Source organism: Culturomica massiliensis (assembly GCF_900091655.1).
GTDB classification, from domain to species: domain Bacteria; phylum Bacteroidota; class Bacteroidia; order Bacteroidales; family Marinifilaceae; genus Culturomica; species Culturomica massiliensis.
The window spans coordinates 1-57,671 of sequence record NZ_LT594619.1 but is presented as its reverse complement, the minus strand read 5'-3'; the positions used below and the strand labels follow the sequence as shown (position 1 = coordinate 57,671).

Below are 57,671 nucleotides of genomic sequence, written 5' to 3'. Positions count from 1 at the left end.
TGTCTGAATCCGTCAGGTAATTTTTATAAAACTGATACCGTCCGGTCCCCCCCAAATCTACCGTATCCTGGGGTTCCACATAGCCATCCTCCAGCAAAGCAATCATTGTCGCTGCTTTGATCACCGATCCCGGTTCCCCTGCATCCCCGACCGCATAATTCATATCTTCCCGGTAACTTCCACTCGCTGTCCGCGTTAAATTTGCTATCGCTTTTACATCCCCGGTTCTCACTTCCATCAAAATAGCTGTACCGTTAACCGCCTCAAATTTTTCCAATTGTCTCAGTAAAGCATTCTGAACAATATCCTGATAATCGACATCAATTGTCGTAATCACATCATTCCCGTCCACAGGTTCTTCCACCGTCACCGGCACCCAAGTCCCGGACATCATCTGTTTGATACTCCGGCCGGGTTCCCCCTTCAATTCGTTCTCAAAAGCCCCTTCCAATCCGACACGTCCCTCAAAACTACCGTCCTCCGACTCGTTCAGATAACCGATCGTACGCGTAGCCAGATTAACATGAGGTTGCAAGCGCACACTGCTCATCACCTCAATTAAACCTCCCCGGTTTTTCCCCAGCCGGAAAATCGGAAACTGACGTATTTCCTTTAATTCTGTAAAAGAAACTTTACGACGATTGATCAGAAAATAACGTTTTTTCTGACTTTTGGCTATACCTAATTTTTTCCGGTAAAACGCCGGAGACTCATCTTTAAAAAAACGGGAAAGACACAAAGCCAGACTATCAACTTTCTGTTGAAACACCCCGCTTTCGACAACAGAACCATCAAAACGAAGCTCATAATAAGGCACCGAGCTGGCTAACTTCCGTCCGTCGCTCGCGCAGATATCGCCCCGGTTCGGTGCCACCTCAAAGTCTTTTACCCGAACGGCCACCGACTGCTTACGCCACTTTTCCCCTTCCCACATCTGTACCCGCAAAGCCTGAAATACCACGGCTCCGGCTATTATGATCATCAGTACATATACCAGACCGATACGCCAAACGATTTCACCTTTCATTGACATAGGCCTACCTCCTGTATAATTTTACAGGAGGCTCTTTACTCTCCTGCAAATTAAGACCTTCTTCATTGATCCGCTTTTTCACTTCCGACTGCTTACTTATAAACATCAGTTGTGCAGCAGCAGTAATCGATTCAAAGCGCAGTTCCCGGACCTCCCGTTCCATCGCTACCCTCTTCTTATACAACTTCTCGGCACTGTATCCGTTTGCAATATAAAATATACCCAAAAACGTAAGGAAAAGAATAAAGGCTATATTTTTCCGTATCACTTTATCTGCCAATATACGCCCGTCCAGCAACTCTTTCACTGAGCTGCCCACCGTCTCCTTCAATTCATCTTTCGGAGCAATAAAATCCCTATTTTTACTGAAAAGTCCCATATTACCTCTGCCATCACTAATCCTTCAATTTGTCATCCGATTTAACCGCGATCCGTAATTTAGCGCTCCTTGCCCTCGGATTCGCAGTAATCTCATCCTCCGAAGGCACAATCACTTTCCGGTTCACCAGTTCAAATCCCTTCGTTTCGTGCCCGTATATCATATCTTTTTCGACTTTCCCCTCAATATTTCCCGTCTTAAAAAAATTCTTCACCAACCGGTCTTCCAAGGAATGATAGGTAATCACCACCAGACGTCCGCCCGGCCGCAACACCTCTCCGGCAGCTCCGAGCATTTCTTTCAAAGCATCTAATTCTCCGTTCACTTCGATACGTAAAGCCTGATACACCTTTGCCAGGTATTTTTTCTCCTTCATTTTAGGAATACAGGAAAAAATAGCCTGATAAAAATCCTCAGAAGTCACGATTGCTTTCTCCTGCCGGGCCTTCACAATCGCCCCGACCAACCGGCCGGCATTTTCCACCTCACCGTAATTCCGGAAAATATTCACCAAAACATCATCCGTATAGGTATTCAAGACATCCGAAGCTTTCAGCTTGCTCCGACGATTCATCCGCATATCCAGCTCCGCCTCATAACGAAAAGAAAAACCCCGATCCGCTTCGTCAAACTCATGAGAAGAAACGCCCAAATCCGCCAAAATACCGTCCACCTTTCCGAATCCGTAATAACGCACAAAATTCCGCAGATAACGGAAATTGTGATTGACAAAAATAAAGCGTTCGTCTTCAGGCACATTCACCAAAGCATCCTCATCCTGATCGAAACCCAACAAATGTCCTTGTTGTAAACGGTTCAATATCTCCCTGGAATGCCCCCCTCCTCCGAATGTCAAATCCAGATATACACCCCCCGGACGGATATCCAATCCGTCGACAGACTCCTTCAACAACACCGGTACATGATATTCAGACATAACTCTCTTTTTTCAAATTCCAAAAACCTGTTGTGTCAATCCGGCAAACTCTTCCGGATCTATTGCAGATTGCCGGTAAGCCTGTTCGCTCCAGATTTCAATTTTCGCATCCTGTCCGGCCAGCACAAGCTCCCTATCCACCCCGATCTCCTCCAGCAAACGTTTCGGCAACAAAATCCGGCCGTTTCCGTCCATCTCAACCTCCAAAGTCCCCCGGTACCATCCCCGTAAAAAAGCAGCGTGATTCCGGTCAAACGGATTCAATTTTCCCCTTACACCTGCCATCAAAGCCTCCCACTCCGAATAAGGATACATATCGACACAAGTTTCGAATATATTCTTACGTAAGACAAAAACCGACTGTTGCGATACCTGCATAACCTTCCGAAAAGAAGCCGGTACCACAACCCGTCCCTTGCCATCAGCCTTACATGAATAATCTCCGATAAACGATAACATGCCAACTCAGATTTTAATTGTAGATTTCAAATTTTAAACCAGACAAACCCGATAACGAATTTATTCCATCGATTTAAACATATCATCTAAAACTCACGATTCAATTGCATTCTTTACTATCTGATCCAATGCACATTGAATACAAATACCAAATTTTAAAAGGCAATTCTTTCAAAAGGTAAAAGTAAAAAAAAAATCCCACTTTAAACCACTTTCACCCACTTTTTGTAAAAAATATTCAATATATATCAAAATTCCAGTATTCACAGGTATTTGCGAAAAGTGCAACCGGTATCACCGCGTCGAAAAATCCCAGTATCTCATTCTAAACTTTACAAATCGATCCGTAAACAGGTTATTTTAGAACCGTCAAAGATCATTCTTCCGGGTCTGGAATTTTCATATTTTCATAATTCTGCAAAAATGGGAACGAATGATCTTATTTTATCTTTAAATTTGGTATTTTTGCGGTATGATAAATAAAGATGATCTCAAAAAATATTACGCAAGAACCCGGCAACTGATCCTGAATCCCAAACGGGAATGGAGCCTTATCGACAATGAACACGATTCGCCGCTCCAATTGTTTTCCAATTACCTGATTCCACTGGCTATCATGGCCTCTATCGTTGTTTTATTACTCGGTTTTTTGCATTACAACGGATTACATACATTGCTGTATACACTGATCAACTTTATATCAATAACACTGGGAACTTATCTGACTTTTATCATCACGCGGGAATACCTGACCGGTAAGCTCCCGGATGCCGAAGGCACAGCTTTGCATTTGTCCGTTTACAGTGCGGCAGTTTTTACCTTGTTCCACTGTCTTGCTGTTGCATTAGTCAGCGGTTTCTGGAGTCAATTATTAGGGTTGATCAGCCTGATATTTTTACGCACCCTACACGCCGGTATTTCGGGGATTACCAAACTGGAAACCGGCCAAAAAACCAGTATGCTGATTATCATGGCCTTGTCTATCATATGTATTCCGGTCATTTGTAAGAGATTGTTAATGATTTTATTTCACATACCCGTTTTTAACTTGTAAGCCCATATCATGAGTAACGATATCAACATTCGCAACAAACGTGCTTCTTTCGATTACGAGTTTATTGAAGAATACAATGCCGGAATGATTCTGACCGGCACAGAAATAAAATCCATACGTGCCGGAAAAGCCAGCCTTGTCGATTCCTATTGTTATTTCGACCGGGGTGAACTTTGGGTAAAAGGCATTCACATTGCGGAATACCGTTTAGGTACTTACTACAATCACGATGAAAAACGGGAACGGAAACTTCTGCTCACCCGGAAAGAACTCCGTAAACTGGAACGTAAAATCAAGGAAAGCGGTCTTACGATCATTCCGGTCAAACTGTTCCTGACAGACAAAGGCTGGGCAAAATTACGCATCGCCCTGGCACGCGGTAAAAAAGAATACGACAAACGGGAATCGCTCAAGCTCAAAGATGCCAAGCGGGATATGGACCGTGTACGCAAATTCTGATCATTTATCCGGGTGATTTTAATTCCCTCTTTTTCTTTTCATTTTTTAGTTTTCTTACTACCTTCGCATTCGTTTGAAAACGCTAGGAATTTAATCAAAATATCAGTATCATGTATCAAGGAATAAAAACAGTATCATTCGAAGAAGCTGTAAAAGTGGTGAAATCCGGCGACCGGATTCATATCCACAGCGTCGCCTGTGCACCGCAGGGATTAATTCAGGCTCTTTGTGCCCGGGGACGTGCCGGAGAACTGAAAGACATAAAATTACAACACCTCCACACGGAAGGATGTGCTCCCTATGCAGAACAGGAATTTGAAGGCGTATTTTTCCTGGAATCGTTTTTCGTAGGTCATAACGTACGCAAAGCGACACAGGAAGGTTGGGCCGACTACATTCCGGTTCATCTGAGCGAAACTCAAAAATTGATCCGCATGGGGATTACCCCCGTAGATGTTGCCATGATCCAGGTTTGTCCTCCGGACAAGCACGGCTACGTATCTATGGGTACTTCCGTAGATGCAACCCTGGCTGCCGTACAAACGGCTAAAACGGTTATTGCCGTCATCAACCCGAACGTTCCGCGTGCCTGGGGAGATGCTATCATAAAATTATCGGATATCGACATTTTCTGTGAAGACGACACCCCGCTGATCGAAGCCAAACCGGCTCAACCCTCCGAACAAGACATCAAAATCGGTAAAAACTGTGCCGGTTTGATCGAAGACGGTGCCTGTCTGCAAATGGGTATCGGAGCCATTCCGAACGCCGTATTATCCCAATTGGGTAACCACAAAAATCTGGGAATCCACACCGAAATGTTCGCTGACGGAGTTCTTCCGCTTTACTACAAAGGCGTTATCAACAACCTGAATAAAAAATACGACAAAGGGAAGATTGTTTCTACCTTTCTGATGGGTTCCAAAGAAGTATACGATTTTATCGATGACAATCCGGCCGTGGCCATGATGGATGTCGGTTACACCAACGATCCCTGTATCATTGCCCAACAGCCGAAACTGACAGCTATCAATTCGGCACTGTCCATCGATCTTACCGGTCAGGTAAATGCAGACTCTCTGGGTTGCAAGTTTTACAGCGGTTGCGGCGGGCAATTGGATTTCATCCGCGGAGCGGCTGCCAGTGAAGGAGGCAAACCGATCATCGCCATGCCGGCTGTAACGGCCAAAGGTGTCAGCAAAATCAGCCCGACTTTACTGAACGGAGCAGGTGTTGTAACCACCCGTTTTGATGTTCATTATGTCGTTACGGAATTCGGTGTTGCAGACCTCTACGGTAAAACCTTACAGGAACGTGCAAAAGCATTGATTGCTATTGCAGCTCCCCAACATCAGGAAGAATTGGACAAAGCTGCATTCGAACGTTTCGGCAGCCATTTCCATTTTGTAAAAAAATAAATCCGGCAAAAAGAGGAGCTTTTTCAGTTCCTCTTTTTCTTTCCTTCCCTCTCCGATTATCCTTCCCTTTGACTTTCGACATTTTAATCGTACCTTCGCCCATCGTTAAAGAAAACCGTTTTATTTTTACAGCCTTATGATGGATTGGAATACACTTTTATCTGCACATCGCTACCACCCGGGAAGTCCCGCTTCTTTGTTTCACTCTCACGACCGTTCACAGTTCCAACGCGATTACGACCGGTTGATTTTTTCTTCCCCTTTCCGGCGTTTGCAGAATAAAACACAGGTATTTCCTTTGCCCGGAAATATTTTTGTCCACAACCGCCTTACACATAGTCTGGAAGTGGCCAGCGTAGGACGGTCACTGGGCAATAAAATCGCCCAATTCATCAAACAACAAAATGTGCCAATAGACAATCCAGAACTACTGGAAGAAATCGGTACGATTGTCAGTAGCGCTTGTCTGGCGCACGACTTAGGCAATCCTCCTTTCGGACATTCGGGCGAAGAAGCTATTTCCTATTTTTTCAGCGAAGGAGAAGGCATGTATTTTAAAAAGCTATTATCGGATGAAGAGTGGGCCGATCTCAGTCATTTCGAAGGCAATGCCAATGCTTTCCGCCTGTTGACACACAGTTTCAACGGAAGACGTCCGGGAGGATATACCATGACTTATACAACCCTGGCTTCCATCGTCAAATATCCTTTCGAATCCAAAGCCTCCGCCAAAGGCTATAAATACGGTTTTTTCCAAAGTGAGAAAGAAATCTTTCAGCAGGTGGCCGAAGAATTGGGCATTCGCCGGATAAGTGAAAATCCGCTGCAATATGTCCGTCACCCTCTTGTATTTCTGGTAGAGGCTGCCGACGACATTTGCTACCAAATCATGGATATCGAAGACTCACATAAAATGCGGATACTCTCTTACGATGAAACGACAAATATCCTGGAAAATTTTTATGACAAAAACGAAGACAAAGAAGACCTGAAAATCATTGCCCGGACTTTTAAAGTGGTAACTGACAAAAACGAACGCATCGCCTTCCTCCGTGCCGGCATTATCAACAAGCTGATCAACGCCTGTGCCGATATCTTCTGCCAAAACTACGAAACCATTATGATGGGGGAATTCAAGAGCAGTTTAATCAAAAACCTGACGGGCACCAACAAAATGGCTTATGACAAGTGTACAGAACTGGCTTACAGTCGGATATACCACACCAATATCGTCACACAGATTCAAATAGCCGGTTTCAAAATCCTCGGAACGATCCTGAAAGAATATACGGATGCCGTTCTCAAACCGGAAACCTATTACGCCCGCAACATCTTATCCGTTATGCCGGAACAATACCAAGTCAGTAAAGACGACTCGATGTACACCAAAATACAAACGGTTGTCGATTACGTATCCGGTATGACCGATTCTTATGCATTGAATCTTTACCGGAAAATCAAAGGAATCGAGTTACCGGAATTAAAATAAAAACAGTCAGTTTGTAAAATAACTGTAATATGAGGGAAAAAGCCGGCAAGAAAATGAGGTATCCTGTTTTAAAATAACCTATTCTGCCACAATTGCGGCAAAATAGGTTATCAACATCCCAAGCTTTAAAAGCTATAGACAAAACGTTACAATTCAGTTTGCTCGGTACGGCAAATAATCTCGTTCTGTAAATCCTCACCCAGATCATTGAAATAGTCGCTGTATCCGGCAACCCTTACAATCAAATCCTTATAGTTTTCAGGATGCTTCTGAGCATCCCGCAATGTATCAGCATTGACAACATTAAACTGAATGTGATGTCCGTCCATACGGAAATACGCACGGATCAAATGTACCAGATTTGTAGCCCCTTGTTCCGTTGCCAGTAAGGAAGGTGTAAATTTCTGATTCAACAACGTCCCCCCCGTCTTGATATGATCGATTTTAGCGGCGGATTTAATCACAGCCGTCGGTCCTTTGGTATCGGCTCCCTGTACCGGAGAGATTCCTTCTGACAAGGGTTTGCCGGCATTACGCCCGTCCGGTGTAGCCCCCGTCACACTTCCGAAATAAACGTGGCAGGTTGTCGGTAACATATTTACTCGATAATTAGCCCCCCTCGGAGACTTATGCCCGTTTAACACATCGTAGTATAAATCGAAAACTTCTACTTCCTGTTTATCGGCATAATCATCATCATTTCCATACTTCGGGGTTTTGTATACAAATTGATACTGCAACTCTTCATATCCCTTAAAATCTGCAGCAAGAGCCGCAGCCATCTGTTCCACACCGACGTCCTTCTTATCATAAACATGATACCGCAAAGAAGTCAGCATATCCGTAATGCTTCCCAGACCAACGCCCTGAACATAACTGGAATTATAACGGGCACCGCCGCACATATAATCCTTACCGTTCTTAATACAATCTTCAATCAGGACAGACAAGAAAGGCACCGGCATATGGCGCATAAAAATCCGTTCGATAATATTATTCCCGATCAGTTTAATACGCATAAAATGTGTCACCTGAGCCCGGAAAGCAGCGAACAACTCTTCATAAGTCGTATAATCAACCAAACAACCGGTTTTCAAACCGAGTTGCTTGCCCGTACGTTTATCAAATCCGTTATTCAATGTCAATTCCAATATTTTCGGCAGGTTAAAATATCCGGTAAGGATGTAAGCCTCTGTTCCGAAAGCTCCGGTTTCCACACAACCGGAACAGCCGCCGTTACGGGCATCTACAACATCTTTTCCAGCCCGGAGCATTTCCTGTACCAACGCATCCGTATTGAAAACCGAAGGCTGACCGAATCCGGTTTTAATAATCTCAACAGCGGCCCGGATAAACTGATCGGGATTCTTCTTGCTGACCTGAATCATCGAACTAGGCTGCAAAATACGCATCTCCCGGATAACATCCAGCAAAATATAAGACATTTCATTTACACCGTCACTACCGTCTTCCTTTACTCCTCCGACATTGATCAGCGAAAAATCGGTATATGTGTTACTTTCCTCTGCGGTAACCCCCACTTTAGGAGGAGAAGGATGGTTATTAAACTTTACCCAGAACGACTCCAACACTTCGTATATATCTTCCTTCGTCGCAGATCCTTCCCGTATCTGTTTTTCATACAACGGATAAAGACTCTGATCCAGACGTCCCGGATTAAAAGAATCCCAAGGATTCAACTCTGTAACGACCCCCAGATGGATAAACCAATAATGTTGGAGAGCTTCCTGCACAGTACGCGGAGCATGTGCCGGCACCCAGCGACAAACCTCTGCCATCTGTTTTAACTCAGACTTACGCTTTGGATCGGCTTCTGCCGCTGCCAACTCTTCCAGCTTATCGGCATGCCGGCCTGCATACATAATCATGGCATCACAAACAATTTCCATGGCTCGCAATTCGTCGTGCTTATCCACACCTTCCGGATCGTCCAGCATATCCAATTCAGCCATTGCTTCCTCAATTTCCCGTTTCAGATCAAGCAAACCCGTACGGAACATTTTCTTACCCAATACGGTATGTCCCGGCGCCCGCTGTTCCTGAAATTCGGTAAAGATACCGGCAGCGTATGCCTCCTTCCATTCTTCCGGTAAACTTTTGAAAATTCTGTCCCGGTTGGATTTACCCGTCCAATAAGGAATAATCACATCCCGATAAGCCTTACGGGTCTCCTCGTCCGATTTAAAAGACACTTTTGCCCGGTCATTCAATATCTCAAGGTCTTTTATCGAATGCACACATATTTCCGGATAAGTAGGAGTTGCTTTAGGCGCCGGTCCCCTTTCTCCGACAATCAATTCCCCTTCGTTAATACAGATGTATTTGTGTTCCAAAATATAACGGAACGACATTGCCCGCTGAACCGGTACCGGTTCGGCATCAGCCACACCCGATTTATAAAATTCCGTAATCAATAATGCACGTTCGGCCGAAATACGATTCACGGCATTCAGACTCTGTTCACGCAGTCTTTTAATTCTTTCACTCAGTTGCATAGTTATAAAGTTTATAGTTTTTACATTACAATATCGTATAGTTGTTTCGGCGGAAACACTCTTTTATCTCACAAAGATCCTTTTCCGTCATACTAGCCAGATCTCCCATCTCATAGGTCATCCCCAAACGACGATACTTATCGGCCCCCGTCCGGTGATAAGGCAAAAACTCCACTTCACGTAAAGCCGGCCATTGTTTCAGACAATCCAATAAAGCCTGTTGCCCGTCAGGGGTGTTGTTTACTCCGGGAATAACGGGAATCCGTATGATAACCCGATTACCGTACCCGGCTATACATCCCAAATTCTCCAGCACCTGATGAAATCCCCGACCGACAAACTCCGTAAATTTAGCCTCCTCCGCTGTCTTCATATCATACAGAAACAAATCGGTATACCGGCAGATTTCTTCCAACATTTCACAGGAAACAGCTCCGGCCGTATCTATACAAGTACTGATCTTATGAGCTTTACACAGCTTAAGTATCTCAAGTAAAAAAGGAGCCTGCAACAAAGGTTCTCCACCCGAAAAGGTCACGCCTCCACCCGATTCTTCAAAAAACACCTGGTCTTTTAATATCTCTGCCATCAATTCCTCGGTCGTAACACTGTACCCTACCGTACTCTCCTCCCGGAACTCCTTATCTCCCAGCCGGTGAACCTGTAACATAACCGTCGGTTGCAAAGACTGACTTTCCGGATTATGACACCAACGACAATGCAAATTACATCCTTTCAGAAATACAGTTGTCCGTATTCCCGGGCCATCATGAATTGCATAGCGCTTAATATCGAAAATATTTCCACGCATAACAGTAAAAAATAAATAAATTCGGATTATTATTTCCGGAAAGTATCATTCGTTTCCGGAATCACACACAGAAAAGTATAAAGTGCTAACAAATCCAGCACTCATAAAGTCCCTTATAGGAACGGTTCTGTAAAATACGATATATATCCGGTGCAATTAACATGCAGCCAAGATATGCAATCGTTTGATATAAAACAAGGTTTTAGGAAAAAATTTCTTTAAAAGAAACGAGCCGGAATTAAATTCCGGCCTTGTTCCTTATCCCAGTAATTCTTTTACTTTAGCAGAAATCGCTTTACCATCGGCCTTCCCCGACAATTGCTTCGTCGCAACTCCCATCACCTTACCCATATCTTTGGGAGAGGTTGCTCCGACAGAAGCGATGATCGCTTTTAAAGCATCCGTCAATTCCGCTTCCGACATCTGTTTCGGTAAAAACGAACTCAATACTTCAAGCTGTCCGCTTTCCTCTTCATACAAATCGGTACGCCCCTGCTGCTTATATATTTCAGCAGCATCCATACTCTGCTTTGCCAGTTTCTGAATAATTTTAATACATTCGGCATCGTCTATGCCATCTGCACCCGGACGGGTTTTGGCTTCCAATATCACTTTTTTGATATTCCGCAAAGCTTCCAGGCGAATTTTTTCTTTCGCTTTCATGGCATTTTTAATGCCTTCGTTTACTTGTTCTTCTATCGTCATAATAAATTGTATTAAGTATTTTTATTCGAATAACCGCTAATACATAGGTGCATTTTAAAACTTCCTTTCAAAAAAGCAATACCACTAAAATCCAAATACAGGATTTAGCTGCCAATTTTAAACCGGTGAAGTAAATCCATTGTCTGCTCTATTGCCTCTAAAAGGTTCAATTCATCCTACCTTCCCGCTTATATCCATCCGGTATTTCTCCCGTTCCAATTGACGAAATTAATATTTTCAAACGAATCTTTTGATGAAAGGGATTTAAAAAACATATCGACACGCTTTTTTCTTACCTTTGCGAAGCAATCTGGAATATATGACTTCGATTAAAAACAAAACCATCTGGACCATTGCTTATCCGATCATTTTCGGTAATCTGGCACAAACTTTAATTGCATTAACGGACACGGCATTTTTAGGACGCTTAAGTCCCATTGCCTTAGGCGCCTCAATGATGGCAGGAATATATTATTACGTCTATTCAACCTTGGCCTGGGGATTCAGTATCGGTATACAAATCATCGTAGCCCGCCGTCTGGGAGAGAACAAATTAAACCGTATCGGAGTTATCTTCGAGCACGGCCTGGTATTTGTGCTGTTCTTATCCTCCGGATTGTTTCTAATCCAGCATTACTTTACCGACAGCATACTTCACAACATCATTCAATCGCCCAACATATATAATTCGGCAATGGACTACATGAATTACCGGCATTACGGTATTGTCTTCGTCTGTTTCAATTTTCTTTTCAGAGCTTTATACATCGGACTTTCCAATACAAAAGTAATCAGTTTTTCCACGCTATTGATGGCCATCGTCAATATCGTACTCGATTATGTCCTGATATTCGGGAAATGGGGATTCCCCAATATGGGAGTCGGTGGAGCTGCATTGGCTTCTGTCTGTGCCGAAATCTCCGCACTTCTCTTCTTCATCGGCTATACACTCGTAAAATTACCGTTGAAAACATATGCCTTATTCTATTTTCACAAACTCGAAGGCTGGTTGATGAAATCCATTCTCCGGCTGGCATTTCCGACTATGCTGCAAAAATTATTTTCTTTCGGAACCTGGTTTATCTTTTTTGCACTTGTCGAGCACATGGGAGAAGGGCCGATCGCCGTATCCGGAATCATTCGGAGCGTTTATATGTTGATTATGATACCGGTATTCGCATTCGGAGCTACGGCAAATACGCTTACAAGCCGCCTCATCGGTGCCGGTAAGCAAAACGAAGTTATCCCGACGATACTCAAAACAATCGGTCAGGGCATGCTGGCCATCCTGCCGATACTACTTTGTTGTTTATTCTTTCCCTCTTTTATATTGTCTGTCTACACAAACGATACGACTTTGGCTGCGGAATCGGTTTCTTCACTTTTCGTTGTTTGCTGTGCAGCAATCACGATGAGTATCGGGATGCCTATGTTTGAAGGCGTCTCCGGCACCGGCAACACCACTAAAGCCTTGTTGCTCGAATTTGTCGTATTGGCAGCCTATACCTTCTCGGTTTGGTTTTTCGCCTCTTATATCAATGCCCGGGTAGAATGGGTCTGGAGCAGCGAATTTATTTACGGTGTATTTATCGGTTTGGTCTCCTACCTATACCTGAAATTCGCACACTGGCAAAAGAAGAAAATTTAAAACATCTGCTTATTTCTTCCGATATAAACCTCCGGAATTGAATTTCAGGGATACTTCATGCGAGGCTCCGAACACATTGGCATCCGTTCCGGTCGATGGTTCATAACAATAAGTAACGGCCAGACAGTCCAGTAACCGCATTTCTCCCTGTACGCCTATTGCCTGTTCTTTCCGCCAAATCAAACCGATTCCGGCCATATTCCGGTAATAGGCAAAAACGCCTAAATCCAGATCACTGTCCCAATCGCTATCGTACACATATAACGCTCTCGGCAAAATATCCCAACGGGATCCCATTCCAATCCGGTATTCCCCATACAAACTTATCCTGGAATACATCCCGTCACCTCCGTCCCGGCACACTCCCCGGTAGCCTGCTCCCAAAGACAATTCCCGGTAATTCCAGGCAACACCTCCGGCAACATAAAACCATTCTTTATTAAAATCTTCCGGCTTTGCACTTCCCAGATTCTCCGGCCAATCGTAACGCACCAATTGCATCCCCGCAGTGAGTCCGAGAGAAAGACGGGAATTTTCCGACAGAGCAAATCCCCGGTCTCCGGTCAATCCGAACTGATAATCTTTCCGGTACCCCGATTTACTATATCCCCCGTTGACACCCGTCCCCCATTTTCCGGGAGTCCACAGCTTGTGTAGCGAAAAACCCATATATTGAGGAGATTCTTCCAGTTTTCCCCATTGATGCCGATACCACAAAGCGGCTGACACACCGGTTTCCCGGTTATAATAAGCAGGATTGATAATTTCCGGACTGGACAATGCCCTTACCGGCACAACATCTTGAGCCATTCCTCCCGTCACCATACCCCAACAACAAAATACACCCCATAATTTCTTCCACATAACCAACATTGATTTACATTTTAAAATACGGGAAGTCCCCCGGTCAGGGACCTCCCGCCTATTATTTGTCATTCACGTCCTAACGTTATCGTCGTCCAGAAATTGACGGCATCACTGGGGTCTGCCAGTTCGATGTATAAAGGTACATTATCATCCGAAGAAGCGAAAGCATCGCTCAAAACAGTCAGCACTACTTGTGCATCCCGGGAGCCTTGCTGCACCGTCATCTGATAAGGCGCATCCATTTGGAAATGAATCCCCAACTTAGCCATATACTGGTTTAAATTCAAAGGAATCGTCATATTTCTGGCAGCGGCCTTATCCAATACATTGGGAATGGTTATTGTAAACTCTTTGTTTCCTTCTCCGGCAGCCAACAAAGCCTCGTATTCGGCATTCGGGTCCAGTATCATCACATAATCCGGACTACGCCCTATTTTCAGCCAGGTTTCTTTCCAGGCCGGATCATACTCAAAAAGCTGAGACGGATTTTTACCTTCCTCCGTCAACGTCAGTTTTACCCGCTCAAAACCGACCTGTGGGAATAAATCACCCCTTACCTCGACTTCAATAGATGCTGAACGTTCTCCGGCCGGTACGAAAAAGGCATGTCCGTATTCCCCCAGTATCTTGAAATCCGTACCTTCTACCAAATCCGTTTCCAACTTGAAAGGTACGACCAAATCCTGCACGGCAGCCTTTGTCATCGACAATAAAGCCAGTGAAACCTTTTTGGGAGCCGTCGCATCGAAATCCAACATCACCTCTCCCACTCCTTGCGGATCACACCAGGGAATCGGTAAAGCGGCCTTACTCACATTCATCTGATAAGAAGCACAGATAGTATTCAAATCAATATCATCGGCTTCCTGCAATTTAGCCGTCACCGTCAAACTTTTTCCGGCCGGCACTTTACTCCAATCTATGCTGAACAATTCGGGAGTAATTTTTTCACTCCCTTTAAAAGCCACTTCGTTTTTCAGTATACCGATAGCAGAACTCAACTCTGCCGGCTCAATGCTTACATCCAGTTTTACCGTAAGGTTCTGTCCGGCCTTCATCCGGTTCATTTGCATCGGAACAGCTACGTTTTCAGCATCACTGATAAAATAATCCGCACTTTGATCCGATGTTTTCTCCAAAAAACCGCCCCTCGGCAATTTCGGTATATATTCATAATCGTTATCATCGTCACAGGCCGATAATCCACAGACGATACCGACGATTAACAAACCATATTTCAATTTATTCATAATTTTCAAAATTTAAAGTTTTACATTACATCCGGTCAGTCTCCAAAATTAAACGCTACCCGGAATGCATACGACCTCGCCCAATCCGGATTTGCCATATAATAGGTAAACTCTAAAGTCTTATCACATGTGGAAATAGCTATCGGCTGATTAACGGCAGCCTGTATCCAATACTCATCACCCGTCGTATCTCCGTCCCAATATACGGTTACCGAAAGCTGTTCTTCCCAGGACATCGTCGGCTTGGCCGGATTCGTAAAGTCGATAACAACTTCTACTTCATTATATTCAGCCTGATCGGCAGTTCCCAGCCATGCATTATAAGCATATTCCAACTGAACGGCAAAAAATATTCCGCTTACATGATATTTGATTTTACCCGGAGCAAGCTCCTCTATCGGCGTAAATGTCGCAGGAAATTCAACCTTATCCCACCAGGGTGTCGTCTCTTTTCCTTTCACTTTACCGGAGAACAGGTTCAATTCCAACGGGCAATCGTCATCTTTTACGATCAGAGTACAAGCATCCCGCTTGCTTCCCGTACCCGGTTGTCCGATCTGTATATCGGCATCGTTCGACGTCAATGTAAATACAATCTGCTGATCGCCGTTTATATCGAGGTTATCATGCAGTTGAACCCGTATGTACTGCGTAAGCTCTCCCGGAGCGAAAGTCAGAGTCTGAGACTCGTTCAGCAATTCGTAATCCTCACCGGCAATCAGGCTCCCGGCATTAATCGTAAAATCCACCTTTACCGGCGTATTTCTTACGGTACTAACCAATTGCACCGGGATCTCAACCGGGTCCGGCTCGCTTTCAACAGCTGTCAGCTCTCCCGATTGAAAAGCAAGAAACCAAGGTCCTTCGTACAAGTGTTCCAATTTACTTTTTTCACAGGAAAACAAAATCCCGGCCAAAGCAAAAATCCAACCTATATTAATTAAAATCTTTTTCATAAACATTCGTTTTAATCATAAAACCTAGATACCACTCAATAACCGATATTTTGCACCATATTACCGTTATTCTTCATCTCATACAATGGAATCGGCAATACAAAACGTTTATCGGGCCATGTCACCAACGGCGTAGCCTTACAACCGGGGCGTACATTATCCTGACCGTTTCTGGACAAATCGAACCAGCGATGTCCTTCAAAAGCCAGTTCTTTCCGGCGTTCCGAAGCAATTGTACTGCCGTCAACAACCCGTAAACCCGAAAGTCCGCGTTTCGCACGCACGGCATTGACATCATTCAACGGTGTATCGCCGATTTGTGAATTATTCTTCTGATTGGCTTCGGCCCTTATCAAATACATTTCAGCCAAACGCAGAATATGAGGATTATTGATTTCAACGTTCCCTGTTCCTTCCCGTCCCGGATATTTATTTACGGTATATTCCCCGTCTTTATTCAAAACAACCAGTTTCGCTCTCACGTCCCCCTCTTCGTAAGATGTCGCCAATTCATTTGCCGCCACCAAATCTCCGTAATACAAGTATACACCACCCGGATTGTTATTTCCTCCGTAAAAATAGTCATCGGTCTTATTGGATTGCAACTCAAAAATCGTTTCCTTCTGTCCTTCCAATGCCCAATATTTTACAAAATCTGCTGCCGGAGTCAATTCATAACGATGTGAACCGATGACTTCCGTTGCCATCGTAGCCGCATCCTGGTTATTCCCCTGATACAAATATACGCGGGCCAGCAATGCCTTGGCTACTTCTGAAGAAGCCCAGAAACAGACTTTCTTCTCCGTCATCAGATCGGCTGCCCGTTTCAAATCCGAAATAACCTGTTCATACACCTTGTGCACGGTACTCCGTGCCGGTTTACCGATTTCAGTCGTCAAAACAACCGGAATACCGGGATGTCCGCCTGCACCGTCAGCCCCCGGCGCCAGTTTTGTATCCGTAAAATGATAAGGATAAGCAAACCAACGGCACAAATCGAAATGTACCATCGCCCGGATAAACAAAGCCTCTCCCAGCAACTGATTTACCTGTGCGTCCGTAGCCCCCTGACGGTCAAACTTATTTGCCTCGATAGCGTTGATCACATTGCAGGCAGCACATATAATGTAATATCCCATACTGTACACACCGTCGGAAGGCCCGTCATTAGATCCCATTGTCAGATTAAACTCCTGAATATAACGTCCGGATGCCTTTACTGACGAAAGCACAACATTGTCTGCCATAACATCCGGAGCCAATATCGAAGACTCACCGTACAAACTCCTGTCCAGCAACGGCGCATACAAACCATTGGTTGCCAGAACCAGTTTATCATAAGTCGAAAGCGCTTTCTCATTAGAAATGGACGTCTTGGGATCCTTATCTATAAAATCGGATGAGCAAGACCATAACAAGGCTATACTCAAGATGATGCCTAATATATTATATACTTTTTTCATAGGTTTTACTTTTTATAGTTCATATCATAAACCAATATTCAGACCGAACACAAAAGAACGGGAATTCGGATAAACATTGGAAGAAGATCCGTAAACACCCACTTCCGGATCCAAAGACCAGACATTGGAATGCGTCCAAAGATTCGTACCTTTAAAATAAATCTGCAAATTATCGATACCGATTTTTCCAATCAGATGCTTCGGGAAATCATAAGAAAGCGTCACATTTTTCAAACGAATATATGAACCGTCTTCCAACCAGCGGGAATTATACCAATCCCGTGATTTCGTCGGATTACCGAGAATCGGCTTCGGAACTTCGGTAATATCCCCCGGTTTTTGCCAACGTTGCAGCTGCCTGCGGCTTAAATTCATACCCAAACCATCGGCTCCGTCTCCTTCCAGATAATAATAATCGTTGAATTTCACCGTATTACCGTAATTGAAATAGAACATACAGGAAAGCGTAATTCCCTTCCAACTGAACGTATTAGTAAATCCACCGTAAAAATCCGGTTCCGGTGTACCCAGGTAAGAATAACGGGCTTTACCATAATCGGAGGTCAACCCGCCGTTTTCATCGTACCACATCGGCATACCGTCGGCCGGGTTTACGCCGGCATAATCAGCCATATACCATTCTGTAAATGCCTTTCCGTGTACCCTTCTTTTCTGATAGTTTCCTTCAAAACGTTCTTCAACTCCCCCCAAACTTAAAATCTCACTGGACGGGAATGTCATATTCAAATCCGAAGTCCATTTAAAATTTCCGTCTTTAAAAATCTGTCCGGAAACCTGAAATTCCAATCCGCGGTTCATAATCGAACCTGTATTTCTCAAAATACTGCTGAAACCGGTTGTATAAGACAATTGTTCTTTCAACAACAAATCCGAAGTCTTTTTCCAGAAATACTCTACCGTACCGCTGATACGATTCAGGAAACCGAAATCTACGGCCAGATTCGTTGTTGCCGACTCTTCCCAGGATAATGTCGGATTAGCCAGTTGGGAAGGCAATAATCCACCGAGTCCCGCATATTTCGTCGAACTGTACAAACCTTTACTTGCATAATCACCAATCGAAGAGTTACCGGTTGTTCCGTAACTCAAGCGTAACTTCAGCATATCGAGGTAATCCGCTTTCATAAAACTTTCTCCGGAAAGTTTCCAGGCTCCTGAAACCGACCAGAAGTTCGCCCATTTATTGTTATCGCCGAAACGGGAAGAACCGTCACGCCGGAAACTGGCAGCCATATAATAACGGCTGTCATAACTATAATTTACCCGTCCGAACATTGAGATAGAAGCATACTCCGTCAATCCTTCATCCACATCGAAATTTGCAGAAGCTGCCTTCAGATAAGGGATATCATCGTTACTTCCGGAACCTGAGGCATATAAGTAATCACTCTTATAAGCCGTAGCCTCATAACCCAACAAAGCCTCTACATTGTGCTTTTCTGCAAACACCTTACTGAAAGTCAATACATTGGAAGATGTCCAACGATAGTATTGCAAATCCTGAACACTAATCGGAGAATCCTCGGACATACCCGTATTCGATTTATCACCGTAACGGGTACGTTCCCGGGTCATCTTGTAATCCATACCGAAAGTCGTCCGGAAGGTCAGCCAGGGGACAATCTGATACTGCAAATAAGAAGTCGAAATTAAGGACTTCGTTTTCTGTCCCAGCTCGCACTCATTCATATAGTTCAACGGATTGTAATTTCCATTGGCATTCCGGGTAAATGTTTCCCGCCACGAGCCGTCCTCATTATAAGGCGAATCATAAGGCAGCAAAGAATAGGCAGCAAAAATAGGATTTTGATAAGCCCAATTCGTCAAGGAATAATTCTGCGACGCATTAGAACCGGATAAGCTGATATTAAAAGAAAAATGCTTATTGATCTCATGATCCAGATTCAGACGGGCAGAAAAACGGGAAAAGTCGGTCCCGATAACGATACCGTCTTGCTTCATGTAAGATACGGAAGCAAAAAAACGAGTTTTCTCATTACCTCCGGATGCAGAAACATCATAAGACTGATACAAAGCGTTACGGGTAACCACATCCCACCAATCCGTATTGGTATTCGCCAGTTCATCCGGCAAATAGTAAGCGCCGTCAGGATCAGTCCAGTCGTATGCATCACTTTTGAAATAATCCCGGGCATTATCGACAGCCTCCCGTTGGAGCATCAGCAACTCGGAAGAACTACAAAGCCCGAACCTCGTATTGGTAGGAGTTGAAAATCCGCGCTCGATATTAGCAGAAATCCGCGTTTTTCCCTGTTTTCCTTTCTTGGTCGTAATCAATACAACTCCATTGGCAGCCTGCGACCCGTAAATAGCTGTCGCCGCAGCGTCCTTTAATATCGTCAAGGATTCGATATCAGCCGGATTCAAAGAAGCCAACGCATTGGAAGAAGAAGCCCAGCCGGAAGTTGATCCCGACATGATAGGCACACCATCGACAACATACAACGGACTCGTTCCTGCATTTACAGAACCGGCTCCCCGAATCTGAATCGTAGCAAAACTACCGGGAGTACCGCTGGCAGACGTTGCAATCACACCTGCAGCATTTCCCTGCAAAGCCTTATCAATACTGGAAACCGTAACGGTTGCCAACTTCTCGGATTTAACCGTAGTCATGGCCCCGGTCAAAGCTTCTTTGCGCTGAACACCGTATCCGACAACAACAACTTCGTCCAAAGCCTGGTTTTCGGCCTCCAACTTTATATCTATCGGACTACTCCCTTCAACCTTTACCTCTCTTGTTTTCATCCCGACGAAAGAAAATAACAACACCTGTCCCTTCTGAGCACTAATGGTATAATATCCCTTAATATCCGTCGTCGTTCCTGTTCCCGTCCCTTTTACTTGAATACCGACACCCGGAAGTGGCTCCCCTGTCGCCTTTTCTGTTACCGTACCGTGAATCGTTAAAGATTGTGCGATACCCGTTTCCATCCCGATTATAATCAGAAAGGAAAGTAGCATGATCAGTTTGTTCATAAAATTTATATTAGGTTAGACAATTGTAGTCAACGTACCAACTCGACAAAGCCTGTGACTTCCTCTTTTTGTCCTGCGGCTTCCCAAGTAAAACGATAATAATAAGTCCCCGCAGCCAATCCCTTCATTTCAAAATCATTCCGGTAATTCTGCCGTTTCAGGATTTCTTTCCGGCGTGGATCCCAAATAGTCAGTTCACTGTCGGCATAACGTTCCGGATTTTCTATCCGGAAAAATTTATCGCCATTACCGGTTAAAACAATCAAAGACGTAATTTCCGGTTTTTCGGAGGTACCCCCTTCTTTCACCTGTATCCAGCGACTTTTGGATAGAACCCACGATTCCCCGGAGCGATCGGTAACCTCTAAAGACACATCATATATTCCGCTTTGCTCATAAATCACCTCCGGATTTTTTTCCGAAGAAGCGGCCGGGGTTCCTCCGGGAAATGACCAACGATAAGTGTTGATTCCGCTATTACTCCACGCGGAAAAACCGAAGCGCACTTGTTCACCTGCATTTACGACCGTTTTATCAGCATAAATTTCCGGATCGATCAGGTTTTGCCCAACCTCTTTCTGACCGGCTTTCAGAGCAATCCCCGGTTCTTCCCGGAAAGCATAACTATGTAATATCACCGAATCCCCGGCAGTACTTACACTCAATTTCAACCAGCCGTACAAGCGCTCGGTCTGATCCGCTCCCGGAAAATACAGCCCGACGTAACCCGTCTTACCTTTCCACTGATTATAAGAAGGAGTATATAAATCATGAATAAAATTATCCGACCCCGTGATCCAGGACAATGTGCCCGGAATCTCATCCCCGCCACTCAGACAACTGACATTACGGGAAAAAGATTCTGTTGCCAAAGCCTTACCATAGGTATCGATACGCAACTTGCCTCCTTCATACACCAGACTATACTTCGAAGAAGGATAAACGGAAGAAAGCTGAAAAAGATGACGTTGTTGCCCGGCGCAAACCACGACATCCGAGACCTCTGTCGTCACGATTTGATAGGGATTCCGGAACCGCAATTCCAGATGCTGGTCATCAATATGCAAAGGTTTATCACAAATATCGCCTGTAAACCGGAGGATAAAAAAAGTATTATCAGCCGAAGAATGATTTACGGCTTGACCGTCGACAAAAACATGCAGCAAAGAGGCACCTGCAACGACTACGCGCACAGATAAACCTTCCGGCAAATGCTGCACCTCATAGGTATCGGCAGACAACTCATCGTTTACCTGCCCCTTCAATGAAGCAAACTTTACATTCAATTCAAAACGGCCCGAAAAAGTACCGTCATTCTTTTTATCTTCAAACAGCATACCCTCACCCACTTCAATAACAGCCTCATCTCCCAGATACAATGTTTTTTTCAGATTCTCTTCCTGCCAAATCGGAAAACGAGCCGGATGCTCCAGCATGGCCAACATCCGTTCCACCTGACCGGTTGTAAAATTAGCATACATATCCGTATAAGTCATAAAGTTTTGCCAATTGGTCTTATTTCCTTCGCAATTCAAATCATACTCATGCAACATATTCTTTTCATGAGGCGGTGTATCGTCGACCTCATCGTTCGGATAAGTACATCCCCCTTCAAACGTATGAGCCAATCCCAGCCAATGCCCGAATTCATGGGTCAGTACCCGACGGAAATTCTCTGTGGTATTTTTACCGATATAAGCACCGTTATACACAACCCGGGCCAGATTACGATCACTCATCCATTCATCCGGATACCAAGCAACACCGGAATTATTCAACACCTGATCCCCATATAAATCCTCCATCACATATACATTCATATAACTGTAATTATCCCAGGCACAAGCAGCAATCTCAGGGTTCTTATTCAAACCTCCGAAACCGCTGTTTTTAGGATAAAAAATGACCCCCGTTGTCGATTTTCCCTCCGGATCCTTTTGGGCCAAACGGAACTCGATATTCAATTCTTTTTTTATCAAATCGAAAGGCGCCGTTATCCGTTGCCAATCTCCATTTAATCCCTGAAAATCTTCATTGGTACGCCTTAAAGCATCCTCAATTAATTCCACGGTTACGCTTTTTCCTAGAAAACTGGTTCCATAAACATGAAAAACGACCGGAATAATGTATTTTTGAGAAGAAGCCCGTGTCTGCATATAAGCTTTGGTCAATAAAGACCCCCGTCCCTGATATCCTTCCGGAATCGACATCGCCATTTCACGGTTCATTTCTGCTGTCCGGCAACCGATATCCGACAAAGGCTCTTCCACAAGCTGTACTTTATTTCTCACTTCATCGTCATGACATGCACACAACAACACCGTAATAACAACAATCGTTAATTTGATCCAAGATTTCATAATTGTTCACTTTTAACCGCAAACAAAAATGAAAATTCTAAAAAAAAATAAACTCAAAAAACAAAATTATCATATATACGTACTCCTGTTTTCACCTCTTTTCTTATATACAATTTTAACAATCACATATTAATAATCAGCTAATTATACATTCGAAATATATACATCTGTTTTTCTTTTTTTGATTTATTTTCATTTTTTTCAATTCCGGACTTGTAATTTTATCTTAAAATAGCACAGACCCTATTAAATTTATATTAACTTAGTTCCCACTAACATAAATCCTATACGGAATGTTATACATCTTCAAGACTTGGGAACAACGTGGATTTCTATAAAAAGCCGGTGCATGGGCAATTGTTTTTGAAAGATGTGTGGCAAACCGATTACAACACACAAGCGTCAGAATTATGGTACCCCAATTTGCATTTATACTATTATTCACATTTTTTTCTGCACAGGAAAAATCCGACACGACCACCATTCGTAAAATCGAAGAAAATCTGGATTTAGCTCAAAATAATTATTACAAAGCGCCCGAATTAGCAGGATATTATGCCAACGAAGCCGTTCGGGAAGCCATAAAAATACAAAACGACTCTCTGGAAATCGAAGCTTTGATCCTTTTAGGTACCAGCTATATTCATCAATCCCGGTTTGATATGGCTCTGGATATTTACTACCAGGCCCTTGATAAAGAAGACCGGTGCAGTCCTGCTACGATAGCTTACTTACATGCATGTCTCGGTAATTCTTACCGTTTACTGCGCAATTTCAAGCGTGCTTCCGAATTTCTGGATAAATCGGCCCTGTATTACAAAGATTTCCCCAACGATCCCAGAGAGTCCTACTACCACAACATCAAAGGATTATTACATTTCGTTCAAAAAGAATACAAGCAAGCAGAAAAAGAATTCAATTATGCCTTACAAATCAACCGCCGGTTTAATAATTCCAAAGCCATTGCGGCAAATCTGAACAATTTGGGTATGCTTCCCGAACATTTCCAGGAAAAAATCAAATTTCTGGAAGAAGCCCTGCAAATCAATCTGGCTGTCAACGCCACCTGGGCGATTGCCGAAAATTACAACAATTTCGGACTACAACATCTATATGCCGGAAAATACAAAAAAGCATTGGATTATCTCGAAAAAGCCCGGGAAAAAGCCAAAACCATCAACGCCCAGGAAATTCTGATGGACAATTTGAATTATTGTGCCCAGATATACCATAAAATCGGAGATATGGCCAATGCCTATGAAAGCCTGCAACAATTACACCAACTGGAAAAACAAATATTCATTACCGACCGGATCAGTAATATCGAAAGAAGAATTGCAGAAAAGAAACTCAAAGAATCTGAACAACAAGTCCGGATCGAACAAAAACAAAATCAACTGCAAACTATACAAAAGCGTTATTTACTGGGAATTTCGGCATTATTACTAACCACACTTTTAATCATTATCTTTCAAGTCAGGGTGCGTCAAAAGATAAAAATACAAAAACTAGCTGTCGAACAGGAATTACACGAAAAAAACAACGCTCTGATCAACTATCAGTTAAACGCCGTTGAAATCGAAAAAAACAATGCTTTTACAGCCTTGGATTATTCCAAAAAATTACTGACCAATCTCTGTTGTTATATCAAAAGCCGGAACGATCTTTTCCAAAAGATCATCACCATGCTGAAAGAAGCAAAAAAAATGCACAATGAAGAATTGAAAACCCAGCTGGAAAAGATAAGCTCGTTTATAGCTCTGTACTTAAAAAGCAACAGTAACTTAAAAGATACGCTTTTACAGATCGAAACGCTGCATTCCGATTTCACGGAACGATTGATGCAAAAACATGGAAATCTGACCAAAGGAGATCAAAAACTGGCTACCTACCTACGCATCGGACTTAGTAACAAAGACATTTCCATATTGACGGATAACCCACCCAATACCATAAATATCGCCCGTTACAGATTACGTCAGCATTTGAATCTGCAACCCAAAGAATCCCTTACCGAATATATCCGGAAAATTTAAAGCCAAATTCTCCGGATTCACGGTATACCATCACATTAAAAAGCTTTCTTTATACGCTCCAGGCCTTCCTGTAAAATAGCCCGGGGACATCCGACATTCATCCGCCGGAAGCCGATGCCTTCTTTACCGAAGGCACTTCCGTCGTTCAAACCGACCCTTGCCTTTTCAGTCAATATACGACCGACCTCCTCATGCCTTAATCCTGTCGGCCGGAAATCCAGCCACAACAAAAAAGAACCTTCTGGCCTCAACATCTTCACATAAGGCAATTCATGCCGGATATACTCATCCGCAAAATCGACATTTCGCCCCAGATATATCCGTAACTCTTCCAGCCATTCCCCTCCTTCCCGATAAGCAGCTTTCAATGTCACATGCCCGAATATATTGCCGACGTCCAAATGCAATGCCAGCATTTCCCGGTTATACTTACCCAATAATTCAGATGAGGAAGATACGATCAAAGAATTCATCATTCCTGCAATATTGAACGTTTTACTCGGAGCCATCGCAGTCAATGTATGAGCCGCAATATCTTCCGACAAGGAAGCCATAACGGTATGTTTAAATCCCGGCAAAGCCAAATCGGCATGAATTTCATCGGATAAAATCAATACACCGTACTTACAACACAAATCTCCCATACGTTTCAATTCCTCCGCACGCCATACCCGTCCCACCGGATTATGAGAATTACACAGTATAAAAAGCTTCACACCCTGTCTGAGCTTATCTTCAAAATCCGCCCAATCCACTTCATAATGCCCGTTTTCCACTACCAGCGAACTACATACCAACTCTCGCCCGTTTTCAGTTACAACAGCAAAAAAAGGCGGATATACGGGAGTTAAGATCAACACCTTGTCCCTCTTCTCAGTAAAAGCCCTTACCGCAACAGATAAGGCCGTAACAATCCCCGGACTGATAGATATCCATTCCGGTTTTACCGGCCAGCCGTAATGCAACGCCACCCAATCGATAAACGCCTGTTTAGCTTCTTCCGACCGGAAAGTATATCCGAAAACACCGTGCCGGCAACAATCCTCTGCTGCCCCGATAATTGCCGGAGCCGTCCGGAAATCCATATCCGCAACCCACATCGGTAATAAATCCGTCCGTCCGAAAGTGCGGTTCAGGTCATCGTATTTCACACAATCCGTTCCCCGGCGATCTATAATTTCATCAAAATTGTATTTCATATACTAATTCCTTTATAAAGAATAACAACGATTTTTAACGGATAAACCACTATGAAATCTCGCTATTTTAGCATTCTGCCTCTTTTATCATAGCCTTTTATGCATTATCTTTACAGCAAATATAAAACAACTAATTCTGAAATGAAAAAATACACCTCACTAATATATATTTGTACGACAGTATCCATTCTGAATATTTTTGCCATTGTATTTTATTCGCAGGCAGCAGGAGGTAATTCAAACCTGTCGGCCGCGACTCCGCATACTGATTTGACTCCCTTAGAGCAAGCCCTCACCGTAGATGTATTTGTCCCGGAAGCCATCAGCTTTGCCGGAGAAGAAGTGCCTCTTCACCGCATCGATGTACAAGAAGCACTGCGTAAAGAATTGATAGTAAACACCTATCTGCATTCACATACCTTACAACTGCTCAAAAATGCCCCCCGTATGTTCGCCCGTATCGAACCGATATTAAAAGAAAACGGAATTCCGGAAGACTTCAAATACCTCGCCGTCATCGAAAGTAACCTCAATCCCTCTGCCGTCTCTCCCGCCGGAGCTGTCGGATTGTGGCAATTTCTGGCATCTACGGGAGAGGAAGCCGGACTGGAAATAAACAGCGAAGTAGACGAGCGATACAATGTAGAAAAAGCAACCCAGGCAGCCAGCAACTACCTGAAAAAAGCATACGAGCGCTTCGGCTCCTGGACAATGGCCGCTGCTGCCTATAATGCGGGAAACTCGATGATCCAGAAACAAATGGACATCCAAAAAGAAAAAAACTACTACGACCTGTTGCTCGGCGAAGAAACCGAAAGATACGTATTCCGGATATTGGCCTTAAAACAAATACTGAACAATCCGAATGTGTACAACTTCGATCCTCCTACAGCCTATCCTATCGAAAAAGTCAAAATCGTCAAAATCAAAAAATCCGTTGCAGATTGGGCCGACTTTGCCAATAAACACGACATCTCCTATAAAACACTCAAACGCTTCAACCCGTGGCTCCGCAAAAATAAACTGAAAAACCCGGCTCACCGGGAATATGAAATACGTATCCCGAAAGACAAAGAAATGTACAGATAAATACAACACCACAGACTCAACAATCCCCTCTCTCTAAAATTAATTTACGATTTTTGATTCACAAAGGTATCCCGGCTTACCGTGATCTTTTGTTTATCCCCTTCTTTTGCCTGAATTTCTCCTAAGGGACTGTTGGCATGTTATTTGCTTATATAGAAAGAAAAAACTACATTAGAGGATCAAATATATAATTATGGAAAAAGTAAGTATTATGTGTGAAAATACGGGGAAGTATTACGATATTGAAATCGGTACGCCCCTTCGGGAAGTCAAAAAAATTATTTTTCCTCAAAATCATAAGTCCATTTTAGGCGCTCTTGTAAATAACCAGCTACAAGACTTACAATACATCATCATGAATCCGAAACAAGTCAATTTCATTGACGTTACGACTTTAGATGGATACAGTATTTACACGCGCTCCCTTATATTCATACTCTACAAAGCCGTACACAGGCTTTTTCCCAAAAAGACATTAATCGCCGAATACAACATATCCAACGGTATATTCTGCCGGATAGCAAATAAAGATGTTGTTTTGAGACCGGAAACAATTGCCGCCATACGGAACAAAATGCAAGAAATTATTGCCGCCGATTATCCCATTATCCGCGAAGAAATGCCGACCGAAGAGGCCATCCGGCTATTTAAAAAAGCCGGCTTAAAAGACAAATGCGAACTTATGGCAACCCGGGGAAGATTGTATACCTCCGTATACTATATCCAAAATACGGCTGATTATTTTTACGGCACATTAGCTCCTTCCACCGGCTGTATGGCTATTTTCGATCTTATACCTTACAAAGACGGGATGTTGCTTCGCTTGCCGAATCGCAATAATCCCCAGGAATTATTGCCGGAAACCCCGCAAACGAAACTATTTCAAATATTCAGTGAATATAAGCGCTGGGGAAAAATTCTCGGCATCTCAGACATCGGTAACCTAAACCGGACCGTAGAAGAAAAATATTCCGGCGCCATCATAAAAATCAGTGAAGCCCTGCATGAAAAGAAAATTTCCCTGATCGCCGATAAAATCAAAAGCCGCAGAAAAAAAGTAAAAGTTATTCTCATTGCAGGTCCGTCTTCCTCCGGCAAAACGACTTTTAGCAAAAGATTGAGTATTCAACTGATGGTCAACGGCATCCGCCCTGTAAACCTGTCCCTCGACAACTACTTTGTCAACCGGGAATATACACCGAAAGACGAAAAGGGTGAATACGATTACGAATCGATAGATGCTTTGGACATCGATACATTTTCCGATAACATTCTCCGCTTGATAAACGGTGAAGAGATCGAAATACCCAAATTTTCATTTGAAACCGGACAACGCTACTACAGCGGAGAGAAACTGAAAATTGCCAAAAATAATGTAATCGTCGTAGAAGGAATACACGGACTTAATCCTAAACTCACCCGCTTACTCCCGGCCGATTCCATATTCAGAATATTTGTGTCGGCATTGACTTCTATCTCTATCGACAACCATAACATCATCAATCCGACGGATAACCGTTTACTCCGACGGATGGTCAGAGATTATAAATACCGGAATTATTCGGCACTTGAAACTCTAAAACGCTGGGAAAGCGTATTGAAAGGTGAGCAAAAACACATCGTCCCTTACCAGGAAGAAGCCGATATCATGTTCAACTCAGCTCTGATATACGAACTCGGTGCTCTTAAACAACAGGCCGAACCTTTATTACGGGAAGTTACAGGACAGCACCCGGAACATTCCAAAGCCCTGCGTTTATTGAAATTTCTCTCCTATATCAAAGCCGTACCTACCCGGGAAATACCCAACACCTCAATCCTGCGGGAATTCTTAGGAGGCAGCAGCTTTAAATATTGAATAAAAAAGGTGTCAAAAAAATTTTGACACCTTTTTTATCTATTCCAATTCAGCAAACGTATTTTCAATAATTCCGATGGCCTCCATCAATTCCACCTTATGAATCACCAGAGGCGGAGCAAAACGAATAATATGTTCATGCGTCGGTTTAGCCAACAGTCCCCGGTCACGCAACTTCAAGCAAACATCCCAGGCCGTCTTTCCGTTTTTCGGCTTAATCACAACAGCATTCAACAATCCTTTCCCCCTCACTTCCTCAATCCGGTCCGAATGAATCGCACTCAGTCTATCCCGGAAAACAATCCCCAGTTTTTCGGCATTTTCGGCCAGCTTCTCATCCCGAACCACTTCCAGAGCCGCAATGGAAACTTTAGCAGCAATCGGATTTCCTCCGAAAGTCGAACCGTGCTCTCCCGGACGAATACACAACATGACTTCATCGTCCGCCAAAACGCAGGATACAGGCATAACACCTCCTCCCAAGGCTTTCCCCAATATCAAGACATCGGGACGTACCCCTTCATGATCGCAAGCCAGTAATTTTCCCGTACGGGCAATTCCCGTCTGTACTTCATCAGCCATAAACAACACGTTATGGGCTTTACACAAATCGAATGCTTTCTTCAAATACCCGGCATCAGGCACAAAAACTCCGGCTTCTCCCTGAATCGGCTCTACCAGAAAACCGGCTACATTCGGATCTTGCAACTCTTTTTCCAATGCCGGAATATCATTGTAGGGAATCTTAATAAAACCGGGGGTAAAAGGACCATAGCCTTCATAAGAATCCGGATCATTCGACAAGGAAACAATCGTAATCGTACGTCCGTGAAAATTTCCGTTACAAACAATAATCTTAGCCTGCCCTTCCGGAATACCTTTCTTCATATAAGCCCACTTCCGGCAAAGCTTTAAAGCAGTCTCGTCGGCTTCAGCCCCGGTATTCATCGGAAGTACCTTATCATAACCGAAATATTTCGTCACAAATTCCTCCCACTCGCCCAGCACATCATTATAAAAAGCCCGGGACGTTAAAGCCAGTTTACGGGCCTGCTCTGTCATTGCCCCTACAATTTTCGGATGACAATGCCCTTGATTGACAGCCGAATATGCTGACAAAAAATCATAGTATCGTTTCCCATCCGTATCCCACACAAAAATTCCTTCACCACGTTCCAATACAACCGGCAGCGGGTGATAATTGTGAGCTCCGTAACGAGCTTCCCTGTCCATGTAATCCTTTGCATTCATAAGTTATATAATTTTTATGAGTTTGTTGGCCCAAATCTGTTCGTAATCGTTTGCAATACGCAATTTGTGAAAAAAAGATTAAAAAACAAAGTCATAAAGATTATAAATTCAATATAGACCAAGGATTTTTATTTTTTCTTCCTCAAAAAACTAAAATACCGATGTAACAATTCCCGAAAAGTATCGAAAGCCTCCTGATAAGAAATACCGACACCCTGAATCGTCTCCGTCGCGTTATAAATAATTTTCTCGTCCGTATGCGAATAGGCTTTCAATTTCAGCGTTCCCTGCTTATTCAATTTAACATCCAAATCAAAATCGCCGGCAATATTATTGCTTCCGGTTGAATTCGAAGTTACATTTTTAGCATTTCCGACATCCATATTACCGTTGGCAGACAAGGTAACCCGATCATTCAGCAATTGGGTCGAAAGAGCCAATTCAATCTCATCCGTCGTGATATTATCTCCGGGACGATAAGAAAAACCGATATCGAAATTATTGCTGATTTTCGACAGCCACCGGGACAACTGGTTCGATACCAACTCCGAAGCCGTCGTCACACCCGCCTGATAACCGGCATTTCTCTCCTCGATATCAGCCGTCGTCATATAGTCCGGAGTGTAAAACTTATTTAAAATCAACAAAGAAAACATCTGTTTATTGATCTCGTCCTGACTGGAAAAAAGACTCTGCACATAACTCTTCGTCTGCGTATCCAAAGTCGGAAAATTGATATCAAACTTCACCAATGGATTAGCAAAATTATCACTTAAATTCAGTACACACTCAACAGGTACCTTTGTCGATTTATCTACGGTAGAACTCGTCGCAGTCAATAACTCATACAACGACGTCTTTAAATTATAAACGGCATTGATATCTACCGTCGCATCATAAGGCGAACCGTTCCAGGCTATACTTCCACCCTGAGTCAGTACAAATTTTTTATTCAACAGATTACTCAACGTAAACAGATAATCCCCTTTTGAAATCTTATAGGCTCCGAACATATTGATTGTCCCATCCTGATCCAACGTTACCTTAATATCGCCGGAACCTCTGGCTTTCAAAATATCCCCGATCGTCGGGTCAAAAACAATCTGTATCTCCAGATTGTCATTCAATTCCAGATTAGCATTCAACTGCATCCCGCCGGTTCCGGTCTGAACCTGCACCTTTTTCCGCGCTTGCTGATTAGGACTTACAAAATGTAAAAAATTACCATTTTCCTCTGTCAACGCCGAGGTCAAAGGCAGATATAAACGTGAATTACTTTCAGGCCGTGCATTTACCGTCAATGCCATAAAACCGTTACGATTATTAATATTCGTAAAGCCACTCATAAATACCTTTCCGTAAAACGAATCGTTTTGACTGTAATCTGTATTGAGAATCAAAAAATTACGGGAGGTAATATTCAACTCGTACTCATCATCCCAAAACCGGTAATATCCCGAACAGAGCGAAGAACGGCCGAGCACGTCTTTTATAGCCAGATCATTGATTATAAAACTGCTCTTATCGACATAAATACTGTCATTTATGAAAAAAGACGTATTGACATCCCGCATCGTCAACAAAACCGAATCCAAAAAAAGATAACCGGAAAAATCCGGATGGGACATCAAACCGGTAAGATTGATTTTACCCGAAATACCTCCCCGGCTGGCAACAAAATAATCCGAAGCATACATACCCAGCCGATCCAATTTGATTTTAGACAAATTTATATTGACGTTCAGGCTATCTGTATCCGGCCGGTAATATCCTTTTACCCGCAAAGGGATTTCCTCTCCGACCTGGTTTTCCGCCCGGATCAGCATACGGCTGCTATCCGCATCCCAGGCCGATAACATCCGCAACGTTCCTAAAGTATCGCGGTTTATCCCCCAATCCTGCACATGTACATCCGAATACAATAAATTATCTTTGTAATAATCCTGCACGATCACCTCTCCTGTTGCAAGACCGAAAACATGAAAGCGATTGTCAAACAACACCCGGTTCAATTCCGACAAATCAAAACGATTCAACCGGAAAGAAAGCGTTTTTTGCGGATTTTCGGAAAGATCTCCGTCTATGGATAAATATTGCCTTCCGTTACCGATCCGGAAATCGTAAATGGAAATTTCCTTATCCAAAGCGATTATCTCCGCTTCCTGTACATTCCACACCTTATCTGCAAGCACAATCACTCCAGGCTGAATATGAACTACCGTCCTGTATTTGTTCTTGTCGATAGGTTCATAGCGAAGAATCATTCCCAATTCACCGCTATACGTTTCACTGCCCCAATTACTCCACAACAATTTATCGAACACCGTATTATCCTTCAAAACCAATTCATTCCGGACATTATACAAACGATAGTCCTGACTGACTTCTAACTGATCTGCCGTACACAACATCCGCAAACAATCTTCATCCCCCGTCAGATCAATCCGGGAATTTTGCAAAATAAAGTCCTTGTACCGGATAGAATCCGAATCGATTCGAAGGTGAATCTTCTTTCCCTTATATCCGAAATCGGAATAAAGTTTGGTTCCCGGAGCAATTTTCAAATCGGGATAAACAGCCGATAAAACCCGATCGGCATCCTTGATGTTTATACTATACCGGAAATCAGCCTTCTCCTCATTCAGATTTTTGTATTTCTGCCATTTATAAGCAGGCAAATAACTGCGGACCAGCTTATCCGTAAACTCAAGAGGACGTATCGACATATAATGTCCCTCGATCTGCATATCCACAATATCCGAAAATAAACTGGTGACATAATACCCGTCATTCAATCGATTCTCGATACTGACATTATCGAGGATAAAGTCACCCTTCTCTCCGGTATAGGTAAAATCCCGGAATGCATAATTCCCGAAACTATCTCCTCCTTTCTTCTTTGCAAAAACAAAGTCAAATCCGGTTTTGACAGCTTCTTTGCCCCCGGTGATCCCCCACCCGAAATCAGCAAGATCATTTACCTCTATCTTGCCCTTGGAACTCAAAAAGAATACTTCTTTCCCCACATCACAGGTCAACATCACCGCACCCCGGATGCTATCGTTATCAAATGAAGAAAGAACATTGATTTTTTCATCGTCCATCGTAAGAAATAAATCGGTATTTTTCAACTTTCCTTTACCGATCTGAATCGTATTCAATTTTCCATTCACATTCAATGCCGTCCGGCCCTCCGCCAATATCCCGTCATACGTACCGGAAATATGCCCTCCTCCCAATACTTCCGTTCCGCTCAGCTTCGCAAAATTCAGGGACGGGAAATTGAACTCCCCGGATATACGGGAACAATCTGTAGAATCAGCCGAAGCACAAGGAATATATCCCAACTTTGCAGTCCCTTTGAATCCGGTCGTACGACTGTCGATCAACAATATAAAATCATCTATCGTTCCCTTAAAATTCCCGGTCAGATCAAATTTATTCCAATGATGCAAGGGTTGTGGCACCGAAAGCTGACATGAAAACCACGGCAAATAAACGGTTTCCAAATCTTTCGGATTCAATTGGGCCTCCCGGATATTTATATCGAAAATCGTATGCCTGAAATCAGGTAAACCGAAAGATTTAAATTCTCCGGTCAATCGGGTTGATTCCCCAAGAGTAAACTCCAATTGATGTCCCTCTATCCGGTTTACGGTATTTGTAATAACCCCTTTACACCCCACCGTATTCTCGATTCCCCGCAATATTCCGTTAAAATAAGCCAGATCGATAAAACTTACCCGGGATTCCCCCAATCGGTAATATTGTTGCATCATAGTCGTAAAATGACGCCAATCCCGGCGACCCGGCACCCAATTGTATTCCAACTTCCGGAGGTCCAGAAAACTCCTCGCCGTATATATCTTTGTATCTGTTATCAATAAATTGGAATCGCAGGCACTGACTGTCGCCTCCATTTTATCGATCACAAAACCGGACTTCTCTTCCAGCCCCAACCCGGTAACACGCATCCCGACCCGACCTCCCGAAAAATCAATATCCGTAATATCGGCATTGACATGAAGACACTCCACATCCGTCCAATTGATACCGTAATCTACCGCCTCATATTCACTCTCCCTATATACAAAACGAGAATCCCGGATCTGAATGCGTTTTAAATCCGCCTGCCAGGGGACAGTAACATCCTCCGCACCTCCAGCTATCCCCTCCTGTTCTTCTTCTGCCGTAATCCGAAGAGCATTCAGAAGAACATCCAGATTCATAACCGACTTCTCCTCCCCCCTCACAATCCATAAATTGAAATAGGCATTTTTCAGTGTAATATCTTTTACGGTAAAACGCTGGGATGTCCATTGAAAAGAATCGATCTTCACCCGTAAATCCTTGCAATACAACAACGTATCCTGTCTGTAATCCTCAACTAAAACATCATTCAACACCAACGATTTTACCGGACGAAAATCCACCCCGCCGATTTTCATCTTTACACCCGTAGTCTGTTCGATACGATAAGTCAGATAATTGACCAACTTTGTCTGTACATACGGACTGTGTAACAAAGCATAAAGAATTAAAATCAACAGTAGAATCCCCGCGACACAATAGAATAATATCCGAAAAACTTTTTTTATATCCGCACAGTTTTAGTTTGCCTACAAAAATATTAATATTGCAGAATATTTGAAAGAGATCGGAAACTAAAGATAAAGTAAAAACCATATATTTACGGCTTTTAACTTTCCTTCTCTGCCGACTCGTAAAAAAACAACCTTATGACAGTTATTCTCGGAATCGAATCATCGTGTGATGATACCTCTGCCGCCATACTAAAAGACGGAATCGTATTATCGAATATTATCGCCAGTCAAAAAGTTCACGAAGCCTACGGAGGTGTGGTTCCGGAACTGGCTTCCAGAGCCCATCAACAAAACATCATTCCGGTCGTATCCGAAGCGATCCGCAAAGCGGAAATTGCAATAAAGGACATCGACGCCATTGCATTTACCCGGGGACCGGGATTACTGGGTTCCTTATTGGTAGGCACATCTTTTGCCAAAGGATTTGCTATTGCAAATCATATACCGATGATCGAAGTAAACCATTTACAAGCGCACATCCTGGCCAATTTCATCAAAGAACCGGGCGTCGAAAGCCGTCACCCCTCCTTTCCGTTCCTTACACTACTCGTATCCGGAGGCAATTCTCAATTAATCGTAGTACACGATTATCTGAGGATGGAAATGATCGGCCAGACAATAGACGATGCCGCAGGAGAAGCATTCGACAAATGCGCAAAAGTAATGGGACTTCCTTATCCGGGCGGACCTGTAATCGACCGTCTGGCAAAAGAAGGCAACCCGGAGCGATTTACGTTCAATAAACCCCAGATTCCGGGTCTGGATTACAGTTTCAGCGGATTAAAAACTTCCTTTCTTTATTTTATCCGCGATGAACTGAAAAAAGATCCCGATTTTATAACGAAAAATCTGAACGACCTTTGTGCTTCCCTGCAAAAAACAATCATCGACATCCTGATGTCTAAATTGAAAAAAGCAGCCAGGCAAACCGGTATCAAACAAATTGCAATCGGCGGAGGCGTATCGGCAAACTCCGGACTGCAAAATGCCGTACATACAGAAGCTGCAAAAGCAGGCTGGGAAGTATTCATCCCCCGCCTCGGCTTTTCCCTCGACAATGCAGGCATGGTAGCCGTCACAGGTTATTATAAATACCTTGCCGGCCAATTCATCGATCTCAAAGCCGTTCCGTTTGCCCGGACAACCCTCGACTGATCTCCGGAAAACGGATTCCTGAAAACCGAATAAAAACTTGTTAGCTTTATTATGAAAATATTAGTTACCTACGACATCCCCCGCGAACCTTTCGTCAATCTGCCGGCAGATTGGGAAATCACCTTTCCGGAAGGTGAAAAGCTTTCAAAAGAGGAAATTATCCGGTTATTGCCGGAATATGATATCTTACTGGCAATCTTCAGCCGTCCGATAGACAAAGACATGCTTGATGCCGGTAAAAAATTACAACTCATCAGCAACTTCGGGGTCGGCTACAACAACATCGACATTCAGTATGCGCGGCAAAAAGGGATTACAGTATGCAATACCCCTCAGTCGGTTTGCAACCCGACAGCAGAACTCTGCATGGCCCTGATGCTTAGTGCCTCCAGAAGAGTTGCCGAGCTGGACCGCAGAATCCGTACAGAAAAAGAAAGCCTTTGGGGAGTCATGAAAAACCTGGGGACAGACCTGTACGGGAAAACCCTAGGTATTATCGGCATGGGACGGATCGGCCAGAATGTCGCCCGCAAAGCAGAGGCTTTCGGAATGAAAATCGTCTATTACAATCGCCATACGGAAATTCCCGGTTTCAAACGTACCGATCTGGATTCATTGTTAAAAGAATCGGATTTTATTTCCCTGCACACACCTTTGAACGACGATTCCCGTCATCTGATCGGTAGCCGGGAATTAGGACTGATGAAAAAATCGGCTTTTATCATCAATACGGCCAGAGGCGCCGTCATAGACGAGGCCGCTTTGACGGAATGCCTGCGCAAACGCACCATACGGGGTGCAGCACTGGATGTATTCGAACGGGAACCCCACATCACGGACGAATTATACGAATTGGACAATGTCGTACTCCTTCCGCATGTAGGTACAGCCACCATCGACGGACGGATTGCCATGGCAGAAGAAGCTCTGACGAATATCCGGAATTTTTTGGAAGGACATCCGACCAATGTCGTTAACTGATTCAAATGTTTTATTCGATTCCTCTCCGCTATCGGAGATATATCTACGCCTTACTCATGATTCTTATTATGGTAGGATGCGCGGAAGGACTGGCCGAACGTGAAATCATTTTCCCCGAAATGGCAGCCCTTGCAATCGGCATGTGGGTAGTCGATAAACGGGTATGGCACTGTAACAAATGGAAAATGCTTCTTGCAATGAGCCTCTGCTCCGTAACGGGAGTCCTCATTGTCCGTTACTCACCTTTTCCCCTATTGGGGAACATTGCTTTGGCCTTTAGTTTTGCGGCCATTCATCTGACTTTATCCCGAACCACCTTGATCCCGCAGGTTTCTGCCATCATCCTGCCTATACTGTTAAAAACAGACAGTTGGGTATATCCGGCCGCAGTAATTATAATGTCACTTATCATTATCCTCGGACAATATCTGATGGAAAAAAAGCAATTACGTACTCCTATCGAATATATTCCGGTAAAAATATACTGGCGTCCGGTTCTCCTTTCGTGGACCTTTCTGCTGTTTACCGTATTATCAGTAGCTTCACTGGCGATATACACAAACAACATTTATTTCATTCTTCCGCCCCTCATTGTCACCTACATCGAATTCGCCCATTCCAAAGCCGGTTTCCGCAACCGCCCGGTCCAGATACTGCTCACGCTATTTGCAGCCTCCTTATTAGGTTCACTCTGCCAATGGTTCGGTTATTATCAATGGCATTTACCCGAATTCCTCATCGCTTTATGTATAATAGGCCCTTTATTCCTCCTATTCGAACTTTCAGGAAAACCTTTTGCTCCCGCAGGAGCCGTCGCTTTAATCCCCCTATTGCTCCCCCCGGAAGACCTGCTTTGGCTCCCCATACAGGTATTCATAGGTGCCAGCCTGTTTATCGGCATTGCAATGCTCTGTTTTCAAAAATGTTATAACTGGACCCGCCCCCAACTCATCGTCTGTTTTCTTCCCGCCTTTATCCGTAACCTTCGCAAACACAAATCTGCCGACGAAAAGATTCCTCCACATTTTTAATATTTTTTCCCGGTTTCTTTGGATTTCATAGAGAATCCCCTATATTTGTACCCGCTAAAGGCAAAAGTTCTTTAAAAAACGGGGAGATACCAAAGTGGCCAACTGGGGCAGACTGTAACTCTGCTGACTTATGTCTTCGTAGGTTCGAATCCTGCTCTCCCCACAAATTTTAAATTGCGGACACAAGGCATCCGATGATTTCGTTTTTCGCAATTCAAAATTTACAAGGTTCCCCTTTACGGATCGACGGGCCACACAAACCTGTCCTGCCACGGGAAATTCTTTGAATAACTTTCACTCAAAGAAAAAACGTAAAGCCGCCTAAAGGGAAAAACCTGCATCACGCGGAAATAGCTCAGTCGATAGAGCACTAGCCTTCCAAGCTGGGGGTCGCGGGTTTGAGTCCCGTTTTCCGCTCTGAATTACAGGTAGTTACGAAAGTGGCTACCTTTTTTCTTTTCCTGTTTTTCGTGGTTTCGAGCCATCTGTTTAAACCGGCAGATACCCATTTTGTGTTTCAATGACGAGCCCAACGACGAGCCTGTTTTAGGGCTATTATATGGGCTCATTTCCGGGTTCAATGGTAACCCGACAGCAAATCCATTTGGAAGCCCACTAACTGTCACGTCCGTGATCCCATTAAAAAAATAATATCTATCTTTAGAATAATTTTATTCTGATAAAAAAGCTCACTTTTCAAGGTGAGCTATAAACAAAAATACAATACTATTTTCTCTTCTTTGAAATGGTTTATTTCTATATTACACGAAGGTAGGATACTCTTGTTTTACATATCCCTGCAAAAGTTTCCCATTTTCTTTTTTATTTCGCTTAATTCCGTCTGCCCCCCATGTGCCCCATTGTTTGAAAAAGAAAGCAGAACCCTGAATCCGGCATTGCTTCTCAATATTTAAAACCCATTCTTCTTTCATAGGACGGGCATTTGTACCACTTTCCCCACCAACGATCACCCAATCAATATTGGTCAGATCCATGCTCCCCAGATCTTCCAATAAAGGTTCGCAAGATAAAAATTTCACTGTTGCAGGAATATCACGTAAATCATCAATTCTGCTTTTTACTTTTGGATTTTCAACGGTGACACCTAGCCAGACGTTAGTGGGCACACGACGGGTCGCAAAATATTGCTTCAATATATCTGCCCTCTTCGTTAAAACCTGATAACGATGCTGTGGAGTATGCTTTATGACTTCAAAAACCTGATCGATAAATTCGAAAGGAATATCTTTATGAAACAAGTCGCTCATCGAATTGACAAAAATTGTTCGCGACTGTTTCCATTTCAATGGTTCATTCAAAGTTTCAGGATGTAAAACCAATTCAAAACCCTCTCTGTATTTTTTTATACCCATTGCTTTCAGACGCAAGGCCATAGTGGCAGCATAACAGTGTCGGCATCCCTCCGAAATCTTCGTACATCCCGTAGTCGGATTCCAGGTACTATCAGTCCATTCAATTTTTGTTGTTTTCATTTTTAGCTACCTTAATAATTTTATCGGAGTTGTGAGACAAATAAAAAGCTCCGCTTTTCCGCTTGTCTCCTCCCTCTACACAAATCCTTCTTTCCTTTTCCAATTTTCTCAAAATATCTACTGTTTTTGAAATACTGATTCCCGATTCCAACGAAAATTTATATATCTCCTGATTTGTTCTGGGAACAGAAAAATAATCCAGTAAATGTTCTTCATAAGATTCCAGTTTTGTCTTGAATGTACTGATTCCGGAAACCTCATCGAATAAATTCATAAACGAACCTTCGTATTGTTTCGTTTCATCTATCTCATGATTAGCTTCTCCATTATTGACATCAATACTCCACGAAGCACTCAGAAATTTTTCCAATCCTAAAGGATGATGCGAACCAAAAATCAAGCCGTAATAATTAGTTACTTTCTTGATAGAGAAACGTCCTAAATAGTAATCACCATTAATTAATGTTTTATAATAGTTATAAACTTTTTCATGACATTCATATGGTTTACTTTCTTCAAACTGTATCTGACTCACTTTTATTTTTTTATTAATGCCTTCATTATCTTTAAATCTCCTGATGGTTGCAGAAGAAATAAAGAACAAAAAATCTGTTCGGGGAGCATCTACTAATTGCCTGAATACACTTTCTGTCACTTGCGATACCCCATATTGATCTATTAATAAAAAAGTAGGGGTATCCTGTTTTATTACTTGATATTCAGCACTGAACAAATTCTGAAAAGCATCATTTTTAACCTCTAAAGAGCAATGATTACAAGCTCCGCATTTTTCTTTAAAAGCCTGTGTCAAAGCTAATAATTTCTCCGCTTTTTTCTTATCATAATCATTTAAAGTTATAAAAATCTTTTTGTTTTTATTCCTTATATCTTCACAATATTGCTTTAAACAATCCATTATAATCAACGGGCTTCCTTTTTCTCCATAAACATCCTGACCTTCACCTGCAAAAAAATCATAAATAAGAATTTTTTCAAATGGTGAACTATGAATGAAAGTTGGTATCCAGGATTCAATGTACTTTCTGAAAAGTAATAATTTTATTTTAGTACTTTCATCAAAGCCTTTTTCAAATAAATCTTTCTTAGCCATTTCGTCGAATGAATATTTCAATTAATCATAATGATTGCAAGATAGATAATTATTAGTTTAAAACATAATTTATAAAAACAAAATACACCATACAAAGGATATGGCATTAATATCCCCCTTCGAAAATTGGATATTTAACAATAATTCTTTTTTTTTGCTGTATAAACAGACGCAAGAGGTGTCTGTATATTTTGAAATATTTTATGTTGCGTTGTATAACATGCATCCTGATCAAGCAAAACTGGTAATCTTGGTGTAGTTGGTAGTGAAGAAGGAACGGTCAGAATGATTGTGAGCAACGTTCATGAATATGGTTCGTATAGGTGTATCATATATACTATACTTATCAGAAAGTGGGCGTTCTCCTTTCGTTCGTTCCGGTATACCAATACCTGCTTGGGCGTTAAGGTGATATAAGTCCCGCTTTCTGTCTTTACAGATGCAAAGACTTTTCTTCCTTTCGCTGAATTAAAATATACAAGAGCTGTGCGAATGAATTTTACAACTTAACAATCTTATAAAATACCTATAGTAAGATACATAAAGTTCAACAACATGAAATATCATTCTATTTACTTGGGATACAATCTCCTATTTTCCTACGTTTTTATAAGCAGAAGGATTAATACCTTCATGCCTTTTAAAGAATTTGGATAAATGGCTTACATCTGTAAAACCAAATTCATCCGCAATTTCTTTCAACTTGATTTCTCCGGTTTCTAATCTGCGCTTGATGAGTTGTAATTGCATCTTTTCGATATATTCTTTATAACTTATCTCGAAATTCCGCTTGAAATAAGTACTGAAATAAGATGGCGAAATATTAAAATGATTAGCAATCATATGGATGGAAATACAGTCACGGTTAGATATATTCTCTTGAATGTATGCTGCTATATGAGCATTAGTTGGAGTTTTCTTTTTTAATTCAATATTTCGGTTCTCAATGTATTCTTTTATCATTCCGAAAATGGAAAGAATATGATAATACACAATAGACGAACGAAGTACGTTAATCGTTGAATTATATAGGATAATATTCTCAAAAATATTCTTCAATATAGTCTGGCAAGGTTCACTCACCGTTATCTTGTCTTCTTTCAGCCATTGAATTTCCATGATGGAAGTTGGAGTTATTTCTCGTGAAAAGGACTTATGGGAGCGGTCATAAGTCTCAAAATAGCTTGAAGTAAATTTAATATAGGTAAAGCGCGTTACAGTTTTTACTGTGAAATAATGGCGGTCACCGGGTGCAAGCAGAAATAAATCCCCTTTTTCATATGGAATTGTAACTTCATTAAAAAAATGGTCCCCACACCCATAATGAATATAGATGATTTCAAAATGATCTTGGGCATGTAATTCGCAAGAATATTCTTCCTCAATTACATCTATAATCTTTAATGATTCAAACTGGCTGCACTTTCTCATAGCGTAAATATACAAAATAATATAATGTGAATACAAGTATTTCAATCCTATTTCCGCCTACCTTTGCAAAATAATCATTAACTAAATAGCAGAAAATGAAAAAGATAACATTATTTCCAATGATTTTAGGTATATTTTTAATTACTTCATGTATGGAAAACAGTAAAAAATCAGACAAAGTAGTCTTCACACAGAATGAAGACAGCACGAGTACCACAGGTTGGCAATCTCATTATGACCGGATGGAAGCAACCGACCTTCCTGATAACGTAATAGACTTAATAGGTAAGCAATGGATGCTGGTGACAGCAGGAAATAAAAGTTCTTATAACACAATGACAGCAGCGTGGGGAGGGGTTGGCTATATGTGGAGCAGACCATCTACTTTTATTGTAGTTCGTGATTCAAGGCATACTTATCAATTTTTGCAACGAGAAGAAAGTTTTACACTCAGTTTTTTTACAGAAGAATATCGGGGAGCACTTCGGATTTGTGGAACAAAATCGGGACGAGATACTGATAAAGTGTCAGAAGCAGGGTTGACCCCATTGGAAACCCCTTCCGGACTAATGAGTTTTGAAGAGGCTCGAATGATTATAGAATGTAAGAAAATGTTCGTTCAAGAGATGGACTATACAAATTTGACTCAACCTTATAAAGAGAAAATTATGGAAGAATCTTATAACAACGAGCCTTCTAAACACCAACTCTTTATTTCAGAAATAATCAATATATGGATAAAGAAATAACAAGCAGATTACGGATAGGGAATTTGTTCCGACAGTATTGCAGGACGGTTCATTTTCATCTATCCTTTTTCTTTATGGGAGTGATTCTTATTTATGCAGTATCGGGCATAACGATGAATCATTTAAAGGATTTTAATCCGAAATACGATATAACTGTAAACAATTATACGGTGAAGGGGACATTCCCTACCTCCCATAAATTTAATAAAAATGAAATAATACAGTTGTTAAAAGAGGTAGGCGAGCAGGATAATTATATCAAACATTTTTATCCGAATAACTCAACGGTAAAAGTTTTCTTGAAAAGTGGTTCATCCTATATTCTTGATACTCAAACAGGAAATGTTGCTTATGAAGGAATAAAGAAAAGACCGGTTTTTTATCAACTCTCATTTCTCCATTATAACCCGGGAACATGGTGGACCTATTTCTCAGACCTATTTGCGGTATGTCTTATATTGATATGTATAAGCGGTATTCTAATGAATAAAGGTAAACGAGGTTTGTTCGGAATAGGGGGAATTGAATTATTGGCAGGTATATTAATCCCTGTGCTGGCTTTAATTTTATAGATAAATTATATAAGTCCCCCGACTTATGTAGTTATTTTGTTATATCATTTAATTTCAGCTTGTTATGTCGGGTAAAATGTATAACTAATTTTGATATAGTACTTAATAAAATGGATGCAAAATTCAAAGGTTCAATTTATGGGATTATTGCAGCAATCAGCTATGGGACAAATCCACTTGGGGCATTATCTCTTTATGAAGCCGGAATAAACGCTAACTCTGTATTATTTTACCGCTTCTTACTTGCAACTTTTTTTCTCGGTGGGTTAATGCTTATACAAAATAAATCGTTCAGGGTTACACGAAAAGAATTAGGAATTTTGGCAGGGTTAGGGATTTTGTTTGCGGCATCTTCGCTGACCCTGTTTCTAAGTTTCCACTACATGGATGCAGGAATAGCGTCTACAATTCTGTTCGTATATCCTGTTATTGTAACTGTCATCATGGCTATTTTCTTTAAAGAAAAAACATCCTTAATTACGGTTTTATCTATTCTTTTGGCTATTGGGGGCATAGGACTGTTATACAAAGGGAATAATGGTAGCGTGTTAAATGCAACGGGAGTATCGCTTGTTATGCTATCCTCCCTTTCTTATGCACTTTATATAGTTGCTGTAAATAAATCCTCTTTAAAAATGTCATCTATAAAGTTAACGTTTTATGTGTTGCTATTTTGTACATTAACTATCATGGTTCAATCATTTTTTGACGGCAACAATCATTTACAGTTACTTACAACCTCTTCTATGTGGATGTTTGCTATAATGCTTGCATTGGTTCCTACTGTTATATCCTTAGTATTTATGGTAATTGCAGTACGCCAAATAGGTTCAACACCTACTGCTATCATGGGCGCGTTGGAACCACTCACCGCGGTGGTTATCGGTGTTACTATATTCAATGAAATATTCACTCTACGGTTGGCTGTTGGCATTATGATGATACTAATAGCTGTAATTCTAATAATAATTGGTAAATCAATTCAAATCAAAACATTAACGGTTGCTATTATTTATATAGGACAAATACTTCATAAACCTTGGCAACCGAAATGAAATTATCTAAATTGTAAATTGATTAAAAGTTTCTATTTTCTATATACGATAATACTCTATCACAACTTTAAAATAGCAAAAACGGGTGTATGATTATTTAAATGCAATTCTTATTACAACGCAAAACATGTTAGAAAAAATGTCAAAGCAGAGATTTCCCGCTTATTATCGGAATACTCGCAGCGCAAAGTTTCCGCATCTGAAATTGTAAAAGCTATTGAAGAATTGGCTAATCATTTAGCCGATTTTAGTATCAACACACAGGATTATAGCGTTTTACTACGCTATTTTTCTTTCGGATTACATAGTGGAAAATAGTTACGAATACGAATTTGACAAAGACGGTTATGTTGCAGTGATGAAAGGCTATAAAACAGAGACCAGCAAAAAAATTTTAGAGGGGACAATTACCGTTGAATACAAATAAGCACTAACCCTTTTTTGCAATATATAAGAGCTGACAAATATATGTTCGTCGGCTCTTTTTTCGTAGTAGAAAAATACGAAAAATCTACTCTTATATACTTTTGGAAAATTTACCACCAACTTATAATCATAATGAAGAACATTGCTATATTTGAAGAACAAAGATATTTACACATCAAATTGTAATAAAATGGAATCCTCAATAGAAAAACAGATTATCAAGGCTAAAATAGAAAAACAGGTCGTTTTATGGTTCAAACGGATATATGTGTTAGCTGGAAATGTATATGCTTGGTTTTGGTTGATAAGAGCAATATTTTTCCAAGAAACATCATTTGAAGACTACTTAATGTGGATGTTTTTAACAGCAGGTTTTTATTGGTTTATTCAAGAGCATCCAGAAATATTTTTCAAAATTCAAGACAAAAAATGATTCAGACTATATAATCACATAATTTTTTATGGTGGTAAAAATTAGAATGATAGGTTATATATAACCAAATTTACCACCAACCAAAAATATATGAGTTTAGGAATACATGAAATTAGTATTTTATTACTCCATTAAGATAGAGAGTAAGTATAACCTTTAAATCGGTCTTGATTAGCTTACTCATCATTCTTCGATTTTAATGCTAAAACGTATATCTGTTTTTCTGAATTATCGTTAAATGCTGCTTCTTCAAAATTTCCAAATTTGTGAATAACATTAAATCCAGCCCATCCCAGATATGAATCCAATTCTTGAGGGAAAAACAATCTCATATCCATATTTTGAACTGAATGAAACTTATCATTTATAAAATAATGCCATTTTATGCGATTAATTTGAGTTGCATTTTCATAAAACATGGTCTGTTTTATCAACACTTTTCTTTCATCGTTGGTTGTATATTCCGCTATTACTTTTTGCTCTTTTTCACCTTTAACAATATACTGAATATTAGGATTAAAGCAATCTAACAGAAAGAAGCCCTCTGCTTTAAGATGATTTTTAACCCTCTTTAGTGTCTTGAATAAATCTTCATTTTTATATAAATGATGAATTGAATTAAACGGCATAAAAATAAGGTCGAATTTTTCTTGCAAGTTCAATGTTCTAATATCCGCTTCAATGAAATTAATTCCTAATCCCACTTCGGAAGCTTTTACCTTTGCTTGCTCAAGCATTGATAAAGTGTAATCTACTCCACAAATATTATATCCATCCTTTGCAATTGGAATCGTAAGCCTGCCAGTGCCACAACAAAGTTCAAGTATTTTAGCATCCTCATTTTTCGGCAACCACTTTTTATAAAACTGCAAATCGGACAGGAAAGTATTTAATCCATCATAAATATTTGCATCGTAAATCAAATCTCCGACCTTATAATCAGTATTCATTTTGCTCTTCATATTTTATACAAAGCTATAAAATTAATTACGAAGCCAATAATCGGTCTGTCATTCCCGCTATTTTGTCTTTACCAAAGCCTTGAAGGCATATTTAATCGTTTCTGTACATGCATCGTGTAAACCTGCCAAAACACATCCGACAGTCAATCTCATTTAGAATAATTTTACACTTATACCACATTATTTCTTTTTAATTTTTACTTTTATCTCTGAATTTTTTACAGTTGAACCAATTTATATCAGGATAATGAAAAAATTCAGGAATTATTTATGGTTTACTCTTTGTTTGTGTATGACGGCAACGGCCGCAACATCACAACGTAAAGTAGAAACAACAGCAGAGAAAGTGATGCTATTTGTCGATGGGGCACAGGTAACCCGTACTAAACAGGTGGAACTCCCGGCCGGAAACTCATCCTTGATATTCACCGGGCTTTCGCCTTATCTCGATGCCCGGAGCATGCAAGTGAGTGCAAAGGGCAAGCTTACAATCACAAATGTTAATCTGCAATATAACTTCCTGGACAGTGTGGCTGTCAGTCGTCAGCAGGAGCACTTACAGCAGACTTTGAAAAAAGTGGAGAAACAACAGGAAGAACGGAAATCAGCTCTCGCCCTAGTGAAAGCCGAGCAGGAAATACTGAAAAACAATTGTACACTGGGCAATAAAAGCAATACTTTGTCAATAGCAACCATCCGGGAAGCAACCGCTTATTTTGCAGAACAGATGAAAGAGCTTACTGCCAAAGAATTGGCTACCCGTAATCAATTGGAAGAACTGACCGAACAGTATCAGCAATTGCTCCGGGAACTGCGCCAGGCAAAGGGTAAAGACATGAAACGTACCGGTGAAATCCTGGTGGGTATTCACGCTCCGGCCGCTTGTACCGCAACATTTACCTTAAGTTATTATGTAAAGAATGCCGGTTGGTTTCCTTCTTACGACATTCGTTCGGAAAGCCTTGCAGAACCGCTTTCCATCATCTATAAAGCCAATATTTTCCAACACACAGGCGAAGAGTGGAAAAACATCGATCTGTCGCTTTCTTCTTCCAGTCCGTCAACGGGGAATGTAGCTCCCCGCTTAGAGTCTTACCGCCTGAATTACGGTTGGGCGGCTCCCAACTACCGCAATGAAATGAATGGAAACAACATATCGGGGATCGTTTCGGATGCCAAAACCAACGAACCTTTAGCCGGTGCTACTGTCAGGATTCCTGGTACTACCGTTGGTTGTACAACAGACATCGACGGCCATTATTCACTTACTATGCCGGAAGGGCAACGCCGGTTGGAATTTGCATACATCGGCTATATTCCACAGACAACTGAAATACGCAGCAATATGCAAAACATCCGACTAAGCCCCGACTCACAAAGTCTTGACGAAGTGGTTGTTACAGGTTATGCTTCTTCTCCCCGGAAAGCGCTGAAAGCTGCGGCAATCGTAGAAGAAGAAGAAGAAGCTGTCGAAAGTATACCAATGGAAGTCAAACCAACCCGGCAAGTGACAGGCTATGAATTCGATATCAAGATACCTTATACGATTCTTTCAAATAACAAACCCGTCGTGGCGGAAATCGGCCGCTATGACCTTCCTGCTTCTTACGTTTACCAATGTACACCGAAGATCGATAAAGACGCCTTTCTGATGGCCCGGCTTACCGACTGGAATAAACTGAACTTGCTGGAAGGAGAAGCCAACATTTATTTTGAGAAAACATTTATCGGCAAGTCGGTACTCGACCTAAGCACTCCCGGAGATACGCTTTCATTTTCCCTGGGACGCGACCACCAGATTGCCGTACAACGGACAAAAGAGCATGAATATACCTCGCGGAAACTAATGGGCTCCTCTCAAACACAGACCATCAGTTGGAAAATATCCGTTCGGAATCATCGTTTGCAGGCAGTTGAACTAACCCTCTGCGATCAGGTACCCGTCTCCGCGAACAGCAGTATTGTGGTGACAGCTGAAGAACTAAGTGGCGGCAAGCTGGATGAAAACACAGGTATCATTACCTGGCCACTGACATTGAAACCCGGCGAACAACGCGATATTATTTTGCGCTACAAGGTGAAATACCCGAAAGACAGGCGATTGGACGTAGAATAAACAGATCATCAATGCCAGATAAACAACAAAAAATAGTATCCTTTTACTCACGGAAGGCGACGAAGAAGTAATGTATTGCTAAAGCGTCGTCCCGTTTGACAAACAAAGCCAAATAGGAATATTTCAATTCATCATGACAATTATAAGATAAGAAATTATTAGTTTAATAATATAATTTATGAAAGCATAATACATACTACAAATAACATATAATTAATACCCCATCTCAAACAATAATTCTATTCCTCTACTGTATAAACAGATACAAACGGTATCTGTGATTTTCATATGTTATTGCGCTCGTGTCTGAATTTATACTTACAAATTTATTTACAATATCGTATTTACAAACACCTTAAACAACACAAGCCAGCCTAAAGCCAATAAAAATAGCAACGTTTTGGACATTTTCGGAAAGTTTTCAGACTTCAGAGTGTTGTCGAAGACAGAAGATTTTCTTTTGCGCCGGGAGCATGCTGAAAAATAGGAGCGACAATCGGACAACTCTCCAACTCTTTGCAGTCACCGCAGGTATTAAATCCTTTTTCATATACACATTTGCGGATTTCACAATAATCGCTGCAATACGCAAATTTCACTCCGTCTGCACGACACCCCATACAATTTATGGTGGCTGCCGTAATCTCCGGTGCATTGTTCATTACACTCCACTTTTGGGCGGTTTTTTCTCTCAGCTCATTGTCATTCCGGACAGTGGCTATGCGGGCATCGCAATTTTCGCAATCTAATCCGCAACAGGCTATCAATCGTTTTATCATTAAGACAAAACTAATTATTTTTTCTATTTATCCTCCCTATAGGCCAATTTTTATTATCTGCTCCCGTTTCCTAAAGGAGTGTAAACACGCTTTACTCTCAGTCATCTGTATTTGCCTTTTCAGCGGATCTTCCGGCCAAAAGGTTATATCGGGAAAAACCTTTCATATCCGGCAACTCATTTTTTAAATTCCGGTTCAGGTTTGCAAAATAAGTCAGATTCGTAAATTACTTATAATACAATTCATATAAAGTGTAAATTGTTTGGCAACTTGATTCGTTATCAGATTTTTTTAATCGTAAATCGTAAATCGTAAATCTAAAATTAAATCGTTCCTTTTTTCGGAACAAACAGCCTGCACATCTCCGCCTGTTCGATGGTAAGTAGCTTTACTTTCCGGGAATTTATCGCATAACAACGCACCAGAGTTATAAAGATATCTTATGGCAATATCCTAAATACGGTCGTATGCCCGACCTTTAATGTAATTTCGAATAATACAATTGCACTTCACAGTGTTTCAACAGTTATTTATCAGATGCCCGACTTTCGATATTCGGCAGCAAGCCTGTAATTATACCCAGCAGAGGCAGCAGGGTACTGATCCGGAAGATGTATTCGATACTGGTTTTATCAGCCAACCAGCCAAAAAAGGCCGAACCGATACCCCCCAATCCGAACATCAACCCGAAAAATACCCCGGCAATCATACCGACTTTTCCCGGCATAAGGTCAGTCGCATAAACCAGAATAGCCGAGAACGCCGACGAGATCACAAGGCCGATAATAATTGCCAGCACAATAGTACAAGTCAGATTAGCATAAGGGAGCAGTAAAGTAAAAGGCGCAGCTCCGAGAATGGAGCCCCAGATGACATATTTCCGTCCGATACGATCTCCCACCGGGCCGCCGATAAACGTCCCTGCCGCGGATGCCGCAAGGAATGCAAAAAGACAGTACTGTGATCCCTGTACCGACATTCCGAATTTATCCATCAGAAAAAAGGTAAAGTAGTTAGTCATGCAAGCGATATAAAAATATTTCGAAAACACCAGCACTCCCAGGATTAAAAGAGCATGCCGGATTTTCCGTTTGGTAAGTCCGTGCACCGGTGTCGCTGTTGCCGCAGCAGATTTACAGGCTACTACTGCCAACTGCCGTTTGTACCAATTCCCGATTTTTACAAGAATAAATATAGCCAGCAACGCAGCCAAGGCAAACCAGCCGATGGAAGCCTGACCGTAAGGAATCACAATTAACGCTGCCAACAACGGTCCCATAGCACTGCCGGCATTTCCTCCGACCTGAAATATAGACTGTGCTAACCCCTTCCGGCCACCCGAAGCCAGTTGTGCCACCCGCGACGACTCGGGATGAAAAACCGAAGAGCCGCAACCGATCAGGCCGACAGCAAGCAAAATCAGACCAAAGCCGAATGCGACGGACAACATAAGCAAGCCGGTTAATGTGAAACACATTCCGACTGCCAGTGAGTAAGGGCGGGGGTGCCGGTCGGCATAGCGACCGGCGAAAGGCTGCAAAAGCGACGAAGTCATCTGAAAAACCAGTGTGATGATACCGATCTGGGCAAAAGTAAAACCGAATTTCTCTTTCAAAAGCGGATAAACCGCCGGGATAACGGACTGCATCATATCGTTAAGCAGATGGGTTATACAGATCATAAACAGGATCGGATAGACGGTTCTGTCCGCCGCAAGCTGGGACAACGGCATAGGTATAGAATTCTTGCTCATAACTACGGCTCCTGTAAAATGATATTGATCGTATGTAAGGCTTCCCGGGCATCTTGGGCTATTATATGCCGAACCAATTGCTTATGCGTAGGCTGGGAAGCCAGGAAACAAGCCGTATCCACATAAATGTGTTCAAATCCTTTCCGCAGATAGATAGCAGCCGACCGGTAAAGCTCGTATAAGATCTCGTTGTGCGTGGCTTTCGCCAAAGCAATATGGAAATTGACATCGGCTTCAATACACGCCTCCAATTGTCCGGCTTCGGCTGTCCTACCCCGCTCGTCAAGAAACCCTTCAATCTTTTCAATGTCCTGCTCCGTACGCCGTTCCGCTGCCCGCCCGGCAATGGCAATTTCCAGTATTTTCCGCACTTCATCCAAATCGTGTATATCAGCACGCCGCAGACGTTGTTCCATCGGCTCATTCGATGCCGTCAGGTTCTCAACAAACGTTCCGGCTCCCTGCTGTACTTTCAGGAACCCCATATTAACCAATATCTTTACAGCTTCACGCACCGTCGAACGACCAACACCGAATATAAGCATTAACTCCGGTTCGGTCGGCAGTTTCTGACCGACAGCAAATTTCCCATCCTTAATTTGATTTTGCAGTTGTTCCGCTAATTCCTCCGCCAGCGACTTTTTCTGAATTACTAAATTTGCATTCTCTTTCATCATATCATCTGATGTTTATGCAAAAGTAATTGTTTATTCCAAAATCGACAAAAGAGTTCTTAAGGATTTACTATAAAAATAACCAGAACAGCAAATCATTTCATTCTATTCAAATGAAAAAGAGAGCTTCGGAATTTGCACTACTCTCCCAAGCCCTCTTTCCGGTTCGGTTCACAAGCCAACAATACGTCAATCGACGACAAAATTTTCCGATTTAAAATCGCTATAATACCTCCCGCAAAATGCCGTAAATTTTAAAACACAATAATCCGGATCGGTAACCCCCTCCTTATAATACATCGTATCACCTTCTTCCCAGATCAGTTCCTTATGTTCACAATCTGTCAGAACGTCCATTGTTCCTTTCAGCATTACCCCTCTGAAAAAACGTCTGTCACAAAAATAAAGACACGAACGGTTGTTCTTTAAATATTGTTGTACACGCATAGAAGAGGTGTTCGTCGTAAAATAAAAAATCCGTATACCTTCCCGTTTCCGGGGAGCTAACATTGCTTTCATATTCGGAAAACCATCCGCATCAACAGAACTTATAAATGCCACTTTTTGATTATCGACAATTCTTCCGACAGTTTTTTCTACATCTTTCATAATATTCTATTTAAATGACTCTGCAAACGTAGGAAAACAGCAGAAAAACAATACCGCAAAAATCAGGGAAGAAACAGCACTTTTCAACGATTTACACGGAGTCGGTATTGCAAAGGCGTCAGATCAGTCTGCTTGCGGAAAAAACGTATAAAATATGAAGAACTTTCAAAATTCAACTGATCTGCTACCTCAGATACAGAAAGAGAGCTATAGGCTAATAATATTTTAGCCTCTTGAATGAGTTTGTTCCGGAGGTAACATTTAGGACTGATTCCCATGCTTTTTTGAACGATCTCATTCAAATAATTGGGAGTAATACATAATTCACCGGCATAATGTGCGGTATCGTGATGAATTTTGAAGTCTCTATCAACCAGATGGATAAAATCATCTGCATACCGGTTCCGAAGCCTGGAAGCAATCACCCATTGTTTCGAATATTCCCGGTTCAACAACGTCAGTATCTCATACAGCAATGCCCGCAAAATGTGTTTATCCTTTGATTGCCCGTTATTTATTTCGGCAATAATATTCTGAATCAAATTCTCTATTCGGGAATAAATACCTACAGCGGTCATTTTAGCAGATGCTCTATCCCTGCTAAAATAAGAAAGATTTTGTATGAAAGAACGGTCATTGAAAAACGAGAGCAAAAATTCCTCCTCAAAGATAAGAGCATACCCTTGCGGAAGGTCACATTTATCCCAGGCCCGGACTTCTCCCGGTTTTGAAAATACAATATCTCCCCGACAAAGAGCATAGCGCTCCCCATCCATAGTCAAATGTCCGGCCCCACTTGTAATAAAAGTAATATCATAATAAGACAGGGTATGCAAAGGATGCTTGTTTATATGCTGCCTGATACTGTCTAATGTGACTACATCTATTAAAAGTTCCTCCCCATATTTCGTTTTATAGAAATTATACCGATAGATAGATTTCACAAGCCTGTTTTTTACAAAGGTAGTACAAACCGAATGCAGAGCCAAATTTATTTAAGTCCTGCAAAGACCGTGCCCATCGGGTAGTAAAAAGAATTCATATCACCATTTCAGGTAAGGATCGTCGCTTTCAGCATTACCGGAATACCTGATATATAAATACAGAGTTCTAACACTCATAAATAAAATTTTGTAATTTCGCCGCCAATGACAGACCGGTATCCGATAAAGGAACCAACCGCTAAAACGGTCCCCTGTTTTGTAAATATTACGTTTGCTGCACATCCGTTCAGACGAAAGCGGAACCCGCATTTTGGAACAAATTCATAACAGGAAATCGTATTATTACAAGGGTCAGAAAAAGATGATTTGATTAAAAAACAGGAATAACGATGAAAAAAAGTCTTATCGCACTGGCATTCGGAACGCTCGGACTTGGAATAGCGGAATTCGTCATGATGGCCATACTGCCCTACGTAGCCAAAGATCTGCACATCAGTATCCCAACCGCAGGGCATTTGATTTCCGCCTATGCGCTCGGCGTCTGTGCCGGAGCTCCCATGTTGACACTTGCCCGAAAACTACCGTTAAAAAAGATACTATTGGGGTTGGTTGCTATCATGATGATAGGAAATATTTGTGCAGCCTTTTCTCCCAATTATGAGTTTATGCTTATCGCCCGGTTTATATCCGGCCTTCCTCATGGAGCCTATTTCGGTGTAGCCTCTATCGTCGCCGAAAAACTAGCCGATAAAGGCAAAGGCTCGGAAGCGGTTTCCATTATGATCGCCGGTATGACGATAGCCAATCTTTTCGGTGTTCCACTGGGAACTTCACTCAGTACGCTGTTGTCCTGGCGTCTCACGTTCCTGCTTGTCGGCATCTGGGGAGTCATCATACTTTACTACATTTGGAAATGGGTGCCACAGGTAGAAGGACTCCCGGATACAGGGTTTAAACGCCAATTCCGTTTCCTGAAAACCACTGCCCCATGGCTCATTCTCGGAGCAACGATGTTCGGTAACGGAGGTGTATTTTGTTGGTACAGTTATATCAACCCGCTTTTGACAAATGTATCGGGATTTTCCGCCGAAAGTATCACATTTCTGATGGTATTGGCCGGATTCGGGATGGTTATCGGTAATCTGACCGGCGGACGACTGGCCGATAAATTTACTCCCGGCCGTACGGCAGCCGCTATGCAATTTATTATTTGCATCACCTTATTGTCCATTTTCTTTGCAGCTTCCGTCAATTGGCTCATGCCCTTACTGATGTGCATCTGCACACTGGGTTTATTCGCCGTTTCCAGTCCTTTACAGGTTTCAATTATCCATTTCTCCAAAGGAGGAGAACTTCTGGGGGCAGCCTGTATTCAGGTAGCCTTTAATCTGGGCAATGCCTTAGGAGCAACCATCGGCGCCTTGCCCCTGCAAGCGGGATTCAGCTACCGGTATCCGGCATTATTAGGCGCTCCCTTTGCCCTATTGGGATTCATCCTATTGATCGTATTCGTCAAAAAATACGAAACGAAAAACGGGTAAAAATATTTTTACAATCCCATGCAATTTAGAACACTTCTAAATAATTAAAACACAAGCCTTATTACTTCCCTCTATAAACCGATCAATAAATAGTATTTGACACAGATTGTTTTAATCGTTAATTTTAAAACAAAAAAGCAAATGAATAAAACGAAATGTATAATTGCTGTATGCAGTTGCGTATTATTTACCTTTTTAGGAAACGGGCAAATTCAAGCCAACGATTACAACAAATGTCAAACACAAAAATCGAAAACCATGAAACAATTTACATTACCTCAATTACCTTATAGTGCCGATGCACTGGCACCCGTGATCAGCAAAGAAACCATCGACTACCATTATGGCAAGCATCTGCAGACCTACATCAACAATCTGAATAAACTCATTGCAGGAACGGAGTTTGAAAATGCCGATTTAGAAACGATTGTCAAAAAATCCGACGGAGCAATTTTCAACAATGCTGCACAAACCTGGAATCATACGATATATTTCAACACGTTCTCTCCGAATGCACGTCAGTACCCTGAAGGAAAATTACGGGCAGCTATCGAAAAAGAATGGGGTTCGTTCGACAATTTCAAAAAGGAATTTACCGCAGCCGGCTCTGCTATTTTCGGTTCCGGCTGGGTATGGCTGGCAAAAACACCTGAAGGTCAATTAGTCATTCTCAAAGAGAGCAATGCAGGTAATCCACTGACCAAAGGCTATACTCCACTGCTCGGTATCGACGTATGGGAACATTCCTATTACCTCGACTACCAGAACAGACGGGCCGATCATCTGGAAGCCCTTTGGACAATCATCGATTGGAAAAGCATTGAATCCAGATTCTAAACGATCTTAACTAAAAAAAATCGCAGATGAAGATATCATCTGCGTTTTTTTTATACCCTCTCCCTTATCCTTATGAAACCTACCCCAATAATCCCCATAAAAGGTGATTTACCGGCATAGCCGGAACCTTTACTTTTGACCGTAGTTTAATTAAAACAATACATGAAATGAAAAAAACTGGAATATTTTACGGTTCAACGACAGGAGTAACAGAATCCATTGCCGAACAAATTGCGTCGAAATTGGGAATTACATCATCGGATGTCCATAACGTCGGAAACACAAGTGCCAATACTATCGAAGATTACGAAGTCCTGATCTTAGGGAGTTCAACCTGGGGAACCGGCGATTTACAGGACGACTGGTATGATTTTCTGGACACACTGGCTGCCTGTAACCTTCATGGCAAGACGATAGCCCTGTTCGGATGCGGAGACGGTTGTGGATTCGGAGGAACATTCTGCGATGCCGTAGGGACAATTTACGAAAAATTACAGGGGTTGGGATGTACATTTACCGGATCGGTAGAAACAGCCGGCTACGGATACGATGCCTCTACAGCTGAAGTGAACAATGGTGAGTTTGTCGGACTGCTGATCGACGAAAACAATGAAGCGGATAAAACCGAAGAACGCATTAAATCCTGGACGGAGGCACTTAAAAAAACTCTTTAATTCCAAACATTTCAATCATGACCGACACCTGCATTTTATCCGGTGATTTAAAAATATTCGTGCATCACATCTACGAGTTTCAAAAAGGAATACGCAGCATGGTACTATGTACACTGGATAAAAAAGACGAAGCATTTGCCCTGCAACGTTTGGAAAAACTGGAGATTGCTTATTTTATACACGTAATCAATCCGTCCCGGATCAATCTGTTTTTCGGAAAAAAAGAATGTATCGGTGTGGTCCGGAGGATTTGTAGCCGTCCGTTGAATAAGCTGAGTCCTGAAGAAGATTTTATTCTGGGTACAATGCTGGGATACAATATTTGCCAACAATGCGATCGTTATATCCAACGCAAAACTTTAAAGAAAATTGCATAAAAACCATAAACTTAAATCTTACACTCCAATTTATGAAAATTCTAAATACGACACCCAACGGCTTACTCCTGTTTTGCCCGAATTGCAAAGCTTACCACCTCGAATTCGGAAATCTCTTTTTCCGTTTTTCGGAAGAAGAAATGAAAGAATTCCGTAAATATATCTCAGCTATTGACGGGCCAAAATACGAAGCTATAAACCACGAAATGCCCAATCGCCGAAAAATATTTTTACGTATGCCCATCAACGGGTTTCATTGTACCCTCAACAATACAGAACTAAAGGAATTACAATATTTAGTCAATAAAACGACAAAACTACCGGACATTTACAATTTATCTGTATTCTATAAACATGATACTTGTCTGAACTAGTTGTTTTTCTCATTTTGCCAACAGCCGCGGAGCAAGCGTTTCCGCGGCTTCTTTTACAATCCTGCCAAACATTTACCCCAAAATCCGCCGGTTCATTTTAAAATTACAATTAAACCCGATAAACTTCACAAATCAAAATTCACATCCGGCTTCTTTATAATCTTTTTTTACCTATATTCGTAAAAGTATTATCAATACTATAACCTCAAAAATTAAAATACCATGAAAAAGTACATTTGCACAGTATGCGACTACATTTATGATCCGGCTATCGGAGATCCGGACAACGGCATTGAACCGGGTACTGCTTTTGAAGACCTGCCCGACGATTGGCTTTGTCCGCTTTGCGGAGTGGGAAAAGAAGAATTCGAACCGGTAAAAGAATAAGGTATAAAAGTAAGTCCTGTACAAAACACATACAGGACTTACTTATTTTTAAATCACCTCCATCTGAATCTATTGAAATAAAACAAAAATTTCTGAGACTCCGGGAGTAAATGGCCGGAACTACGTTACGGCTATTTACAAAAAAAGAGTCCCATCACTGTGACCCCGGGAGTAAATTGCCGGAACTACGTTACGGCTATTTACAAAAAAAAGAGTCCCATTTCTGAGACTCTTTCTTTCAAAATTCGGCACCTACCTACTCTCCCACCCTAAGGGCAGTACCATCGGCGTGAAAGGGCTTAACTTCTCTGTTCGGTATGGGAAGAGGTGGATCCCCTTTGCTAT

At 41.9% G+C, this 57,671-nt stretch carries 47 protein-coding genes, 2 tRNA genes and 1 rRNA gene (1 of these 50 running past the window's edge); 24 read left to right on the top strand and 26 right to left on the bottom strand.

The window, feature by feature from the left end:
- The 4 genes in view from BN8908_RS00330 to BN8908_RS00315 are tightly spaced (at most 16 nt apart) and all read right to left on the bottom strand, a layout consistent with a single transcriptional unit that may run on beyond the window.
- Positions 1-1,033: the 5' portion of a penicillin-binding protein gene (locus BN8908_RS00330; RefSeq protein WP_068688282.1), read on the bottom strand. It extends 1,073 nt beyond the left edge of the window; the window shows 1,033 of its 2,106 coding nt (coding positions 1-1,033); its start codon is at positions 1,031-1,033; its stop codon lies beyond the left edge, outside the window.
- Positions 1,034-1,037: 4 nt separating this feature from the next.
- Complete coding sequence (locus BN8908_RS00325; protein WP_021986540.1) at positions 1,038-1,412, bottom strand: FtsL-like putative cell division protein; 375 nt, start codon at positions 1,410-1,412, stop codon at positions 1,038-1,040.
- 16 nt (positions 1,413-1,428) lie between these two features.
- The gene (gene rsmH / locus BN8908_RS00320; protein WP_021986539.1) at positions 1,429-2,349 is read right to left on the bottom strand and encodes a 16S rRNA (cytosine(1402)-N(4))-methyltransferase RsmH; all 921 of its coding nucleotides are present in this window, start codon (positions 2,347-2,349) and stop codon (positions 1,429-1,431) included.
- A 12-nt stretch (positions 2,350-2,361) separates the two neighbouring features.
- Positions 2,362-2,808: a division/cell wall cluster transcriptional repressor MraZ gene (locus tag BN8908_RS00315; RefSeq protein ID WP_021986538.1), complete on the bottom strand. Its 447-nt coding sequence runs from the start codon at positions 2,806-2,808 to the stop codon at positions 2,362-2,364.
- A 472-nt stretch (positions 2,809-3,280) separates the two neighbouring features.
- Between BN8908_RS00315 and BN8908_RS00310 the strand changes: the two genes are divergently transcribed.
- The 4 genes from BN8908_RS00310 to BN8908_RS00295 all read left to right on the top strand — a co-directional run bounded on the left by BN8908_RS00310 (position 3,281) and on the right by BN8908_RS00295 (position 7,228).
- A complete protein-coding gene (locus BN8908_RS00310; protein ID WP_068688280.1) occupies positions 3,281-3,862 on the top strand; it encodes a hypothetical protein in 582 nt (193 codons plus the stop codon).
- Between the two features lie 9 nt (positions 3,863-3,871).
- Entirely contained in the window at positions 3,872-4,321 is a 450-nt protein-coding gene (smpB, locus tag BN8908_RS00305; protein WP_021986536.1) for an SsrA-binding protein SmpB, read from the top strand.
- Positions 4,322-4,431: 110 nt separating this feature from the next.
- Complete coding sequence (locus tag BN8908_RS00300; protein WP_021986535.1) at positions 4,432-5,739, top strand: acetyl-CoA hydrolase/transferase family protein; 1,308 nt, start codon at positions 4,432-4,434, stop codon at positions 5,737-5,739.
- Positions 5,740-5,875: 136 nt separating this feature from the next.
- A complete protein-coding gene (locus BN8908_RS00295) occupies positions 5,876-7,228 on the top strand; it encodes a deoxyguanosinetriphosphate triphosphohydrolase (RefSeq protein ID WP_021986534.1) in 1,353 nt (450 codons plus the stop codon).
- 146 nt (positions 7,229-7,374) lie between these two features.
- Here BN8908_RS00295 and hypD read toward each other — a convergent pair whose 3' ends face one another.
- From hypD to BN8908_RS00280, 3 genes are all read right to left on the bottom strand, one after another.
- Positions 7,375-9,744 (bottom strand): trans-4-hydroxy-L-proline dehydratase, encoded by a 2,370-nt coding sequence (gene hypD / locus BN8908_RS00290; protein ID WP_068688278.1) that lies wholly within the window; start codon positions 9,742-9,744, stop codon positions 7,375-7,377.
- Between the two features lie 25 nt (positions 9,745-9,769).
- Positions 9,770-10,555 (bottom strand): glycyl-radical enzyme activating protein, encoded by a 786-nt coding sequence (locus tag BN8908_RS00285; protein ID WP_068688276.1) that lies wholly within the window; start codon positions 10,553-10,555, stop codon positions 9,770-9,772.
- Positions 10,556-10,813: 258 nt separating this feature from the next.
- Positions 10,814-11,260: a GatB/YqeY domain-containing protein gene (locus BN8908_RS00280; protein WP_021986531.1), complete on the bottom strand. Its 447-nt coding sequence runs from the start codon at positions 11,258-11,260 to the stop codon at positions 10,814-10,816.
- 319 nt (positions 11,261-11,579) lie between these two features.
- Between BN8908_RS00280 and BN8908_RS00275 the strand changes: the two genes are divergently transcribed.
- On the top strand, positions 11,580-12,908 hold the full coding sequence (locus tag BN8908_RS00275) for an MATE family efflux transporter (protein ID WP_021986530.1): 1,329 nt from the start codon (positions 11,580-11,582) through the stop codon (positions 12,906-12,908).
- Positions 12,909-12,917: 9 nt separating this feature from the next.
- Here the strand turns inward: BN8908_RS00275 and BN8908_RS00270 are convergent, their stop codons facing one another.
- The 6 genes from BN8908_RS00270 to BN8908_RS00245 all read right to left on the bottom strand — a co-directional run bounded on the left by BN8908_RS00270 (position 12,918) and on the right by BN8908_RS00245 (position 22,825).
- The gene (locus BN8908_RS00270; protein WP_161945841.1) at positions 12,918-13,772 is read right to left on the bottom strand and encodes a type IX secretion system membrane protein PorP/SprF; all 855 of its coding nucleotides are present in this window, start codon (positions 13,770-13,772) and stop codon (positions 12,918-12,920) included.
- A gap of 68 nt (positions 13,773-13,840) precedes the next feature.
- On the bottom strand, positions 13,841-15,025 hold the full coding sequence (locus tag BN8908_RS00265; protein ID WP_068688272.1) for a hypothetical protein: 1,185 nt from the start codon (positions 15,023-15,025) through the stop codon (positions 13,841-13,843).
- A gap of 35 nt (positions 15,026-15,060) precedes the next feature.
- Entirely contained in the window at positions 15,061-15,981 is a 921-nt protein-coding gene (locus BN8908_RS00260; protein WP_021986527.1) for a Calx-beta domain-containing protein, read from the bottom strand.
- A gap of 35 nt (positions 15,982-16,016) precedes the next feature.
- Entirely contained in the window at positions 16,017-17,444 is a 1,428-nt protein-coding gene (locus BN8908_RS00255) for a RagB/SusD family nutrient uptake outer membrane protein (RefSeq protein ID WP_068688271.1), read from the bottom strand.
- Positions 17,445-17,468: 24 nt separating this feature from the next.
- Positions 17,469-20,465 carry a SusC/RagA family TonB-linked outer membrane protein gene (locus BN8908_RS00250; RefSeq protein WP_068688269.1) on the bottom strand — a complete coding sequence of 999 codons (2,997 nt, stop codon included), beginning with the start codon at positions 20,463-20,465 and terminating at the stop codon, positions 17,469-17,471.
- Positions 20,466-20,494: 29 nt separating this feature from the next.
- Positions 20,495-22,825 (bottom strand): M43 family zinc metalloprotease, encoded by a 2,331-nt coding sequence (locus BN8908_RS00245; RefSeq protein ID WP_068688267.1) that lies wholly within the window; start codon positions 22,823-22,825, stop codon positions 20,495-20,497.
- Positions 22,826-23,235: 410 nt separating this feature from the next.
- Here BN8908_RS00245 and BN8908_RS00240 point away from each other — a divergent pair, with 410 nt between their 5' ends.
- Positions 23,236-24,861, top strand: coding sequence for a hypothetical protein (locus BN8908_RS00240; RefSeq protein WP_021986523.1), 1,626 nt, complete (start codon positions 23,236-23,238; stop codon positions 24,859-24,861).
- 35 nt (positions 24,862-24,896) lie between these two features.
- Here the strand turns inward: BN8908_RS00240 and BN8908_RS00235 are convergent, their stop codons facing one another.
- Positions 24,897-26,060 (bottom strand): MalY/PatB family protein, encoded by a 1,164-nt coding sequence (locus tag BN8908_RS00235; protein ID WP_068688265.1) that lies wholly within the window; start codon positions 26,058-26,060, stop codon positions 24,897-24,899.
- Between the two features lie 141 nt (positions 26,061-26,201).
- Here BN8908_RS00235 and BN8908_RS00230 point away from each other — a divergent pair, with 141 nt between their 5' ends.
- Together BN8908_RS00230 and BN8908_RS00225 are read left to right on the top strand one after the other, a co-directional pair.
- Entirely contained in the window at positions 26,202-27,149 is a 948-nt protein-coding gene (locus BN8908_RS00230) for a lytic transglycosylase domain-containing protein (RefSeq protein ID WP_021986521.1), read from the top strand.
- Positions 27,150-27,342: 193 nt separating this feature from the next.
- Entirely contained in the window at positions 27,343-29,007 is a 1,665-nt protein-coding gene (locus tag BN8908_RS00225; RefSeq protein ID WP_068688263.1) for a nucleoside kinase, read from the top strand.
- A 39-nt stretch (positions 29,008-29,046) separates the two neighbouring features.
- Here the strand turns inward: BN8908_RS00225 and rocD are convergent, their stop codons facing one another.
- Both rocD and BN8908_RS00215 read right to left on the bottom strand, forming a co-directional pair.
- The gene (gene rocD / locus BN8908_RS00220) at positions 29,047-30,258 is read right to left on the bottom strand and encodes an ornithine--oxo-acid transaminase (protein WP_021986519.1); all 1,212 of its coding nucleotides are present in this window, start codon (positions 30,256-30,258) and stop codon (positions 29,047-29,049) included.
- Between the two features lie 128 nt (positions 30,259-30,386).
- Positions 30,387-34,784, bottom strand: coding sequence for a translocation/assembly module TamB domain-containing protein (locus BN8908_RS00215; RefSeq protein ID WP_068688261.1), 4,398 nt, complete (start codon positions 34,782-34,784; stop codon positions 30,387-30,389).
- 213 nt (positions 34,785-34,997) lie between these two features.
- Here BN8908_RS00215 and tsaD point away from each other — a divergent pair, with 213 nt between their 5' ends.
- The 5 genes from tsaD (at position 34,998) to BN8908_RS00190 (ending at position 38,446) form a co-directional block, all read left to right on the top strand.
- Positions 34,998-36,017 (top strand): tRNA (adenosine(37)-N6)-threonylcarbamoyltransferase complex transferase subunit TsaD, encoded by a 1,020-nt coding sequence (gene tsaD, locus BN8908_RS00210; protein WP_068688259.1) that lies wholly within the window; start codon positions 34,998-35,000, stop codon positions 36,015-36,017.
- 51 nt (positions 36,018-36,068) lie between these two features.
- A complete protein-coding gene (locus tag BN8908_RS00205; protein ID WP_021986516.1) occupies positions 36,069-36,998 on the top strand; it encodes an NAD(P)-dependent oxidoreductase in 930 nt (309 codons plus the stop codon).
- A 5-nt stretch (positions 36,999-37,003) separates the two neighbouring features.
- Positions 37,004-38,029: a hypothetical protein gene (locus BN8908_RS00200; RefSeq protein WP_068688257.1), complete on the top strand. Its 1,026-nt coding sequence runs from the start codon at positions 37,004-37,006 to the stop codon at positions 38,027-38,029.
- An 80-nt stretch (positions 38,030-38,109) separates the two neighbouring features.
- Positions 38,110-38,192, top strand: a tRNA-Tyr gene (locus tag BN8908_RS00195).
- A 181-nt stretch (positions 38,193-38,373) separates the two neighbouring features.
- A tRNA-Gly gene (locus BN8908_RS00190) sits at positions 38,374-38,446 on the top strand.
- A gap of 344 nt (positions 38,447-38,790) precedes the next feature.
- Here the strand turns inward: BN8908_RS00190 and BN8908_RS00185 are convergent.
- From BN8908_RS00185 to BN8908_RS00175, 3 genes are all read right to left on the bottom strand, one after another.
- On the bottom strand, positions 38,791-39,522 hold the full coding sequence (locus BN8908_RS00185; protein WP_068688255.1) for a phage Gp37/Gp68 family protein: 732 nt from the start codon (positions 39,520-39,522) through the stop codon (positions 38,791-38,793).
- Entirely contained in the window at positions 39,503-40,633 is a 1,131-nt protein-coding gene (gene tcmP, locus BN8908_RS00180; RefSeq protein ID WP_021989022.1) for a three-Cys-motif partner protein TcmP, read from the bottom strand. Before tcmP ends, BN8908_RS00185 begins: the two co-directional genes overlap by 20 nt.
- Positions 40,634-41,224: 591 nt before the next feature.
- Entirely contained in the window at positions 41,225-42,064 is an 840-nt protein-coding gene (locus tag BN8908_RS00175; protein ID WP_068688328.1) for an AraC family transcriptional regulator, read from the bottom strand.
- A 95-nt stretch (positions 42,065-42,159) separates the two neighbouring features.
- Between BN8908_RS00175 and BN8908_RS00170 the strand changes: the two genes are divergently transcribed.
- The 4 genes from BN8908_RS00170 (at position 42,160) to BN8908_RS00155 (ending at position 45,299) form a co-directional block, all read left to right on the top strand.
- Positions 42,160-42,813 carry a flavin reductase family protein gene (locus BN8908_RS00170; RefSeq protein WP_068688253.1) on the top strand — a complete coding sequence of 218 codons (654 nt, stop codon included), beginning with the start codon at positions 42,160-42,162 and terminating at the stop codon, positions 42,811-42,813.
- Positions 42,798-43,385, top strand: a complete 588-nt coding sequence (locus BN8908_RS00165; protein WP_068688251.1) for a PepSY-associated TM helix domain-containing protein — start codon at positions 42,798-42,800, stop codon at positions 43,383-43,385. The genes BN8908_RS00170 and BN8908_RS00165 overlap by 16 nt, the downstream gene beginning before the upstream one ends.
- 110 nt (positions 43,386-43,495) lie before the next feature.
- The gene (locus BN8908_RS00160; RefSeq protein WP_068688249.1) at positions 43,496-44,440 is read left to right on the top strand and encodes an EamA family transporter; all 945 of its coding nucleotides are present in this window, start codon (positions 43,496-43,498) and stop codon (positions 44,438-44,440) included.
- A 616-nt stretch (positions 44,441-45,056) separates the two neighbouring features.
- Positions 45,057-45,299, top strand: coding sequence for a hypothetical protein (locus BN8908_RS00155; RefSeq protein ID WP_068688247.1), 243 nt, complete (start codon positions 45,057-45,059; stop codon positions 45,297-45,299).
- Positions 45,300-45,475: 176 nt separating this feature from the next.
- Here the strand turns inward: BN8908_RS00155 and BN8908_RS00150 are convergent, their stop codons facing one another.
- The gene (locus tag BN8908_RS00150; protein WP_068688326.1) at positions 45,476-46,249 is read right to left on the bottom strand and encodes a class I SAM-dependent methyltransferase; all 774 of its coding nucleotides are present in this window, start codon (positions 46,247-46,249) and stop codon (positions 45,476-45,478) included.
- 259 nt (positions 46,250-46,508) lie between these two features.
- Here BN8908_RS00150 and BN8908_RS00145 point away from each other — a divergent pair, with 259 nt between their 5' ends.
- A complete protein-coding gene (locus BN8908_RS00145) occupies positions 46,509-48,377 on the top strand; it encodes a mucoidy inhibitor MuiA family protein (RefSeq protein WP_068688245.1) in 1,869 nt (622 codons plus the stop codon).
- A gap of 428 nt (positions 48,378-48,805) precedes the next feature.
- Here the strand turns inward: BN8908_RS00145 and BN8908_RS00140 are convergent, their stop codons facing one another.
- The 5 genes from BN8908_RS00140 to BN8908_RS00120 all read right to left on the bottom strand — a co-directional run bounded on the left by BN8908_RS00140 (position 48,806) and on the right by BN8908_RS00120 (position 53,136).
- A complete protein-coding gene (locus BN8908_RS00140) occupies positions 48,806-49,156 on the bottom strand; it encodes a DUF3795 domain-containing protein (RefSeq protein WP_118774346.1) in 351 nt (116 codons plus the stop codon).
- A 526-nt stretch (positions 49,157-49,682) separates the two neighbouring features.
- Positions 49,683-50,909 carry an MFS transporter gene (locus BN8908_RS00135; protein ID WP_187373425.1) on the bottom strand — a complete coding sequence of 409 codons (1,227 nt, stop codon included), beginning with the start codon at positions 50,907-50,909 and terminating at the stop codon, positions 49,683-49,685.
- A gap of 2 nt (positions 50,910-50,911) precedes the next feature.
- Positions 50,912-51,586 (bottom strand): FadR/GntR family transcriptional regulator, encoded by a 675-nt coding sequence (locus BN8908_RS00130; protein WP_068688241.1) that lies wholly within the window; start codon positions 51,584-51,586, stop codon positions 50,912-50,914.
- 186 nt (positions 51,587-51,772) lie between these two features.
- The gene (locus tag BN8908_RS00125; protein WP_068688239.1) at positions 51,773-52,192 is read right to left on the bottom strand and encodes a pyridoxamine 5'-phosphate oxidase family protein; all 420 of its coding nucleotides are present in this window, start codon (positions 52,190-52,192) and stop codon (positions 51,773-51,775) included.
- A gap of 83 nt (positions 52,193-52,275) precedes the next feature.
- Positions 52,276-53,136: an AraC family transcriptional regulator gene (locus tag BN8908_RS00120; protein ID WP_021989040.1), complete on the bottom strand. Its 861-nt coding sequence runs from the start codon at positions 53,134-53,136 to the stop codon at positions 52,276-52,278.
- Positions 53,137-53,525: 389 nt separating this feature from the next.
- Here BN8908_RS00120 and araJ point away from each other — a divergent pair, with 389 nt between their 5' ends.
- From araJ to rd, 6 genes are all read left to right on the top strand, one after another.
- Positions 53,526-54,677: an MFS transporter AraJ gene (araJ, locus tag BN8908_RS00110; RefSeq protein WP_021989039.1), complete on the top strand. Its 1,152-nt coding sequence runs from the start codon at positions 53,526-53,528 to the stop codon at positions 54,675-54,677.
- A 258-nt stretch (positions 54,678-54,935) separates the two neighbouring features.
- Positions 54,936-55,514: a superoxide dismutase gene (locus BN8908_RS00105; RefSeq protein ID WP_118774352.1), complete on the top strand. Its 579-nt coding sequence runs from the start codon at positions 54,936-54,938 to the stop codon at positions 55,512-55,514.
- Between the two features lie 167 nt (positions 55,515-55,681).
- Positions 55,682-56,188 (top strand): flavodoxin, encoded by a 507-nt coding sequence (locus tag BN8908_RS00100; protein WP_068688235.1) that lies wholly within the window; start codon positions 55,682-55,684, stop codon positions 56,186-56,188.
- A gap of 17 nt (positions 56,189-56,205) precedes the next feature.
- A complete protein-coding gene (locus BN8908_RS00095; RefSeq protein ID WP_068688233.1) occupies positions 56,206-56,565 on the top strand; it encodes a DUF2023 family protein in 360 nt (119 codons plus the stop codon).
- Between the two features lie 32 nt (positions 56,566-56,597).
- Positions 56,598-56,939 carry a DUF6686 family protein gene (locus tag BN8908_RS00090; RefSeq protein WP_068688231.1) on the top strand — a complete coding sequence of 114 codons (342 nt, stop codon included), beginning with the start codon at positions 56,598-56,600 and terminating at the stop codon, positions 56,937-56,939.
- A gap of 222 nt (positions 56,940-57,161) precedes the next feature.
- The gene (gene rd / locus BN8908_RS00085; protein ID WP_068688229.1) at positions 57,162-57,326 is read left to right on the top strand and encodes a rubredoxin; all 165 of its coding nucleotides are present in this window, start codon (positions 57,162-57,164) and stop codon (positions 57,324-57,326) included.
- A gap of 243 nt (positions 57,327-57,569) precedes the next feature.
- Here rd and rrf read toward each other — a convergent pair.
- Positions 57,570-57,671, bottom strand: a 5S ribosomal RNA gene (gene rrf, locus BN8908_RS00080); the annotation flags it as partial.

Bases quoted from the DNA above. Each gene is read 5' to 3' on its own strand.
- BN8908_RS00325 (WP_021986540.1), bottom strand. From the start codon at position 1,412: ATGGGACTTTTCAGTAAAAATAGGGATTTTATTGCTCCGAAAGATGAA.
- rsmH (WP_021986539.1), bottom strand. From the start codon at position 2,349: ATGTCTGAATATCATGTACCGGTGTTGTTGAAGGAGTCTGTCGACGGA.
- BN8908_RS00315 (WP_021986538.1), bottom strand. From the start codon at position 2,808: ATGTTATCGTTTATCGGAGATTATTCATGTAAGGCTGATGGCAAGGGA.
- BN8908_RS00310 (WP_068688280.1), top strand. From the start codon at position 3,281: ATGATAAATAAAGATGATCTCAAAAAATATTACGCAAGAACCCGGCAA.
- smpB (WP_021986536.1), top strand. From the start codon at position 3,872: ATGAGTAACGATATCAACATTCGCAACAAACGTGCTTCTTTCGATTAC.
- BN8908_RS00300 (WP_021986535.1), top strand. From the start codon at position 4,432: ATGTATCAAGGAATAAAAACAGTATCATTCGAAGAAGCTGTAAAAGTG.
- BN8908_RS00295 (WP_021986534.1), top strand. From the start codon at position 5,876: ATGATGGATTGGAATACACTTTTATCTGCACATCGCTACCACCCGGGA.
- hypD (WP_068688278.1), bottom strand. From the start codon at position 9,744: ATGCAACTGAGTGAAAGAATTAAAAGACTGCGTGAACAGAGTCTGAAT.
- BN8908_RS00285 (WP_068688276.1), bottom strand. From the start codon at position 10,555: ATGCGTGGAAATATTTTCGATATTAAGCGCTATGCAATTCATGATGGC.
- BN8908_RS00280 (WP_021986531.1), bottom strand. From the start codon at position 11,260: ATGACGATAGAAGAACAAGTAAACGAAGGCATTAAAAATGCCATGAAA.
- BN8908_RS00275 (WP_021986530.1), top strand. From the start codon at position 11,580: ATGACTTCGATTAAAAACAAAACCATCTGGACCATTGCTTATCCGATC.
- BN8908_RS00270 (WP_161945841.1), bottom strand. From the start codon at position 13,772: ATGTGGAAGAAATTATGGGGTGTATTTTGTTGTTGGGGTATGGTGACG.
- BN8908_RS00265 (WP_068688272.1), bottom strand. From the start codon at position 15,025: ATGAATAAATTGAAATATGGTTTGTTAATCGTCGGTATCGTCTGTGGA.
- BN8908_RS00260 (WP_021986527.1), bottom strand. From the start codon at position 15,981: ATGAAAAAGATTTTAATTAATATAGGTTGGATTTTTGCTTTGGCCGGG.
- BN8908_RS00255 (WP_068688271.1), bottom strand. From the start codon at position 17,444: ATGAAAAAAGTATATAATATATTAGGCATCATCTTGAGTATAGCCTTG.
- BN8908_RS00250 (WP_068688269.1), bottom strand. From the start codon at position 20,465: ATGAACAAACTGATCATGCTACTTTCCTTTCTGATTATAATCGGGATG.
- BN8908_RS00245 (WP_068688267.1), bottom strand. From the start codon at position 22,825: ATGAAATCTTGGATCAAATTAACGATTGTTGTTATTACGGTGTTGTTG.
- BN8908_RS00240 (WP_021986523.1), top strand. From the start codon at position 23,236: ATGGTACCCCAATTTGCATTTATACTATTATTCACATTTTTTTCTGCA.
- BN8908_RS00235 (WP_068688265.1), bottom strand. From the start codon at position 26,060: ATGAAATACAATTTTGATGAAATTATAGATCGCCGGGGAACGGATTGT.
- BN8908_RS00230 (WP_021986521.1), top strand. From the start codon at position 26,202: ATGAAAAAATACACCTCACTAATATATATTTGTACGACAGTATCCATT.
- BN8908_RS00225 (WP_068688263.1), top strand. From the start codon at position 27,343: ATGGAAAAAGTAAGTATTATGTGTGAAAATACGGGGAAGTATTACGAT.
- rocD (WP_021986519.1), bottom strand. From the start codon at position 30,258: ATGAATGCAAAGGATTACATGGACAGGGAAGCTCGTTACGGAGCTCAC.
- tsaD (WP_068688259.1), top strand. From the start codon at position 34,998: ATGACAGTTATTCTCGGAATCGAATCATCGTGTGATGATACCTCTGCC.
- BN8908_RS00205 (WP_021986516.1), top strand. From the start codon at position 36,069: ATGAAAATATTAGTTACCTACGACATCCCCCGCGAACCTTTCGTCAAT.
- BN8908_RS00200 (WP_068688257.1), top strand. From the start codon at position 37,004: ATGTTTTATTCGATTCCTCTCCGCTATCGGAGATATATCTACGCCTTA.
- BN8908_RS00185 (WP_068688255.1), bottom strand. From the start codon at position 39,522: ATGAAAACAACAAAAATTGAATGGACTGATAGTACCTGGAATCCGACT.
- tcmP (WP_021989022.1), bottom strand. From the start codon at position 40,633: ATGGCTAAGAAAGATTTATTTGAAAAAGGCTTTGATGAAAGTACTAAA.
- BN8908_RS00175 (WP_068688328.1), bottom strand. From the start codon at position 42,064: ATGAGAAAGTGCAGCCAGTTTGAATCATTAAAGATTATAGATGTAATT.
- BN8908_RS00170 (WP_068688253.1), top strand. From the start codon at position 42,160: ATGAAAAAGATAACATTATTTCCAATGATTTTAGGTATATTTTTAATT.
- BN8908_RS00165 (WP_068688251.1), top strand. From the start codon at position 42,798: ATGGATAAAGAAATAACAAGCAGATTACGGATAGGGAATTTGTTCCGA.
- BN8908_RS00160 (WP_068688249.1), top strand. From the start codon at position 43,496: ATGGATGCAAAATTCAAAGGTTCAATTTATGGGATTATTGCAGCAATC.
- BN8908_RS00155 (WP_068688247.1), top strand. From the start codon at position 45,057: ATGGAATCCTCAATAGAAAAACAGATTATCAAGGCTAAAATAGAAAAA.
- BN8908_RS00150 (WP_068688326.1), bottom strand. From the start codon at position 46,249: ATGAATACTGATTATAAGGTCGGAGATTTGATTTACGATGCAAATATT.
- BN8908_RS00145 (WP_068688245.1), top strand. From the start codon at position 46,509: ATGAAAAAATTCAGGAATTATTTATGGTTTACTCTTTGTTTGTGTATG.
- BN8908_RS00140 (WP_118774346.1), bottom strand. From the start codon at position 49,156: ATGATAAAACGATTGATAGCCTGTTGCGGATTAGATTGCGAAAATTGC.
- BN8908_RS00135 (WP_187373425.1), bottom strand. From the start codon at position 50,909: ATGAGCAAGAATTCTATACCTATGCCGTTGTCCCAGCTTGCGGCGGAC.
- BN8908_RS00130 (WP_068688241.1), bottom strand. From the start codon at position 51,586: ATGATGAAAGAGAATGCAAATTTAGTAATTCAGAAAAAGTCGCTGGCG.
- BN8908_RS00125 (WP_068688239.1), bottom strand. From the start codon at position 52,192: ATGAAAGATGTAGAAAAAACTGTCGGAAGAATTGTCGATAATCAAAAA.
- araJ (WP_021989039.1), top strand. From the start codon at position 53,526: ATGAAAAAAAGTCTTATCGCACTGGCATTCGGAACGCTCGGACTTGGA.
- BN8908_RS00105 (WP_118774352.1), top strand. From the start codon at position 54,936: ATGAAACAATTTACATTACCTCAATTACCTTATAGTGCCGATGCACTG.
- BN8908_RS00100 (WP_068688235.1), top strand. From the start codon at position 55,682: ATGAAAAAAACTGGAATATTTTACGGTTCAACGACAGGAGTAACAGAA.
- BN8908_RS00095 (WP_068688233.1), top strand. From the start codon at position 56,206: ATGACCGACACCTGCATTTTATCCGGTGATTTAAAAATATTCGTGCAT.
- BN8908_RS00090 (WP_068688231.1), top strand. From the start codon at position 56,598: ATGAAAATTCTAAATACGACACCCAACGGCTTACTCCTGTTTTGCCCG.
- rd (WP_068688229.1), top strand. From the start codon at position 57,162: ATGAAAAAGTACATTTGCACAGTATGCGACTACATTTATGATCCGGCT.